40 protein-coding genes are annotated in these 57,671 nt (G+C 61.0%); 31 read left to right on the forward strand and 9 right to left on the reverse strand.

Annotated elements, in window-relative coordinates; genetic code table 11:
* Positions 1-519 precede the first annotated feature (519 nt).
* The 11 genes from JMJ97_RS03805 to JMJ97_RS03855 all read left to right on the forward strand — a co-directional run bounded on the left by JMJ97_RS03805 (position 520) and on the right by JMJ97_RS03855 (position 13,875).
* A complete protein-coding gene (locus JMJ97_RS03805; RefSeq protein WP_148332050.1) occupies positions 520-1,281 on the forward strand; it encodes a ferredoxin family protein in 762 nt (253 codons plus the stop codon).
* A 343-nt stretch (positions 1,282-1,624) separates the two neighbouring features.
* Entirely contained in the window at positions 1,625-2,137 is a 513-nt protein-coding gene (locus JMJ97_RS03810) for a PTS sugar transporter subunit IIA (RefSeq protein WP_215694763.1), read from the forward strand.
* Between the two features lie 18 nt (positions 2,138-2,155).
* Positions 2,156-3,010 carry a PRD domain-containing protein gene (locus JMJ97_RS09595; RefSeq protein WP_260699219.1) on the forward strand — a complete coding sequence of 285 codons (855 nt, stop codon included), beginning with the start codon at positions 2,156-2,158 and terminating at the stop codon, positions 3,008-3,010.
* Positions 3,011-3,109: 99 nt separating this feature from the next.
* On the forward strand, positions 3,110-4,726 hold the full coding sequence (locus JMJ97_RS03820) for a PTS transporter subunit EIIC (RefSeq protein WP_260699220.1): 1,617 nt from the start codon (positions 3,110-3,112) through the stop codon (positions 4,724-4,726).
* 3 nt (positions 4,727-4,729) lie between these two features.
* The gene (locus JMJ97_RS03825) at positions 4,730-6,112 is read left to right on the forward strand and encodes a 6-phospho-alpha-glucosidase (protein WP_117769499.1); all 1,383 of its coding nucleotides are present in this window, start codon (positions 4,730-4,732) and stop codon (positions 6,110-6,112) included.
* Between the two features lie 256 nt (positions 6,113-6,368).
* Complete coding sequence (locus JMJ97_RS03830; RefSeq protein WP_260699221.1) at positions 6,369-8,201, forward strand: NAD(P)-binding protein; 1,833 nt, start codon at positions 6,369-6,371, stop codon at positions 8,199-8,201.
* The gene (locus JMJ97_RS03835; protein WP_260699222.1) at positions 8,195-10,006 is read left to right on the forward strand and encodes a [FeFe] hydrogenase, group A; all 1,812 of its coding nucleotides are present in this window, start codon (positions 8,195-8,197) and stop codon (positions 10,004-10,006) included. The genes JMJ97_RS03830 and JMJ97_RS03835 overlap by 7 nt, the downstream gene beginning before the upstream one ends.
* 2 nt (positions 10,007-10,008) lie before the next feature.
* A complete protein-coding gene (locus tag JMJ97_RS03840) occupies positions 10,009-11,067 on the forward strand; it encodes an ABC transporter substrate-binding protein (RefSeq protein ID WP_260699223.1) in 1,059 nt (352 codons plus the stop codon).
* Positions 11,068-11,070: 3 nt separating this feature from the next.
* Positions 11,071-12,447 carry an ATP-binding cassette domain-containing protein gene (locus JMJ97_RS03845; RefSeq protein WP_260699224.1) on the forward strand — a complete coding sequence of 459 codons (1,377 nt, stop codon included), beginning with the start codon at positions 11,071-11,073 and terminating at the stop codon, positions 12,445-12,447.
* A gap of 215 nt (positions 12,448-12,662) precedes the next feature.
* The gene (locus JMJ97_RS03850; protein WP_196033998.1) at positions 12,663-12,866 is read left to right on the forward strand and encodes a type II toxin-antitoxin system RelB/DinJ family antitoxin; all 204 of its coding nucleotides are present in this window, start codon (positions 12,663-12,665) and stop codon (positions 12,864-12,866) included.
* A gap of 88 nt (positions 12,867-12,954) precedes the next feature.
* A complete protein-coding gene (locus tag JMJ97_RS03855) occupies positions 12,955-13,875 on the forward strand; it encodes a CPBP family intramembrane glutamic endopeptidase (RefSeq protein WP_260699225.1) in 921 nt (306 codons plus the stop codon).
* 2 nt (positions 13,876-13,877) lie between these two features.
* Here the strand turns inward: JMJ97_RS03855 and JMJ97_RS03860 are convergent, their stop codons facing one another.
* On the reverse strand, positions 13,878-14,870 hold the full coding sequence (locus JMJ97_RS03860; protein ID WP_260699226.1) for a helix-turn-helix transcriptional regulator: 993 nt from the start codon (positions 14,868-14,870) through the stop codon (positions 13,878-13,880).
* 153 nt (positions 14,871-15,023) lie between these two features.
* On the opposite strand from JMJ97_RS03860, the gene JMJ97_RS03865 reads away from it, so the two are divergent.
* Both JMJ97_RS03865 and JMJ97_RS03870 read left to right on the forward strand, forming a co-directional pair.
* Positions 15,024-16,502: a family 1 glycosylhydrolase gene (locus JMJ97_RS03865; protein WP_260699227.1), complete on the forward strand. Its 1,479-nt coding sequence runs from the start codon at positions 15,024-15,026 to the stop codon at positions 16,500-16,502.
* Positions 16,503-16,513: 11 nt separating this feature from the next.
* Complete coding sequence (locus JMJ97_RS03870; protein ID WP_260699228.1) at positions 16,514-17,884, forward strand: PTS transporter subunit EIIC; 1,371 nt, start codon at positions 16,514-16,516, stop codon at positions 17,882-17,884.
* 126 nt (positions 17,885-18,010) lie between these two features.
* Here JMJ97_RS03870 and JMJ97_RS03875 read toward each other — a convergent pair whose 3' ends face one another.
* The gene (locus tag JMJ97_RS03875; RefSeq protein WP_260699229.1) at positions 18,011-20,146 is read right to left on the reverse strand and encodes a YgiQ family radical SAM protein; all 2,136 of its coding nucleotides are present in this window, start codon (positions 20,144-20,146) and stop codon (positions 18,011-18,013) included.
* 262 nt (positions 20,147-20,408) lie between these two features.
* On the opposite strand from JMJ97_RS03875, the gene JMJ97_RS03880 reads away from it, so the two are divergent.
* From JMJ97_RS03880 to JMJ97_RS03890, 3 genes are all read left to right on the forward strand, one after another.
* The gene (locus JMJ97_RS03880; RefSeq protein WP_260699230.1) at positions 20,409-21,125 is read left to right on the forward strand and encodes a YoaK family protein; all 717 of its coding nucleotides are present in this window, start codon (positions 20,409-20,411) and stop codon (positions 21,123-21,125) included.
* A 165-nt stretch (positions 21,126-21,290) separates the two neighbouring features.
* A complete protein-coding gene (fucO, locus tag JMJ97_RS03885) occupies positions 21,291-22,457 on the forward strand; it encodes a lactaldehyde reductase (RefSeq protein ID WP_022094861.1) in 1,167 nt (388 codons plus the stop codon).
* Between the two features lie 604 nt (positions 22,458-23,061).
* Entirely contained in the window at positions 23,062-24,105 is a 1,044-nt protein-coding gene (locus JMJ97_RS03890; protein ID WP_260699231.1) for a M42 family metallopeptidase, read from the forward strand.
* A 136-nt stretch (positions 24,106-24,241) separates the two neighbouring features.
* Here the strand turns inward: JMJ97_RS03890 and mnmA are convergent, their stop codons facing one another.
* The gene (mnmA, locus tag JMJ97_RS03895) at positions 24,242-25,465 is read right to left on the reverse strand and encodes a tRNA 2-thiouridine(34) synthase MnmA (protein WP_260699260.1); all 1,224 of its coding nucleotides are present in this window, start codon (positions 25,463-25,465) and stop codon (positions 24,242-24,244) included.
* Between the two features lie 57 nt (positions 25,466-25,522).
* Positions 25,523-26,461, reverse strand: coding sequence for a cysteine synthase A (gene cysK, locus JMJ97_RS03900; protein WP_196032330.1), 939 nt, complete (start codon positions 26,459-26,461; stop codon positions 25,523-25,525).
* A 253-nt stretch (positions 26,462-26,714) separates the two neighbouring features.
* On the opposite strand from cysK, the gene JMJ97_RS03905 reads away from it, so the two are divergent.
* Positions 26,715-27,143, forward strand: coding sequence for an RrF2 family transcriptional regulator (locus JMJ97_RS03905; RefSeq protein WP_022094857.1), 429 nt, complete (start codon positions 26,715-26,717; stop codon positions 27,141-27,143).
* 142 nt (positions 27,144-27,285) lie between these two features.
* Here the strand turns inward: JMJ97_RS03905 and JMJ97_RS03910 are convergent, their stop codons facing one another.
* The gene (locus JMJ97_RS03910; RefSeq protein ID WP_260699232.1) at positions 27,286-27,651 is read right to left on the reverse strand and encodes a phage holin family protein; all 366 of its coding nucleotides are present in this window, start codon (positions 27,649-27,651) and stop codon (positions 27,286-27,288) included.
* A gap of 324 nt (positions 27,652-27,975) precedes the next feature.
* Between JMJ97_RS03910 and JMJ97_RS03915 the strand changes: the two genes are divergently transcribed.
* The 12 genes from JMJ97_RS03915 (at position 27,976) to JMJ97_RS03970 (ending at position 50,641) form a co-directional block, all read left to right on the forward strand.
* Positions 27,976-28,275, forward strand: coding sequence for a YerC/YecD family TrpR-related protein (locus tag JMJ97_RS03915; RefSeq protein ID WP_022094855.1), 300 nt, complete (start codon positions 27,976-27,978; stop codon positions 28,273-28,275).
* 184 nt (positions 28,276-28,459) lie between these two features.
* Positions 28,460-31,558 carry a PD-(D/E)XK nuclease family protein gene (locus tag JMJ97_RS03920; RefSeq protein ID WP_260699233.1) on the forward strand — a complete coding sequence of 1,033 codons (3,099 nt, stop codon included), beginning with the start codon at positions 28,460-28,462 and terminating at the stop codon, positions 31,556-31,558.
* A 3-nt stretch (positions 31,559-31,561) separates the two neighbouring features.
* Positions 31,562-35,194: a UvrD-helicase domain-containing protein gene (locus JMJ97_RS03925; protein WP_260699234.1), complete on the forward strand. Its 3,633-nt coding sequence runs from the start codon at positions 31,562-31,564 to the stop codon at positions 35,192-35,194.
* Between the two features lie 176 nt (positions 35,195-35,370).
* On the forward strand, positions 35,371-39,174 hold the full coding sequence (dnaE, locus tag JMJ97_RS03930; protein ID WP_260699235.1) for a DNA polymerase III subunit alpha: 3,804 nt from the start codon (positions 35,371-35,373) through the stop codon (positions 39,172-39,174).
* Positions 39,175-39,212: 38 nt separating this feature from the next.
* On the forward strand, positions 39,213-42,686 hold the full coding sequence (locus tag JMJ97_RS03935; protein WP_260699236.1) for a DEAD/DEAH box helicase: 3,474 nt from the start codon (positions 39,213-39,215) through the stop codon (positions 42,684-42,686).
* Between the two features lie 165 nt (positions 42,687-42,851).
* Positions 42,852-43,214, forward strand: a complete 363-nt coding sequence (locus JMJ97_RS03940; protein ID WP_055285739.1) for a desulfoferrodoxin family protein — start codon at positions 42,852-42,854, stop codon at positions 43,212-43,214.
* 117 nt (positions 43,215-43,331) lie between these two features.
* Positions 43,332-45,317: an NAD(+) synthetase gene (locus JMJ97_RS03945; RefSeq protein WP_260699237.1), complete on the forward strand. Its 1,986-nt coding sequence runs from the start codon at positions 43,332-43,334 to the stop codon at positions 45,315-45,317.
* Positions 45,318-45,454: 137 nt separating this feature from the next.
* A complete protein-coding gene (ruvC, locus tag JMJ97_RS03950) occupies positions 45,455-45,976 on the forward strand; it encodes a crossover junction endodeoxyribonuclease RuvC (RefSeq protein ID WP_022095142.1) in 522 nt (173 codons plus the stop codon).
* Positions 45,976-46,596 carry a Holliday junction branch migration protein RuvA gene (gene ruvA / locus JMJ97_RS03955; protein WP_055285743.1) on the forward strand — a complete coding sequence of 207 codons (621 nt, stop codon included), beginning with the start codon at positions 45,976-45,978 and terminating at the stop codon, positions 46,594-46,596. Before ruvC ends, ruvA begins: the two co-directional genes overlap by 1 nt.
* A complete protein-coding gene (ruvB, locus tag JMJ97_RS03960; RefSeq protein WP_260699238.1) occupies positions 46,596-47,663 on the forward strand; it encodes a Holliday junction branch migration DNA helicase RuvB in 1,068 nt (355 codons plus the stop codon). Before ruvA ends, ruvB begins: the two co-directional genes overlap by 1 nt.
* Before the next feature lie 144 nt (positions 47,664-47,807).
* A complete protein-coding gene (locus JMJ97_RS03965) occupies positions 47,808-49,475 on the forward strand; it encodes a formate--tetrahydrofolate ligase (protein ID WP_260699239.1) in 1,668 nt (555 codons plus the stop codon).
* 179 nt (positions 49,476-49,654) lie between these two features.
* Positions 49,655-50,641 carry a hypothetical protein gene (locus tag JMJ97_RS03970; protein ID WP_260699240.1) on the forward strand — a complete coding sequence of 329 codons (987 nt, stop codon included), beginning with the start codon at positions 49,655-49,657 and terminating at the stop codon, positions 50,639-50,641.
* A 12-nt stretch (positions 50,642-50,653) separates the two neighbouring features.
* On the opposite strand, the gene JMJ97_RS03975 is transcribed toward JMJ97_RS03970, so the two are convergent.
* Complete coding sequence (locus JMJ97_RS03975; RefSeq protein WP_260699241.1) at positions 50,654-51,835, reverse strand: cation diffusion facilitator family transporter; 1,182 nt, start codon at positions 51,833-51,835, stop codon at positions 50,654-50,656.
* A 218-nt stretch (positions 51,836-52,053) separates the two neighbouring features.
* Between JMJ97_RS03975 and JMJ97_RS03980 the strand changes: the two genes are divergently transcribed.
* Both JMJ97_RS03980 and JMJ97_RS03985 read left to right on the forward strand, forming a co-directional pair.
* On the forward strand, positions 52,054-53,391 hold the full coding sequence (locus JMJ97_RS03980) for a TFIIB-type zinc ribbon-containing protein (RefSeq protein ID WP_260699242.1): 1,338 nt from the start codon (positions 52,054-52,056) through the stop codon (positions 53,389-53,391).
* Positions 53,392-53,619: 228 nt separating this feature from the next.
* Positions 53,620-53,889, forward strand: coding sequence for a hypothetical protein (locus JMJ97_RS03985; protein WP_260699243.1), 270 nt, complete (start codon positions 53,620-53,622; stop codon positions 53,887-53,889).
* Between the two features lie 94 nt (positions 53,890-53,983).
* On the opposite strand, the gene JMJ97_RS03990 is transcribed toward JMJ97_RS03985, so the two are convergent.
* From JMJ97_RS03990 to JMJ97_RS04000, 3 genes are all read right to left on the reverse strand, one after another.
* A complete protein-coding gene (locus JMJ97_RS03990; RefSeq protein WP_338404615.1) occupies positions 53,984-55,621 on the reverse strand; it encodes a phosphatidylinositol-specific phospholipase C domain-containing protein in 1,638 nt (545 codons plus the stop codon).
* Positions 55,622-56,479: a hypothetical protein gene (locus tag JMJ97_RS03995; protein ID WP_260699245.1), complete on the reverse strand. Its 858-nt coding sequence runs from the start codon at positions 56,477-56,479 to the stop codon at positions 55,622-55,624.
* 305 nt (positions 56,480-56,784) lie between these two features.
* Positions 56,785-57,378 carry a hypothetical protein gene (locus JMJ97_RS04000; protein WP_260699246.1) on the reverse strand — a complete coding sequence of 198 codons (594 nt, stop codon included), beginning with the start codon at positions 57,376-57,378 and terminating at the stop codon, positions 56,785-56,787.
* Positions 57,379-57,671 lie beyond the last annotated feature (293 nt).

Consider the following 57,671-nt stretch of genomic DNA (forward strand, 5'->3'; position numbering starts at 1 on the left):
TGCGAACCTCCAGTCCGGACCGCCCCACGGTCCAACTTTCTGTCCGCACCCCCATGGGCCCCATGGGGTGCGCCGTGCATTTTTTGGAGTATTCTGCAGTTCGAGTTGTCTGCATATGATTTGACGTCGCCAACGGTGGTTTTCGGATATCCCTAGCGAGCGTTCTGAGTCAGATTTCGTCGTTTTCCGGAGCAGGGGCGCGTCATTCTCGCCATGTCGGAACCCAAAATGACGCAGCGCCCTAAAGGTTTGCCCGCTCGGGGTATTGCTGGCGCGGTCACGTTGCAGAATACTCCGTTTTTTGCACGGGCCAGGATGGGGTACCTCGGGAGAACACGGCGGTATCCCGTAAATATATACAATCTGTACCGTAATTTATACAAAACGAAGAGGCAGACAGCGTAGGGTTGGTGCATTGGGGTGCTTGATGCACCAAAATGGGGATCCCACGTGCCGTATACTCTGGCTGGATGTGAAAACGGCTTGACGCGTTGCCAGACGTAGGGGGAGGGTGTCTCGATGAGCGTATTCGAAATTGTGTTTAGTCCGACGGGTGGAACGCAGAAGGTGTCTGGCCTTGTGGCCGGGGCACTGGACAAGAATACCGTTACCGTCGATCTGACCGATAGCGGGCTAGATTTCAGCGCTGTCTCGATGACTGAGGACGACGTGGCCGTAATCTCTGTGCCGGCGTATGCCGGTAGAATCCCGGCTGTGGTGGCTGACCGGTTGGGCATGGTTCACGGCAACGGAGCGCGGGCCGTTCTGGTGTGCGTCTACGGAAACCGCGCGTTTGAGGACACGCTCGTAGAGCTGGAGGACGTTGCGAAGCATGCGGGATTCCGGGTGATCGCGGCAGTTGCGGCCATTGCAGAACATTCCATTGCGCGACAGTTTGCTGCCGGTCGTCCGGATGCGCAGGATGCGGCGCAGCTTGCTGAGTTTGCTCAGCAAATTCAGCAAAAGCTGTTGGCTGAGGATGCGTCCGAGCCCTCTATCCCCGGCAATCGTCCTTATAAACAAGCTGGAGGTCACCGCATGGCGCCCGAGGCAACAGAGGATTGCGTCTCCTGCGGTGCATGCGCCGCGGCGTGCCCCGTTTGTGCTATCGACAAGGGTGACCCCAAACGAGCAGCTGGCGAGGCGTGCATCTCCTGCATGCGCTGCATCGCCGTATGTCCGCGAGGTGCTCGCAAGCTTGATTCCAGCAAACTATCCGCTGTTTCCCAGATGCTGAGCAAGGTTTGCGTCGTGCGGAAGGAATGCGAGCTCTTCATCTAGCGCATACGAAATTGGCGCAATGGGGCCAGGTTAATCTGCACCGACCTGGTGCAAACAAACCTGTCCCCAATGCACCAGAGCAAGGAGTGTCCCCGGGTGCCGGCAGAAAAGGAACGTCCCTAAGTACCGCATAAATACCGTTTATCGGAGAAAAAATACCGTTCGCCGGTCATAATGATTGTTCCGGCTTTGGGCTTGTCTACAATAACCCCCGTAAAAGAAATGCGGAAGGTTACCGAGTCCCCTCGGACGTGGGCCTAACCAAAGTCTTTGATCGCGAGCGTCTCAATGGGCGCATTCGATTGATTTTGGTTGGGCTATATTTATGAAGGGACATGTCACCATGGGTTTCTTTTCTCGCCTAATGGGTGGCTCGGATAAGCAGACGACTGCGGCTTCCGAGTTCGAAATCCTCGCTCCCGTTTCCGGCGAGCTTGTTCATCTAGAAAATACCAATGACCCCGCTTTTAGCAGCCGTGCAGTGGGCGATGGCGTTGCCGTGGTTCCCCAAGAGGGAACGGTGTGCGCTCCTGTTTCCGGCACCGTCGCGGCGCTGTTTCCGACTGAGCACGCGCTGGGCATCATGTCCGACGACAGCTCTGCTCAGGTGATGCTGCATATCGGAATCGACACTGTTAAACTTGAGGGCAAGGGCTTCCATGCGCTTGTTGCCCAGGGTGATCACGTTGACGCGGGCCAGCCCCTCGTCGAGGTCGATTTCGACGTGGTCCGCGCCGCCGGCTTCGATCCCACGGTCTTCGTTATCGTGTGCGAGCGTTCGGAGAACTCGACTCTTCGCGAGCATGCTTCCGGCCCTGTTGCTGTTAAAGAGCCTGTCGTTTGGCTTTCCGAGTAAATTCTTGTGGTGGGTACCGTGGTTATCAAGCGAGTTTTTAACAACAACGTCGCAATGGTCACTTCGGACGATGGCTCCGAGCTCATCGTCATCGGTCGAGGCCTCTGCTTTGGCCGTCATGCCGGCGATGCCATCGACGAGGCATCAGTCGAAAAGACCTACGCGTTGCAGGAGGGAACTTCTCAGGATTCGCGTACGATTGACCGCTTGGCACATCTTTTGGAGTCCATCCCCACCGTCAACCTCGTGATTTCCGAGGAAATCGTTCAGATGCTTCGTCGAGAGCTCAATGTCGACATCAACGATAAGATTCTCATCGCTCTCGCAGACCATATCAGCCTTGCTTTGGAGCGCGAGCGCAAGGGCGTCCCCTGTGAGAATCCGTTGCTGCTCGAGATCCAGCAGTTCTATCGCAAGGAGTATGCGCTTGCGGGCCGTGCGCTGCAGATTATCAAGGAGTACATGGGCATCCAGATGAGCGAGGAGGAGCAGGGTTTCATTACCTTGCATATCGTCAACGCCACCATGCCGCAGCGCTCTGACCGCCTGATTGTTTCGGTCCAGCTTGTTCGCGACGTGCTTGCGATTGTTTCCAAGCGCTATGCTACGACCCTCGATGACACCTCGCTGCCTTACGAACGTTTCGTTCGTCACCTGCAGTTTTTCGCACAGCGAGCGCTCGATCCTACGGCCGGGCAAATCAACGGAGACGCGCTGTTCCGAATCGAAGAAACGGCGTATCCGCGTGCATTCTCGTGTGCGGATGCCATAGCCGCCCACTTGTCGTCTACCTATAACGTTGTCGTTACCGATGCCGAGAAGAGTTATCTCGCATATCACATTGTTAACCTGCTTGGAGAACCTGGTCTCTAGGCATAACGTGCCCACACATCGATCGATATAAGGCAAGGCTCACGGTCTTGTCCAGGGCACATCTGTCTTAATTTGCGGAAAAGGAAGGGGAGTACCGCTATGACCGCAAAAAAGAAGTTCAATTTCAAAGCGCCGTTGGAGGTGTTCGCGAAGTCGATCGTCCAGCCGATGATGTATCTCTCGGTTGCCGGCATCCTGCTCATCGTGGGCATCATTCTGACCAACAAGACCATCTGCGCTTTGGTCCCCGTACTGGGCTCCGGTCCGTTCCAGCTTGTGGGCGCCGTTGTCTATCAGTCGCTGATGTTTATCATCAACAACCTCTCGATTCTGTTCTGCGTGGGCATCGCCGGCGCCATGGCAAAGAAGAACAAGGGCCATGCTTCGCTGATCGCCCTGATGTCGTTCTTCCTGTTCCTGCAGGCTAACAACATCGTGCTCAACGCCACCGGCTCTCTTGCCGATGCGAGCGGCATGCTCGGTCTTACCGGAACCGGCCAGGCCACCGTTATGGGCATCCAGGTACTCGATACCGGCGTGTTTGGTGGTATCATCCTTGGTTGCATCACCGGTGCCGTGTTCAACAAGTACTCGAACAAGCAGTTCCCCATTGCCCTTTCGATGTTCTCGGGCGTTCGCTTTCCGTTCCTGATCATGATCATCATTTCCTGGATCATGGGCGCTGGCTTCTGCATCGTTTGGCCTCCGGTTCAGGGTGCCATCTCCTCCGTTGCCGGCATCATTAAGGAGTCGGGCAACATCGGTCTGTTTATCTACGGCATGCTCAACAAGCTGCTCGTTCCCACCGGTCTGCGCCACCTCATCTACACCCCGTTCCAGTTCTCCGATGTGGGCGGCACCCTTACGCTGGGTGATCAGGTTATCGCCGGCGCCTATCCCATCCGTGTTGCCGAGATGGCAATGACGGGTCAGCCCTTCTCCGATAGCACCTACTTCAACAGCTATACCTTCAACAACCTGTGGCCCTACATCGGCATCGGTCTCGCCTTTATCGTCACCGCTTACAAGGGGAACAAGGACAAGACCAAAGCCGTTATCATCCCGCTGATCATCACCGCCGTGCTCTCCTGCGTGACCGAGCCCATGGACTTCCTCTTTGTCTTTGCCGCTCCCGTGCTCTTTGTCGTTCACTCGGTTCTTTCCGGCATCTTCCTGGTCCTGCTCAAGGTCCTCTCCGTGCCCGCTTCGACTGCAGGCGGCATCATCAACATCGTGGTCTCCAACCTGGTCCTCGGTGTCGACAAGACCAACTGGCCGGTTATGCTGGTGCTTGGAGTCGTCAACGCCGCCCTGTACTTCTTCCTCTTCACCTTCCTTATTAAGAAGCTCAACCTCCACACGCCTGGTCGCGAGGAGGAGTCCGAGCTCGCCGAGTCCGTTGCCGAGGGCGAGGCCGCCGCGTCTGTCGCGGTGAAGCAGGGCGCTGTTGCCGCGGCTCCCGCAGAGGGCGTCGATGCGGGCATTGCCGACCTGGTTGCAGGTCTTGGTGGCAAGGACAACATCGAGGAGCTCGAGAACTGCTTTACGCGTCTCCGCGTGAACGTTAAGAACCCGGACCTCATCAATGAGGACCTCATCAACCACGTGCCCAACAGCGGCATCAACCGCAACGGCAATAATATCCAGATCATCTTTGGCATGAAGGTCGCCGAGATGCGCGACAAGGTCGAAAACGCAATTGAGAAGGAGCAGTAAACAATGATCATTACTCTGTGTGGTGGCGGATCCACCTTTACCCCCGGCATCGTCAAGTCCATCGCCCTGCGCAAGGACGAGCTCGACGTTGACGAGATTCGTCTGTACGACATCAACGAGGAGCGCCAGCGCAAGATCGGCGTGCTCGTGGACTGGATTTTGCACGAGGACCTCGGCTTGGACATCAAGCTCACGGTGACCACCGACAAGAAGACGGCTTTTACCGACGCGAGCTTCGTGTTTGCCCAGATGCGCGTGGGCGGCTACGCCATGCGCGAGCAGGACGAGAAGATTCCGCTGCGTCACGGCTGCGTGGGTCAGGAGACTTGCGGTTGCGGCGGCCTTGCCTACGGCATGCGCACCATCTTCCCCATGGTCGAGCTGATCGATGACGTTGAGAAGTACGCCAAGAAGGACTACTGGATTCTCAACTACTCCAACCCTGCCGCCATCGTCTCCGAGGGCTGCCGTGTGCTGCGTCCCAACGCTCGCATCATCAACATCTGCGACATGCCGATCGCGATCATCGACGTGGTTTGCGCCGCGCTCGATATCGACAAGAAGGATGTCGAGTACGATTACTTTGGCCTCAACCACTTTGGTTGGTTCACCTCGATCCGCCACAAGGGCGAGGAGGTGCTCCCGCAGCTGCGCGAGTACATCAAGGAGCATGAGATTCTGCTGCCCGACTCTTACCTCAAGGGTATGGGCTCGCTCATGGCAAAGAAGCCCGAGGAGGCCGTCGACGAGCACCCCGAGCAGAACCGCCACACCAAGGGCAGCTGGTACTACGTCTGGAAGGGCGAGTACGAGATCATGGAGTGCTTCCCGGAGTACCTGCCCAACACGTATCTGAACTACTACCTGCAGCAGAAGGAGTTCGTCGAGCACTCCAACCCCGAGCGCACCCGTGCTAACGAGGTTGAGGAGACGCGTGAGAAGAACCTCTTTGATGGTATCGACCATTACGAGAAGACGGGCGAGATCGACGAGAGCACGTTCTATGCGGGCAGCCACGGCGACTGGATTGCCGATCTGGCTATCGCTCTGAAGAACGACACCAAGCAGCGCTTCCTGGTCATTTGCGAGAACAAGGGCGCCATCCCCAACATGCCCTACGACGCTATGGTCGAGCTGCCTGCCTACATTGGCAAGAACGGCCCCGAGGTCATCAGCCGCGACAACATTCCGCTGTTCCAGCAGGGCCTCATGATGCAGCAGCTGAACTCCGAGAAGCTCATTGTCGAGGCTACGATCGAGGGTTCGTACGAGAAGGCGCTTAAGGCCTTTACGCTCAACAAGACCGTGCCGTCGATGAAGGTCGCCAAGGAGGTTCTCGACGACATGATCGAGGCCAACAAGGGTTACTGGCCCGAGCTTAAGTAAAAGCAACAGGGTCGCTGGCCGCATGCCTGAAGCAATGCCCCGCCCACGTGATTGCGTGGGCGGGGCATTGTCGTTTGGTAACGCGTTTTATCAAATATGGCATTTATCTGCGGTAATGTTCTATTTCACCGCTGAGGGTGACATTTTATACCGCCTGCCGAACCGTATGGAGACCTCACAACTTTTTAGGTCAGTGTTGTGCGTGTAGCAATTTCGCCCGGCCTCGCCTCCGGGCTGCCATGTGAGAGGGGATCTTATGGCTCGACTGCACGTAATGGAACGCAGCCACGCTCAGGCCGTCATGGACGACCTGCACGATGCACTCGGACGTCGTCTGGCGGTGAGTTCGCTCGCCCCGTGCCCCGTCGAGTTTACGGCGGCGCTCGTCAACCTGTGCTCCACCCAGAGCTGCGGCAAGTGCACGCCCTGCCGCGTGGGCCTGAGCGCGCTGAGCGACCTGCTCGCCGATGTGCTCGAGGGCCGCGCCGACGAGTCCACACTCAACTTGATTGAGCGCACGGTCCGCACCATCTATCTTTCGAGCGACTGCGCCATCGGTTACGAGGCCGGCGCCATGGCACTCACCGCCATCCGCGGTTTCCGCGATGATTTTGAGCACCACATCCGCGAGCACTCCTGTGGCTTTGACCGCGAGGCCCGCGTCCCGTGCGTCTCGGGCTGCCCGGCGCACGTCGACATTCCCGGTTACATTTCGTTGGTCGAGGCCGGCCGCTATGCCGATGCCGTCAAGGTCATCCGCAAGAACAACCCGCTGCCGCTCGTCTGCGGTTTGGTGTGCGAGCATCCCTGCGAGATGCACTGCCGTCGCGGCATGGTCGACGATCCCATGAACATCCTCGCCCTCAAGCGCTTTGCCGTTGAGCACAGCGACCTCAACGATTACAAGCCCAGCGTGGCCGACAACACCGGCAAGCGCATCGCCGTGATCGGCGGCGGCCCGGCCGGCCTTTCCTGTGCCTACTACCTGGCCGTGATGGGCCATAAGGTGATCATCTTTGAGCAGCGCCACCACCTGGGCGGCATGCTGCGCTACGGCATTCCCAGCTACCGTCTGCCGCGCGAGCGCCTGCAGGCCGAGATCGACTGGATCTTGAGCGCCGGCATCGACGTGGAACTCGACCACTCCGTCAATGGCGAGGAGCTTGCCCGCCTGCGCGACGAGTTCGATGCCGTCTACCTGGCCATTGGTGCCCATAGCGATAAGAAGCTCGGCCTTCCGGGCGAAGAAGCGCCCGGCGTGGAGTCGGCCGTCAAGATGCTGCGCGCCATCGGCGACGACGAGCTGCCCGACCTGAGCGGTCAGCGCGTGTGCGTCATCGGCGGCGGCAACGTGGCCATGGACGTGGCGCGCTCTGCCGTGCGCTGCGGTGCCGAAAAGGTGAGCATCGTCTACCGCCGTCGCATCTGCGACATGACGGCCCAGGATGCCGAGATTGCCGGCGCCCAGGCCGAGGGCTGCGAGGTTCTTGAGCTCACCGCACCGCTCGCTATTGAGACGGGCGAGGAAGGTCGCGTGAGTGGCCTGCGCGTGCAGCCGCAGATTATCGGCGAGCCCCGTCGTGGGCGTCCGGCCCCGCGTGCCGCCGCCACGCCCGAGCGCGTCATTCCCTGCGAGCGCGTGTTTGTGGCCATTGGCCAGGACATCGATTCCAAGCCGTTTGAGGAGATGGGCGTTGCCTGCAAGTGGGGCTGCATCGTCACCGATTCGGATGGCGCCGTGCCTAACTTCGATGGCCTCTTTAGTGGCGGCGACTGCCAGACTGGTCCCGCCACCGTCATCCGGGCCATCAACGCCGGCCGCGTTGCTTCGGCAAATATCGACCGCTATCTGGGTTTTGACAACAAGATCAAGCTCGACGTTGAGCTGCCGACCGTGCAGTTTAAGGGCAAGCACGAGTGCGGCCGCTGCGAGCTGGGCGAGCGCGAGGCCGGCGAGCGCATCCACGATTGGAATCTGGTCGAGCAGGGCCTTACCGAGGAGGAGGCACGCCAGGAGGCAAGCCGCTGCCTGCGTTGCGACCACTTTGGCTTTGGCGCGTTCCGCGGAGGGAGGAACCTGGAATGGTAGAGCCCAACAACCCCACTGTCAGCGACAACACCGAAAGCGGAGCACTCAACATGGTCAAGCTCACTATCGATAATTGCGAGGTCGTGGTGCCCGAGCACACCACGATCCTGGACGCGGCCAAGTCCGTCGGTATCCAGATTCCCACCCTGTGCTACCTGCGCGATCTAAACGAGATCGGCGGCTGCCGCGTGTGCGTGGTCGAGGTTGAGGGCTGCGACCAGCTGGTTGCCGCCTGCAACAACTACGTGCTCGACGGCATGGTGGTCCACACCAACAGCCCCAAGGCCCGCGAGGCGCGTCGCACCAACGTGCAGCTGCTACTGTCCCAACACGACTCGCGCTGTACGAGCTGCGTGCGCAGTGGTAACTGCAACCTGCAGACCATCGCCAACGACCTGGGCATCTTCTATCTGCCGTACGAGCAGCACCTGGCGCGCGAGGGCTGGGACTTCGATTTCCCCATCATCCGCGATAACGACAAGTGCATTAAATGCATGCGCTGCATCAAGGTGTGCGAGAGCGTGCAGGGCTTAGGGATTTGGGACCTGACCAACCGCGCCACGCATACCGCCGTGGGCACCCGCGGGCGTGCGCCGATCGGCAAGACCGATTGCGTCGCGTGTGGTCAGTGCATCACGCATTGTCCGACGGGCGCCCTGCGCGAGCGTGACGATACCGAGACCGTGTTCGACGCCATCGCCGATCCCGACAAGATCGTGCTGGCGCAGATTGCGCCGGCCGTGCGTAGCGCCTGGGGCGAGGAGCTCGGCATTCCGCGCGATGAGGCCACCGTCGAGCGCCTGGCCTGTGCGCTGCGCCGCGTGGGCTTTGAGTACGTGTTCGACACCGATTTCTCGGCCGACCTCACCATTATGGAGGAGGGCTCCGAGCTGCTCGAGCGCCTGGGTAAGGCCGCCAAGGGCGAGGGCGACAGCCGCAGCTGGCCCATGTTCACGAGCTGCTGCCCGGGCTGGGTACGCTTTGTGAAGGCGCGTTACCCCGAGTTTGTCGACAGCCTGTCCACGTCCAAGTCGCCGCAGCAGATGTTCGGCGCCATCGCCAAGACCTACTACGCCAAGGTGCTGGGCGTGGAGCCCGAGCGCCTGTTTGTGGTGTCCGTGATGCCGTGCACGGCCAAGAAGGCCGAGTGCGCGCTGCCGAGCATGGTGGGCGAGGACGGCACGCCCGATGTGGACGTTGCACTGACGGTGCGCGAGATGGTGCGCATGGTCCGCGCGAGCCACGTGAGCGTGGATACGCTGGTTGAGGAGCCGCTCGACACGCCGCTGGGCTTTGGCACGGGCGCAGGTGTGATCTTTGGCGCCACGGGCGGCGTGATGGAGGCCGCCGTGCGCTCGGCCTATTACCTGGTGACGGGCAAGAACCCCGACGCCGACTTCTTTACCGATGTGCGCGGCCTGGACGGCTGGAAGGAGGCCGTGGCCGATATCGATGGCACCAAGGTACGCGTCGCCGTGGCGCACGGGCTGGGCAACGCCGCCCGCCTGCTCGACGCGATTCGCGACGGCCGTGTGAGCTATGACTTCGTTGAGGTTATGGCGTGCCCGGGCGGCTGCGTCGGTGGCGGCGGTCAGCCCATTCACGACGGCTGCGAGCTGGCAGCCGAGCGCGGTCAGGTGCTGTGGGGCCTGGACGCCGCTGCGGACATTCGCTTCTCGCACGAGAACCCCGATGTTCAGGCATGCTATCGCGAGTTCTTGGGTGCGCCGCTCTCGCCGCTGGCCGAGGAGTTGCTGCATACCGACCATCATGCGTGGACGATGCCCAACGAGGGGGCGTGCTAGCGATGCGTGCGTTTGATGCTGAGATGACGCGCCGAGGATTTGCCTCGGCGCTCGCCGCGGGCGCCCTGTCGCTTGCGCTCGCGGGCTGTGGCGGCGGGGCTGCCGGTGCCGGGTCTGCCGCGGGCTCGGCTGCCGGGTCTGCCGCTGACGGTGCCGCTGCCGAGCCGGTTGAGGTGCACGTCGCCTCGCTCAAGGGTCCGACGTCGATTGGGCTGGTGCAGTTTATGGACCAGGCGGCCGACGGTGCCACGGACAATGAGTTCGACTTTGCGATCAACACTGCCGCCGACGAGATTGTGCCCAAGGTCATTCAAGGCGATATCGACATTGCCCTGGTGCCGGCCAACGTGGCGAGCGTGCTCTACAACAAGACCGAGGGCGCGGTGCAGGTCATCGACATCAACACGCTGGGCGTGCTGAACGTGGTGACGGGTAACGCGGACGTTACTTCGTTTGGCGATCTGGCGGGCCATACCGTCTACATGACGGGCAAGGGCACCACGCCGGAGTACGTCATGAACTACCTGTTGGAGCGCGCGGGCCTGACCGGTCAGGTGGCGCTCGAGTTTAAGAGCGAGCCCACCGAGGTGCTGTCGGCCCTGCTTGCCGATCCGTCCGCCGTGGGCGTGCTGCCGGAGCCGTTCAAGACCGCTGCCATCGCCAAGAGCGAAGGCAGGCTGTCGGCGCCGGTGAGCCTGACCGATGTGTGGGACGAGCTGGCAGGTGACACGGGCTCCCGTTTGCTGACGGGCGTGACCGTGGTGCGTCGGGCCTTTGCCGAGGAGCATCCCGAGGCCGTGGCGGAGTTCTTGCGCTGCCATGAGGCGAGCGTGAAGGCCGTCAATGCGGCGCCGGCGGACTGGGCTCAGGCCGTGGTCGATGCGGACATCGTGGATAACGCCACGATTGCCGAAAAGGCGATTCCCGGGTGCATGCTCGTGTGCCGGACGGGGAAGGATATGAAGGCGGCGCTCGGTGGGTACCTGCAGGTGCTGGCCGATGCGGACGCGAGCGCCGTGGGTGGCAAGCTCCCGGCTGACGATTTCTACTACATGGAGTAGCCCGTGCGTGCGTTTGCTCGACAAATGACGGAGCGTATGAAGGCGGTGGCGGCAGCGGGTGCCGTCGCCGCCTTTTGGCTTGCCGCGTGGATGCTGGTGGCGGCGTTGGTAGCGCAGCCGCTGATCTTGCCGGGGCCGGGTGCTGTTGCCTTGGCGCTGCTGCGCCTGGTGTGCGATGGCGGCACCTGGACGATTTTGGCGGGCTCGGGCGCGCGAATACTGGGCGGGCTGGCGCTTGCCGCGGTGTGTGGTGGCGTGCTTGCCGGGATTTCGTCACGGTCGCGGGCGTTCGCGCACTTGGTGGCTCCGGCGCTGTCGTTTGTAAAGGCGACGCCAGTCGCCTGCGTGGTGGTCCTGCTGCTTATTTGGTTGGGATCGGCGCGCGTGAGCATCGCCGCTGTCTTTTTGATGGCGCTGCCGGGCGTGTATTTTTCGCTGGCCGAGGGCTTGGCACGGGTGAATAAACCGCTGGAGCAGATGTTCCGTCTGCATGGCGTGCGCGGCTGGCGCCTGTTTTGCGCCCATACCTGGCGCGAAGTCCTGCCGTTTGTGCTTTCGTGCGCCCGCGCCGTGATCGGCATGAGCTGGAAGGCCGGCGTGGCAGCCGAGCTGATCGGCATGGCGGTGGGCACCGTGGGTGAGCGCATCTATCAGGCAAAGCTTTTGATTGAGACGGCTGATTTGCTGGCGTGGACCGTGCTGGTCGTTGCCGCCTCGTGGGCGTGTGAGCGCGTGCTGGTGTGGCTGCTGCGGGTTTCGGGACCCGTGGCGTGGCGCGCGGCCGTGCGGGCGCATGGGCATGGACTGCGCGGGCGTGCGGGGGCTGCGAGCGATGGCACTGCAGCGGAGCTTGCGCTTGCCGTGGGCGATCGTGCGCCGTGGGCTCCGGCACTGGACGGTCTGGCGCTCAACGTGCCCGCGGGCGGGCGTATCTGTGTGATGGGTGCTTCGGGTGCGGGCAAGTCGACGCTGCTTGCGCTAGCGGCGGGGGAGTCCGCGCCGTGCTCGATGGTGTTTCAGGATGCACGCTTGGCCGAGTCCGCCTCGGCGCTGGATAACGTGCTGGTGTGCGCCGATGCGCGCGTGGATGCTTCGAGCGCCGCGGCATTGCTGCGCCTGCTGGTGCCGGGAGTCGATGTGGATGCTCGCGTGGCCGAGCTTTCGGGCGGGCAGCGCCGTCGCGTCGAGATCGCTCGAGCCCTGCTGTGCCCGGGCGGCGCGGTGATTCTTGACGAGCCCTTTACCGGCCTGGATGCCGCCGCGCGCGATGCGACGACCAAGGTCGTGCTCGACCTGCTCGACGGCCGCACGCTCTTGCTTGCCACGCACGACGCCGCCGACGCTCAGGCCCTCGATATCTCGGACATCATCACGCTCTAAAAACTAACTCAGCAACAAAATGATTCGTTTTCCTCCGTCCCCATGGGGTCTGGTGTGGTATTCTATCTGCGGGGTAATACTTAGGAATATCAAGTAATACCAACGCCGCAGAAACAAACTCCAGATGCGGGTCAATCGGGTTGCCTTCACAGCCCGTCGCCCAGCCGCGTGGCCCGCATCTATCCGCACCACCGTCGTTTCAAAAAGGAAGCGCCATGGCAGAACACATGACCCCCGTAGTCGCGAAGGTCTTGCCCGAGGAGAAGGCAGCCTTCGCGGCGGCAACCCAGCTCGTGGGCACCACGCCGTCCAACGCCATCCGCATGTTTATCGCCGCGTTCAATCGCTGCGGCACCTTCCCGTTCGACATTTCGCCCAACGGGGCCTTTGGCGCTGCGCCCGATTCTCGTCAACAATGACCGTCCCAAACTGCCGGCACTTGGGGACGTTCCTTTTCTGCCGGCAGTTAAGGAACGTCCCTAAGTGCCGGGTTTTGAGGAGGTTGGCATGCTCAATGCGATGATTTGGGCGCTTGCCTGTTTTGGTGTTGTTGCTGCCGATATAGCCCTGAGCGTGGTTCTGTTTTCAGCTCTCGATGCCGTGTCGGCGCTGACGGGTTTCCCGATCGACAATCTCGATATCCAATGGTTCCAGGCTGCCGCGCAGATGGCGTCGTTTTTGATGGCACTGCTGTGGTGGCGTTATCTGTGGCCGCGCTCGTTTATGGCGCGCTGGCAGGGCGAGCGCCCGCTTGGCGGGGGAGCAGGCAAAGCATGGAGGCGCATTGCCTGCGTTATCGTGATCGGCCTTGCCCTGCAGGTGGTCGTTGGCTACGTGACCGACGCTGTGCTGTCGCTGTTGCCCGAGGCGGCGGCCGATTACAGCGAACTTGTCGAGGAGACGGGCATGGGCGAAACGAGCTATCTGGCCGTCCTGACCACGGTGATCGGCGCTCCGTTTTGCGAGGAGCTGCTGGTGCGCGGTATCATTTTTGAGTTTTCGCTCCGAGCATTTAACCCGCAGTGCCGTCCGCTCTGGAAGCGCCGGCGTCGTGCGAGCGCGCAGGGCGGCGCCATGGTGCCCTGGGCGGCCCCAAGCACGTGGGGTATCGCAGCGGCGATTGTACTGCAGGCGGCAATCTTCGGTTTTATGCACATGAATTGGGTACAGGGTTGCTACGCGGGTGCCGCCGGCCTCATCTTCGGTTGGGTGCTCGTGACGACCGGAAAGCTCCGCTACACGATCCTACTGCACTTTGCCTTTAATTCCGGGTCGTATCTCATGACGTTGCTGTGGTTTGTGAACACGCCGCTCGACGTGGCAGTCACGGTTGCCATCGCCGGCTTTGTGCTGGTAGAGGCGATGCGCTCGCTGCTCCGGTCGTGCATTCCTGCGCCACGCGAAGCTGATCGGCCTGATTATCAATGACTTTAACTAGACCGATGCGCCCTGAATACACCTGGCGTTTCGCCGAATGCTTCTTTGAATTTTGAGTAAAAGAATGACATGTTGGAGATGCCGACTTTTCGGGCTACATACTGCACGCTGCGCTCGGTGTTGTTGAGAAGATATGCCGCCTCTGTGAGCTGCTGGTTGAGCTTGATTTGCGAAAACGTTTTGCCGGTTTTTTGCTTGATCAAGCTGCTGAGATAGCTGGTGCTATAACCCGTATCGCTCGCAATGCTTTCGAGCGTGCAGTCGCCGTAGCTTCGCTCAATATGATTCAGAATCGACACGATGCGCTCGTCCGACATGATTGCCTGGTTATCAGTTGCAGAGCGTCGGTACAGTCCTCGAATGAGAACAAGGAATAGGCTGACGGCGAGGTGCCTCATGAGTTCATTAGAGTAGGCATCTTTAAAGTGATATTCGATAAAGAGCATCTCGATGAGGCGTCGCGCATGTCGGGCGTATTCCTCTGGGAGAATGAGATATTTGCGGGCCTCACGGTTTTTGGACACAAAATCAAATAGGAGATTCGTTAATGGTGACGCGCCGGGTAGCTGGCTCAGGAACAACGAATCGAACATTTCTTTTTTGAAGACGATTGAAATGACGATATCGTGCTCGCCCTTAACGTACGGAACGCTTCTGACTACGCCAGTGTTGCAAATGAGCACGTCACCCTTTTTAAGGAGTAGTCGCCGTCCGTTGACGATAAACGTGCAGACGCCGTCGTACACGTAGTTGAGCTCCATATCCCGATTGATATGAGGAGGAATGTCGGTAAAGCGCGACTCCTTGATAAGGCCCACGGGGTTTTCGTCGAGAGTTTCTTTCCAATCAAACAGATAGACTTCTTCGCCGTTAATGGTTGTGGTTTCCACCCTGTTATATCGCGGGCTGAGCTCTCCCGGATGCGTGCGATGCCACTCTTCGGTCTCGGTATGCGTATAGAGCAGCTGTTTGAGATTCGAATCCATGGGGTGCTCCAGGGGTGAACGGTAGAATCGATGCCTTAAACGGTAATATATCTAAAAAAATGTTATAAACCCACGTTTTCTATGCGATATCTTATGCATCTTGTTCTTCCTAGTATTGGGTTATCCGCTGGAGCATCCGATCAAGGAGGGCAAATGAGCAAGTTAAAACATGGGTTTGACTCCGACTTTTTATGGGGCGGAGCCATATCGTGCTCGCAGGCCGATGGCGCTTGGAATGAGGGCGGAAAGGGAAAGTCGACGCAGGATTGTCGATGGCTGGATGGTACCTGGACTCATGACCAGATTGAGGACAAGCATCAAAACAACCCCTTCTGCCATGACGAGCTAATGAACGCTCTCGCAGATGATGGCGTTGAGTTCTACCCGTTTAGGCGTGGCAACGACTTCTATCATCACTATCGTGAGGACATCGCGCTTTTTGCGGAGATGGGTCTCAAGCTGTTCCGCACCTCTATTTGCTGGAGCCGAATCTATCCTAACGGAGATGACCTTGAACCTAACCGCGAAGGCATCGAGTGGTATCGAAGCATGCTGGGTGAGTGCAAAAAGCACGGCATTAAAACCTTCGTCACCATGCTCCACTATGACATCCCGGTAAATCTTGTCACCACATATGGGGGATGGAAGAATCGCAAGACGATTGATTTCTTTGCCCGCTATGTCGAGACAATCGTTACGGAATTGGGCGATCTGGTCGATTTCTGGCTGCCTTTTAACGAGTTCAATGCAGCACGTTTTTCGCCTTGGGACGGGGTCTGTCTGGTCAAAGACGAAGAGGGGGAGAACTTCGATCGAGCCATCTTCCAGTGCCTGCACCACGAGTTCGTTGCCAATGCGCGTGCCGTCGAGATTGTCCATCGTCTTTCGCCCGATACTCCCGTTGGCGGCATGATCGCTCGATTCTGTACGTATCCCGCCACCTGCCGTCCCGAAGATAACATGCAGGCTATTCACGACGACCAGTATTCCAACTGGTTCTATACGGACGTGATGGCTCGTGGAAAATACCCCGCTTATATGAATCGCTATTTCGATGCGTGCGATATCGAGATTCAAATGGAACCGAGCGATGAAGAGCTCATCGCTCGCAACACGGTCGACTTCCTGGCCTTCTCGTACTACTTTTCCCAGGTATCCACCTGCGATCAGGGATGGGAGAAGACTGCGGGTAATCTGGTCATGGCAAACAAGAACCCTTATCTCGAGACGAGTGAGTGGGGCTGGCAGCTCGATCCCATTGGTCTGAGGGTTACCCTTAACCAGATGTATGACCGCTATGGGCTGCCCCTGTATATCGCCGAGAACGGCCTCGGTACATCTGATGTAGTCGAGGAGGATGGCAGCATCCACGACGAGTATCGAATCGATTATTTGCGCCAGCACATAAAGTGCCTTAAGGAAGCAGTGATCGATGGCGTTGACGTGCGCGGATACATGATCTGGGGATTCATTGACCTTGTTGCCTGCGGTCCTCTTACGATGGACAAGCGCTACGGGCTTATCTATGTCGATCTGGATAATTGCGGCAACGGCACTGCGGAGCGCTCGCGTAAAGACTCTTTCTATTGGTATCAGAAATGTATCGCCACTAATGGCGAGGATCTTGGGTAGGAGTGATTGCTGTGGCAGACAAGAAGGAACTGGCCGCTCGTGTCCTCGAGCTCGTGGGCGGCGCCGATAACGTTGTTATGGCAACGCACTGCATTACAAGGCTCAGATTCAACCTGAAGGACGATAGCAAGGCAGACCTGGAGGCCCTTAAGACGCTTGACGGCGCCTTGGGCGCGCAGGTTAAAGACGGGCAGTGGCAGGTTATCATCGGCGCCAGCGTGGGGTCGGTATATGACGAATTGGAGCCCATGCTAGGCGACAGGATGGGTGGCGAGGTCTCCGCCGACGCCGAGCAGCCTGAGCTCCAAAAAGGTTCGGCTCGCGTATTCGATATCATCACCGGCATCTTCTCCGCTATCATTCCCGCACTGGTGGCGGGAGGCATCGTAAAGGGCATCCTGGCTGCTATCGCGGCTTTTGGAATCGACACGGGTGCCGGCGACTTTGCGATATTCAATATGATTTCGGATATCCCGTTCTACTTCTTGCCGTTTTTGCTGGCAATGTCTACAGCTGATAAGTTCCGAGTCAACCGTTCGCTTGCGCTTTGTGTTGCCGGATCGCTGATGTACCCGACCATTGTCAACGCTGTCGGTACGGGCGAGGCGCCTCTTGCGCTGTTCGGTTTTACGGTGCCGATTTTTAGCTACGCCGATTCCGTGTTCCCGGTTATCTTTGGCGTCATTGGCTTGTCTTTTGTATATCGTGCAATCGACAAAGTCGTGCCGGATCTTTTTAAGCTCGTTGTCGTTCCGGCGCTCTCCCTTGCTATCGTGATTCCCGTCAACTTGTTTGTGCTCGCTCCGATTGGTGCCTGGTGCGGTCTTGGTCTTGCCAACGGTATCGTTTGGCTATTCTCGACGTTAGGCCCCGTTGCCGGTTTTCTGCTGGGCTTCTTTATGCCGCTTATCGTGCTCTTCGGCATGCATCAGTCAACGAGCCCTATCCAGATTTCCAATATCGCAACGCTTGGGTATGACTATCTGCTCCCGATCTCTTTCTGCCATAACCTCGCCGAAAGCGGTGCGTCTTTTGGTGCAGCCCTGCGCATGACCGACGAAAAGCTCAAGTCCGCTGCAATGACGTGCGCCTTCTCAGCATTTATGGGAATTTCCGAGCCCGCCTTGTTTACCGTTCAGGTTCCTAACAGGACTCCGCTTATCGCTGCGATGATCGCGGATGGCATTGGCGGTGCGCTTACCGTTGTTCTCGGCGCAAAGTGCTTCGGCTTTGTTATGCCCGGCATTACCTCGTTGCCCGTTTATGCCGATCCAAGCGGCAATCCCATGAACCTGATCATGATTGTCGTCTGCATCGCTTTGACTTGGGTTATCTCTGCGGCGCTCTCGTTTGCGCTCTATGGTCGTTTCGACAAAAAGTAACGACGTTTTGAGATAGACAATATTAATCGGCCGCTCGCCGGGGAATCGTTCTGCGACGCCCCGGCGAGCGGCATTTTATTGGTGGGGCGTGTCGTGTCGCCAACGGCGGCATGCCGCCTCGCCGCGCTAGTTGCGGCGACCGCCTCCGTTGGCGCCCTGACGCCCCTGTGCCGCGCGGTTGCGGCCTGCGGTGTTCTGCGCACGCGACATGCCGCTGTGCCCCTTGCTGCCCTTAGGCCCCTTGCCAGCGGCGCCACCGTGGGCCTTGCCGCCCTTCTTGCCTGCGCCATGCCCACCGCCAGCAGACGTCTCGCCCGGGCGCGGCGGCACGGGACGGATCAGGCAATGCTTGGTGTAGCCGATCAGGTCGCGACGGCCAGCCTTTTCCAGCGCCTCGCGTACCAGCTTGTAGTTCTCGGGCTTGCGATACTGGATGAGCGCGCGCTGCATGGCCTTCTCGTGCGGGTCGCGCGCCACATAGATCGGTTTCATGGTGCGCGGGTCCACGCCGGTGTAGTACATGCACGTCGACATGGTGGACGGTGTGGGGTAGAAGTCCTGCACCTGCTCGGGCATGTAGCCCATGTCGCGCACGGCCTCGGCAAGGTCCACGGCTTCCTTCATGGTCGAGCCGGGGTGGCTCGAGATCAGATACGGCACCACGTACTGCTTGAGTCCGTATTCGCGATTCAAGCGTTCAAATTTACGGCAGAATGCGTCGTAGACAGCTCGGCTCGGCTTGCCCATCACGGACAGTACCGCGTCGCTCACGTGCTCGGGCGCTACGCGCAGCTGGCCCGAGACGTGATGCTCCAGCAGCTCGCGTAAAAACTCGTCCGAGGCATCGGCCATGGTGTAGTCAAAACGGATGCCGCTGCGGACGAAGACCTTCTTGACGCCCGGCAGCTGGCGCAGGTCGCGCAGCAGCTGCGTGTAGCCGCTCTCGTCGACCACCATGTTCTTGCACACACTCGGCCATAGGCAGCGCTTGTTCTTGCACACGCCGTGTTTGAGCTGTTTGTCGCAGGCAGGGCGGCTAAAGTTTGCCGTCGGTCCACCCACGTCGTTGATATAGCCCTTAAACTCGGGGTCGCGCGTGAGCAGCTCGGCTTCGCGCATGATCGAGTCGTGGCTGCGCATCTGCAGCACGCGGCCCTGGTGGAAGGTGAGCGCGCAAAACGAGCACTCGCCAAAGCACCCGCGGTTGGAGCTGATCGAAAACTTGATCTCGGCAAAGGCCGGCACGCCGCCCGCCGCGTCGTAGTCGGGATGCCAATCGCGTGCGTAGGGGAGCTCGGCCACCTCGTCCATCTCGTCGGTGGTGAGCGTCGCCGACGGCGGGTTCTGCACCACATAGACGCTGTTGGGGTAGGGCTCTACCAGGCGGTGTCCGGTGATGGGGTCCATGTTCTGCTGCTGCACGTTAAAGCTGCGCGCGTAGTTGAGCTTGTCGGCGGCAAGGTCGTCCCAGCTGGGCAGCAGGTCGTAGTCGTAGACCTCGTCGAGCGAGCTGGTGCGGTAGACGGTGCCGTTAATATAGGTAATCTGATCGATGGGCAGCCCCGCGTCGAGCGCATCGGCGATCTCGACGATCGCGTGCTCGCCCATGCCGTAGATGAGGATGTCGGCGCCCGAGTCGAGCAATACCGAACGCTTGAGCTTGTCCTGCCAGTAGTCGTAGTGGGCCAAGCGGCGCAGGCTTGCCTCGATACCGCCGATAATGATGGGGGCATCCTTAAACGTCTGACGGATAAGGTTGCCGTAGACCGTGACGGCACGGTTGGGGCGGCGCCCCTCCTCGCCACCGGGGGTATAGGCGTCGGTGTGGCGGCGGTGCTTGGTCACCGAATAGTGGTTGACCATGGAGTCCATGTTGCCGGCGCTGACGAGAAAGCCCAGGCGCGGCTCGCCGAGCACGCTGATGCTGGCGGGATCGGTCCAGTCGGGCTGGCAGATAATGCCCACCTTGTAACCGTGTGCATCGAGTACGCGGCTGATGATGGCCATGCCAAAGCTGGGATGGTCCACGTAGGCGTCGCCGCAGATATAGACGAAGTCGCACTGGTCCCAGCCGCGCGCGTCCATATCGGCGCGGCTGACGGGGAGAAACTTGTCGCGGCCCGGACGCCAAGGGCGTGAGGGCGCTGCTGGGGTATGCGTGGTGTGTCCACCCTGCGCCTTACCGCCGCGCTTTTGCTGCTGGCTCTGTTTGCCCTGCTGACTGCGCTGGTTGTTCTGAGCGTGCTGAGGCTTTTTTGCCACGATCCCTCCCGGTGTTTGTATGCTGCACGTAATTGTAACCAGTCTTTTTGGGACGGGGCTAAAAAGACTGGTGGAGTACATGAGCTGGCGGATCGGTGTGTCGATGCGGGCGCCGTACCCACCGTTTGTTTCCAGACTGTGTATCTGCGCGCTGGAGAACCCGTCTCGCGCGCACGCCATGTTGTCAATGGGTTACAGTATGAACGGCGGCTATGTTCCCGCCAACGCACGAGAGAGTCGTCAACAAGGAGGATGCACGACGATGCAGCGTGCCAAACAGATATCGGAGTCTATTGAGCTGGGCATCATCTTGGCGCTCGCCGGTGGCTTTATGGACGTGTATTCGTACATTGGGCGCGATCATGTTTTCGCCAACGCGCAGACGGGCAACATCTTGCTGGTGGGCGTGAGCATCTCGGAGGGCAATTGGGTACTTGCGGGGCGCTACTTCTTCCCTGTGGTGTCGTTTGCTGTGGGCATTATGCTTGCCGACCTGGTGCACGAGCGGTTTGGCAGCGTGATTCACTGGCGCCAGGTAACGGTGTTCTTTGAAGCCGTCATCTTGCTGGGCGTGAGCTTTATCCCCGGTGGCGGTTACAACCTGCTCGCCAACTGCCTCACTTCGTTTGCCTGCGGCATGCAAGTCGAGAGCTTCCGCAAGATCCACGGTCACGGCATCGCTACGACCATGTGCATCGGCAACTTGCGTAACGCGCTGCAAAACGTGGACGATTACATCATCACCCACAGGCGCGGCTTTTTGGAAAACGGCCTGCTGTACTTTGGCGTGATCTTTACCTTTGTGTTTGGCGCCGTGTTGGGCAACTGGTGTATTGAGCGCATGGGCCTGCACGCCATCGTCGTGGCGAGCTTGCTGCTGTTTATCGCGTTTGCCATCATGTTTATCGACCGCGAGCGCGACTTGCGCTTACGCTGGAAATGTGCGGCCGATGCCTGGAAAGAGGGCTGTCGAAAGTAGAGGAATGCGGCAAAGGGGCTGTCCCTTTGCCGCAATATTTTTCATCTTCTGTTGAAACGCTTTAACAATTTTGACGTTCTCACGTGTTTTTTGTTTCAAAAGCGTTAGGATGGGACTCGTAGCGTGGGGCGTAATGGGTGCTCCGCACACGATGGGAGGCTATCAATGGCTAATCGTTTCGTTCTCAACACCATTTCTTATCATGGTTCCGGCGCCATCAAGGAGATCCCCGGCGAGCTCCAGCGTCGCGGCTACAAGAAGATCTTCGTCTGCTCCGACCCCGATCTGGTCAAGTTCGGCGTTACCGCTAAGGTGACCGACGAGCTCGACGCCGCCGGCATCGCTTGGAGCCTCTACTCCGAGATTAAGCCCAACCCCACGATCCAGAACGTCAAGGACGGCGTCGAGGCTTTCAAGGCCGCCGAGGCTGACGCTATCGTGACCATCGGTGGCGGCTCCTCCATGGACACCGCGAAGGCTATCGGCATCATCATCAACAATCCCGAGTTTGCCGATGTCCGTAGCCTCGAGGGCGTTGCTCCCACCAAGAACCACGCCGTGTTCACCATCGCCGTGCCGACGACCGCCGGTACCGCCGCCGAGGTGACCATCAACTACGTCATCACCGACCCCGAGAAGGTCCGCAAGTTCGTGTGCGTCGACACCAACGACGCCCCCGAGGTCGCCGTCGTCGATCCCGACATGATGGCCTCCATGCCCGCCGGCCTGACCGCTTCCACTGGCATGGACGCTCTGACCCACGCCATCGAGGGCTACACCACCAAGGGCGCTTGGGAGCTCTCCGACATGTTCCACTTTGAGGCTATTAAGCTGATCAGCGAGAACCTGCGTGACTCCGTCGCCGAGGCCAAGTCCGGTCAGCCCGGCTCCGGTCGCGAGGGCATGGCCCTTGGTCAGTATGTCGCCGGCATGGGCTTCTCCAACGTTGGCCTGGGCATCGACCACGCCATGGCTCACACCCTGTCAGCTCACTACGACACCCCGCACGGCGTCGCTTGCGCCATGCTGCTGCCGATCGCCATGGAGTTCAACAAGCCGGTTTGCGCTGAGCGCCTGGCCAAGGTTGCCGTTGCCATGGGTGTTGACACCACGGGCATGAGCACCGACGAGGCTGCCGACGCCGCTATCGCCGCCGTCAAGCAGCTCTCTGCCGACGTGAATATCCCGCACGTCTGCGAGGCCATGAAGGCTGACGAGATCGAGGTTCTGGCCAAGGACGCCATGGCCGACGCCTGCTTCCCGGGTAACCCGCGCGAGGCAACGCTCGACGACGTCATCGAGCTCTTCAAGAAGATCTGCCCGGCTGCCTAGCCCAGTTTGGTGGTCCTTCGCCCGTAGGTGTATGGTCTTTTGACGTGCCGCTGGCCCCGCCGTGCTACGCACGGCGGGGCTTTTTGTGCTGCGTCGATGCCCTGAGACGGACAAAACCAAGGCGTACTGCCCGCTGCGGATAGGTGGTGCACTTCCCTGCGTGCATTTTTGGGAGTATTCAGCAAGCTCTGAAAAATGCATAACGTTGTGAATGGGCCGTAGTGGCCCGCGGGCGCCCATCGACAGCCCCTGTGGGCGGGCTATCGATGGGCGGAGATGTCTGTCGCCGCGTTTTTGGTTTGCGACGGTCTACAACACTGCTGTAACCGCGTCGTTTTGTCGTTTGTGATGGGGTCGTTGGGGCCCACGGTGCTGAATACTCCGTTTTTTGCACGGTCCAAGGTGGGGCACCCTGAGACGAAGCAAAAAGATGTCTCATTTCTATGCAAATACCGATAGGATTTATGCAAGATTGGGATTGTAAACCGTGCGCGTGCACAAAACCGGTGCGGGGACGTCTGGAGGCGGCTCGGCTCCTGGGGCATTGCACGTGCAGAACGGTTAAAATCGGGACTCGGTCTTAGTTTTACTTGGAAGGATGCATATGACTTCTAATATTGATGCTTCTCTAGGGGAGACGCTCTCCTATATCGCAGGACAGCTTAAGACGCTGACTTCTATTGCTTCGCCTACTGGCTATACCCGTGCAGCTACTGATTATCTGATGGAGACCCTGCGCGATATGGGGTTTGGGCCTGAGCGTTCCAATAAGGGCAACGTGCTGGTTGAGCTTGGCGGCGAGGGCGAGCCGCTCGTACTGGCGAGCCATGTCGATACCCTGGGCGCCATGGTGCGTTCCATTAAGGACAATGGTCGCCTGCGCCCCACGACCCTCGGCGGGCATCAGTGGTCTACGGCCGATGGCGAGAACTGCACCGTCTACACGCGCGACGGCAATGTCTACACGGGCGTGGTTCTTAACACCGAGCCTTCGGCGCACGTGGCCGACGAGCCGGTCAAGACCATCGAGAAGAATATGGAGATCTTGCTCGATGAGAATGTCGACAGCAAGGATGATGTGCTCGAGCTGGGTATTCAGACGGGCGATATCATCGCCATGGATCCGCGTACCACGGTGACGGAGAGCGGCTACATTAAGAGCCGCTTCCTGGACGACAAGCTGTCCGCGGCGATTCTGCTGGGTCTCGCCCGCGCCGTCGCCGCTGGCGAGGTGACACTTTCGCGCAAGGTGTCATTGCTCTTTACCGTGTACGAGGAGGTCGGCCACGGCGGAGCCTTCGTGCCGGCCGACACGCGCGAGATGATCAGCGTGGACATGGGCTGCGTGGGCGACGACCTGGGCTGCACCGAGCGCATGGTTTCGATTTGCGCCAAGGATTCGGGCGGTCCGTACAACTACGACCTGGTAACCACGCTGTCCAACATCGCGCGCGAGCTGGAGCTCGATTACGCCATCGATGTGTATCCGCACTACGGCTCGGACGTTGAGGCCACGCTCTCGGCCGGCTACGACATCCGTCACGGCCTGATCGGCCCCGGCGTGTACGCGAGCCACAACTACGAGCGCAGCCACATCGACGGCGTGCGCAACACCTACGAGCTCGTCCGCGCCTACGTGCAGCGCTAACGATGCAGCGGCCTCGGCTGATACGGCAGTACCGACCGAGGCCGTCCTCTCTAAGTTGCGGTGAAATAGGGACTGTTTGGCGGTTTTAAACGCTTAAACAGCCCCTATTTCACCGCAATTTATGAAGGGGATGGGGCTACTTAAGTGCGCCGGTCACCGTGCCGCCGCCGAGGACGATGTCGCCGTGGTAGACTACAACGGCCTGGCCGGGGGCGATGGCTCGCTGCGGCTCGTCAAAAGTCAGCAGCATTTGCCCGTCTTCGCCGCGCGTAAGGGTCGCTGCTTGGTCTTTCTGACGGTAACGGTACTTGGCGCCCACGCGAATGCCGCCGGCATCGAGTTCTGCCTCCATGCGGTCGGCAGGGGCGCTCCAGATCCAGTCGTCGGCCGTGAGTGCTGTGGCCGTTAGGTCCTCGGCCTCGCCCAGATGCACGGTGTTGTTGGCGGCATCGACGCCCGTCACATACACGGGATGCGCCATCGCGACGCCCAAGCCCTTGCGCTGGCCGATGGTATAGCGCAACGCGCCGTTATGGCGTCCGACCACGCTGCCGTCGCGCCACACGATGTCGCCCGGTGCAGCGGGATGTCCGCAGCGGCGCTCGATATAGCCCGCGTAGTCACCGTCTGGAATAAAGCAGATGTCCTCGCTTTCGGCCTTCTGGGCGTTGGTAAAGCCTTGCTCGGCGGCTATGCGGCGCACGTCGCGCTCTTTGTCTAGGCCTGCCAGCGGAAAGATCGTGTGCGCCAGGCGCTCCTGCGTAAGCGAATATAAAAAGTAGCTCTGGTCCTTTTTGGGATCTTCGCCGCGATGCAGCTGCCAGGTGCCGTCTACTGTCTGGCTTGTTTTGGCGTAATGACCCGTTGCGATGTAGTCGCAGCCCATGTCCAGCGCCGCACCGAGCAACGCGCCAAACTTTATGTGGCGGTTGCAGATGATGCACGGGTTGGGCGTCAGCCCCTCCTGGTAGGCGTTCACAAAGCGCTCGATAACGCTGTGGTCGAAGGTCTGCTGCAAGTCGAGCACATGGTGGGGTATCCCCAGACGCTCGGCGACGGCCTTTGCATCGGCGATGTCGCGGTCGACTTTGCTCATACCCGTTGCAGGATCGGGCGCGGGGCAGGTGAGGCGCATGGTGGCGCCGACGCATTCGTAGCCCTGGCTTTTGAGCAGGTACGCGGTCACGCTGGAATCGACGCCGCCGCTCATGGCGACGAGCACGCGCTTGTTGTGCATGGGGAGGTTCTCCTTGGTGGCATGTGGCCAAAAAAGAAAAGCGGCGCGGGAGGCTGGTTCCGCGCCGCAGACATTGTAGCAAGTTCGGGCGTCTCGTGGGACACCCTGATTGGATGGGCTCAGACTGCCGGGAGAGAGGAGACCGGCTCGTCCGTGGGCTCAACCTATGGGCGACAGGCCCTAGTCCTGGAAGAGCGCCGTGGACAGGTAGCGCTCGCCGGTGTCGGCAAGCAGGGCCACGATGGTCTTGCCCTCGTTCTCGGGGCGCTTGGCCAGCTGCAGCGCGGCCCACACGGCGGCGCCGGACGAAATGCCCACGAGCACACCCTCCTTGTGGCCCACGGCGCGGCCGGTGGCAAAGGCGTCGTCGTTCTCGACGGGGATGATCTCGTCGTAGACCCGGGTGTCGAGGACGTCGGGCACAAAGCCGGCGCCGATGCCCTGGATCTTGTGCGGGCCGGCCTGGCCCTTGGAGAGCACCGGGGAGGTGGCGGGCTCGACGGCGACGACCTTAATCTCGGGGTTCTGCTCCTTGAGGAACTCGCCCACGCCGGTCACGGTACCACCGGTGCCGACGCCGGCGACGAAGATGTCGACCTTGCCGTCGGTGTCGTCCCAGATCTCGGGGCCGGTCGTGGCCTTGTGGATGGCGGGGTTGGCGGGGTTCACAAACTGGCCGGCGATGATGCTGTTGGGAGTCTCCTTCTGCAGTTCCTCTGCCTTGGCGATAGCGCCCTTCATGCCCTTGGAGCCGTCGGTGAGCACGAGCTGCGCACCGTATGCCTGCATCAGCTTGCGGCGCTCGACGGACATGGTCTCGGGCATGGTGATGATCACCTTGTAGCCGCGGGCGGCCGCCACCGAGGCGATGCCGACGCCGGTGTTGCCGCTCGTGGGCTCGATGATGGTGTAGTCGCCGCCGCGCACGAGCTTGCCTGCCTTCTCGGCCTCGTCAATCATGTTCTTGGCGACGCGGTCTTTAACTGACCCGGCGGGGTTGAAGTATTCCAGCTTGACGAGCACGCGGGCCTTGAGGTCCTCGTCGGCCTCAAAGTGAGTGAGCTCCAGGAGCGGGGTGTGGCCGATAAGCTGATCGATGGACGTGTAAACCTTGCTCATGGTGAACCTCCAAAGTGTTCAAGTTGCTGGTTGCCGTGTGGTTTCACGGTGCGTGTAGCAGCTAAACCCATAAACCTTATAGGTTGTTCGTTTAGCTGTTGGGAAGCATACTAGACACTAAAGCCTAGTAATGCAATAGGAAATAGAAGATTATTACGAGCTGATTAACCATCTTGACCGGAACGGGTATTTTCAAAACCAATTTTTCGGCTAGAATTTCTACGGACTAAATGACCGAAAGGCAGCACTATACATGTTGGTTTCTACAAAGGGCAGATATGCCCTGCGCGTTATGGTCGATCTGGCCGAGCACCAGGCGGCCGGTCGCATCCCGCTCAAAGAGATCGCGGCGCGACAGGGGATTTCCGAGAAATATCTCGAGAACATCTTGGCTACGCTCGTGCGCGCCAACATGCTTTCGGGCATGCGCGGCAAGGGCGGCGGCTACGTGCTCACGCGCCCGCCCGAGCAGTACACGGTGGGCGAGATCCTGCGCCTGACCGAGGGCAGTCTGGCACCGGTTGCATGCCTGGATGGCGACTGCAAGGGCTGCTCACGCTCGGATGAGTGCCCCACGCTCGACGTGTGGAAGAACCTGGACAAGCTCATCAACGACTACCTCGACGGTGTGACACTCGATCAACTTGTCGCTCCCAACCATGGCTACGACTACGTCATCTAACCCACACCTGCCATTTGGGGACGGGGTAGAAATGGTAGATTCTCTCGCCCTTTGAGACTTGGCAAATAAGAAGGCCGCCCATTTTTGCGATGGGCGGCCTTCGTTTTGGGCTGTTGAGACGGGCACGGCCGGAATGGCCGTTTTAGTCCTCGGTGATGCTGTCGAGGATGCTGCGCGTGATGGATACCAGGATACTGCCCATAAAGGCCGATCCAAAGCTGGCGATGGAGATGCCCGCGTCCAGCAGATTGACCGACAGGTAGCTGGCCAGCTCGAGCATAAAGCTGTTGACTACGAGCTGAAAAACACCAAGCGTAATAATAGTGAGCGGCAGTGAGATGACGGTCAGGAACGGTTTGACGAACGAATCGACAATGTTCAGGAACAGTCCCACAAAGGCAAAGCAGACCCAGGTCTCGGCAAAGCCGAAGGGTTGGATACCGGGGACGAGGAACGTGGCGATCGCGATGGCGATCGAGGTGAAGAGCCAGTTAAGCATAAAGCGCATGGCGTGAATCCTTTCTTGCGCCGGGATTGCTGGCGTCGCGTGAAGCGGCTTGCGGCGGCGACCTGGATGGTTGCGCGGGCGCGCCGCGGTGTTTGGGCGCCCATTGTCTCAAATATTCGTGGAGCTTACGTGCGCATATGGTTTCTAAACGGCGTTCGTCCTGAAAAACGCGCCGCTGGCAGAGAGTCTTGTCGCTTTAGTTTGGTGGTGTGCTACACTGCTACGGGCAAAAGCCACAGGCGTTGCCCTATTGCATGGAACGGGTGAACGATGCCCGATGTCAGTATCAACTTCGATGCCTTTTGGCGGGTTTGGCGGTGATCGATGAATATCGAGAACATGTTTGACAAGCCTGATGTCAAGCAGCTGGTCCACGCATTTAGCCTTTTGGACGACGAGAAGGATATCCAAGCGTTTTTGACCGATATCTGCACGCCGCGCGAGATTTGCGACCTTTCTCAGCGTTTGCAGGTTGCGCGCTATTTGGACGAGGGCGAGCCTTATGTTGAGGTTCAGGCCCGTACCGGCGCTTCGTCCACCACGGTGAGCCGCGTTTCAAAGGCGCTGAACGGCGAGTACGGTGGCTACCGCAAGATCCTCATTAAGTTGGAGGATGGCGAGTAGGCCAGCGACAACATTGAATTACGAAGAACCGTCCCTCCGGGGGCGGTTTTTATATGCCTGCAATCGGCTGGTGCGTTGGGTTCAGGTTGCTTTGTACCAAAAGATGGAACTGCGGTGGCAATGTGTCCGCTTGGGCGGGTAGGATGGATGCATTGATTATTGCGAACGGTTTGAGCGGAGGACCATGCCTGTTCGAATCTATACCACCAATGCCGGCACGGATTTGAGCGATGCCGAGTCGGCGCTGCTTGCCGACCTTATTGCCCGTCACGGGCGTGCCGTGTTGCTGGCACCAACGTTTGCCGAGCTCGATCTGTGCCGTCATGATGCGGCGGAAGCCGGCATTTCGCTGGGTATCGACTACAAGACACCCGCATCGTGGCTTCGCTCGCTTTGGGAGCTTTTGGGCGACGGGCGCGGTTTCGTCGACAACCTGCAACGTAAGATGCTGTTTTCGGATATGATTGCCCGCCGCGACGATGCCGACCTGCAGCCGCTTTCGCGTAGCCAGGGCACGGTGCGCATGCTCGCGCGCATGGCCCGCGATGTGCTGCCGGGTGTGGCGGGGACGACGGCCGAGCGATGCGGTGGCAACAATTGCCAGCCTGAGCCAAAAAGCGATGCCGAGGCTCGTGTGTTTGAGCTTTTGCGTGCCTACGCGGGCGGTTTGGACCGTCGAGATATGGTCGAGCCCTGCGAGGCAGCCGACATTATGGCCGGTGCCCTGGCCGATAGCCTGCCGGCGTGCGCCCGCGCCGTATGCGTGCGCGGTACCACGTCGTTTACGCACGGTCTACTCGAGCTGCTGTCTGCCGTGGCGAACAATGGGGGAGAGGTCGTCGTGCTGCTTGCCCGCGAGCAGGCGGCGATGCGCGAGGAGCTTGCCACGGCATTTGATGCCCGCGGTGTGCTGTTTGAGATCGCGCCGCTGGGGGAGGACGCCGTCGCGTCTGATGTCGCTTGCGGGGCCGCCGCTCAGCCTGCCTTTATTGAGGTCGCCGGCCCCCATGCCCGTGCTCATGTCTATGCGGACGCCATCGATAAGTTGGTGAAAGCGCACAAGGAGTCCAAGGCCGATAAAGCTACTGCAACGCCCGCCGACCCTGTGCGCGTGCTCGTTGTTTCTGCCCGGGCATCCCAGCTGTTCGGTGAGCTCGCCGCCCGTTTGGCGGCGCGTCACATTGCGTCCGAGACGACCGAGTTCACGGCGTTTTCCCAGTCCATCGCGGGCAGGCAGTTTACGGCGCTCGCCAACCTGATCGAGCGTATGAAGGCCGCCGACGAGGGCACCGCTTCCAAGACCGAGTGGTGGCCCGCTCCAGAGCTTACCGACTGGATTTATAGCCCGCTTTCGGGTACCGACGCCGCGAGCGCCCGCGGCTTCGACAAGAACATGCGCCTGTCGCGCAGCAAGACCACTGCGGGCGTCAAGAGCCTGCTGCAGAGTGTGCAGGGCCAGGTGAGGGGCGCCCGCAAGGCCGCCAACGACGATAACTGGTTTAAGAATGTGCCGTGCGTGGTCTCGGACGTGTTTCAGGCGCTGTGGCGCGACAAACCCGTGACGGCGCTCAAGGCCATGCTCGCCGTTGCAGAGGCGCTGCCCGATCGCGCTCTAGGCGGTCTTGACGGCCAGGCCCGTCGCCAGGCAGAGACGGCTTTGCTGCGCCATGCCATCGACATCCTTATGAACGATGCTCGCGCGCTCGACGTGTCGCAGGCCGCGACCGTGCCGGTTCTCGACGGCGTTCGAACCAGGGTGGACAAGCGCAGCACCGCTTACGATTACGAGACCTACGAGGTCGATCGCACGCCACGGGCGCAAGTGCGCTTCGTGTCGCTTGCCGATGCGTCGGTTTTGCGTCCTGGCGGCTACGATGCCGTGCTGTTTGCCGATGTCGACCTGGACAGCTATCCGCTTTCGCACGAAGAGGGCCCGCTTGCCACGTTGACGGCCGAGCTGCGCCGCGACGGCGTGTCTTTGGAGCCCGCCGCCCTGCTGCGCGTGCGCTTTGGCCGTGCAATGCAGGCGACGAGCGGTCCGGTCGCGCTTGCCCGCGTGACACACGATCGCCAGGCGCGCGAGTGCTACCCGGCAGCCGTATGGACCGAGCTGCGGGCACATGCCGAGGCCGCTGGCGCTGCCAAGCCCACGTGCGTGGGCGAGGGCGATATCATCGCCGACTTTGATCCCGCGGCAGGTGAAGGCCTCAAGCGCGAGCGCGTGACCTGTGAAGCCCCTCAGCATCTGAGTGCCGAGGCCGTGCCGTATTTGGTCCTGCGCCGTCGCGATGGCGAGGGTGAGGACGCGCCGCTCGTGCCGCGTCTGACGTCCGCCTCGCAGATCGAGTCCTATTCTACCTGCCCACTGTGCTGGTTCGTGTCGTATCGCGTCAAGCCCCAGTCGATCGACGCGGGCTTTGGCAACATGGAGAAGGGCAACTTTGTCCACGACGTGCTGGAGCATCTGCATGCCCGTCTGCCCCAAGAGGGCATGGAGCGCGTGACGCCCGAGAATCTGCCGCGTGCACAGGAGCTGCTGCACGAGGTCTTTGACGAGACGTTGGCCGAGCACGCCGGCAAGCGCGGCACGGAGGGCCCGCTGGTGCCGCTCTCTGCGGTGGAGGAACGCCAGGTGGCCGAGATCTTGCCGCAGCTGGAGGGTGTGCTTGCCTACGAGTCCGAGGCACTTGCCCCCTTTGCCCCGCGCTACCTGGAGTTCGCCTTCAACGAGCTCAAGGTCGAGTATGCCGGTTGGCCGCTTGGCGGGCGCATCGACCGCGTGGACGTGGACGCCGAGAATCGTGCCGTGGTGATCGACTACAAGCATCGCACGGGCGTTGAGGAGTTTAAGCTCGCCGACCCCACGGTGCGTGACGAGGAATCGGGCACGGCGCCCATCGACGATCCGCGCTGGTTGCCACCACATACCCAGACGCTCATCTACGCCCAGGCCATGCGCCGAGCGCTGGATTTGGACACCCGCGCGGCGCTCTACTTTTCGACCAAGGGCGGCAAACCGGCGTTGCGAGGCGCAGCGAGTGCCGAGCTGCTCGAGGAGGAGCGTGGCGACGGTCGCATCCCGGGCCTTAAGAAAGGTTTCCCCGGCGAGGGTGGCAGCATGGACTTCGACGCCCTGCTCGATCGCGTGGAGACCGGCATCGCCGAGCGTCTGCGCGAGCTCGAGGCGGGCAACGTTGCCGCCGTCGACCCGACGTCGGCTCAGGCCGCGCATGCGCGCTGCTCGTATAACCACGAAGGAACGTTTGTAAGGAGGGACGTGTAGACCATGGATCTTTCGACTTTGATGCCGCAACAGCTGCAGATCGTCAAAACGCTCGACCGTCCGCTGTTTGTCTCGGCGGGCGCCGGTTCGGGCAAGACCTTTACCCTCACGCGCCGCATCGTCTACGCACTCTCTCCCGAATCCGGTCCGTTCGTTGAGCATCTGGACCAGGTGCTCGCTATTACCTTTACCAAAGATGCCGCGGCCGAGATTCGTGACCGCGTGCGCCGCGCGCTCATCGACGAGGGCATGGACGAGGAAGCACTGACCGTCGACGACGCGTGGATCTCGACCATTCACGGCATGTGCTCGCGTATCCTGCGCGCGCACGCGCTGGGGCTGGGCATCGATCCCGAGTTCACGGTGCTCACCGATACCGACGAGCTCATGGATCAGGCTGTCGAGCATGTGCTGGGTCGCGCAACGGCGCCCGATGCCGCCCCCGAGCTCGCGGCATCGCTCAAGGCCCTCTACGCCTGGTATCCCATGGCGGGCGAGGGCGGTTCCTTTGGCGCCGGTACGACCATCAAGGGTCTGGTGCGCGACCTGCTGGAGCTGTCGAGTCAGTTGCCGGGCGGTATGGGCGACGTGCGCGTGGCGCGCGGCCAGGCCGATACCTCTGCACTCGCCGATGCCTATCGCGCGGCGCTGGGCGCAAGCAAGGCCGCGACCGAGAAGGCGCAGGTGGCGCTCGATGCCATCGACGCGTTCGAGGCGAGCGGCAAGACCATGGTCGATGCGGCGCGACTCATGATGTCGTGCACCATGCCGCGCGCGAGCAAGGCATTCCCCAAGGAGCAGGTCGAGCTGCTCAAGGCCGAGGCCGCCGATGCGTTTATCAATATCGTGCTTGCCTGCGGTGGCCCGGCGCTCGATGCGCTGGTGGGTCTGGCCCGTTCCGTCGAGGCCGAGTATCGCGCATTGAAGGCTGCCCAGTCCGCCCTCGATAATAACGACCTGCTGCGTATGGCCTACGAGGCCCTGCGCGATTACCCTGCCATCCGTGCTGCGTACGAGGGCCGCTTTAAGATGGTCATGATCGACGAGTTCCAGGACACCGACCAGATGCAGGTCGATTTGATTCGCTATCTGACGGGCGCGGGGGAGCGCGCGTTGTGCACCGTGGGCGATGCGCAGCAGTCGATCTACCGCTTCCGTGGCGCCGAGGTCGAGGTGTTCCGTCGTCAGGAGCGCAAGGTGGGCTCGTCTGCCGCGCCCGAGGCGACTGCCGTGGCCGATGCCCCTGCCGGCGAGCTCGTCAAACTCGTGCGCAACTTCCGCAGCCATGACGAGGTGCTGCGTTACGTGGCACGCGTCTTCGACGGCGATGACGGCGGCCTGATGCAGGGCTTTTTGGATCTTGAGGCGAGCGACGGCCGCAAGGACACGCTGGTGGCAGACGCTTCGCGTCGCCAGGCCCTCTTTGTTGCCGGCGGCAGTACGCAGGAGCGCACGCAGGCCAAGGCCCGCGCGATCGCCGAGCGATTCCGCGCGCTTGCCGATGCCGGCCAGCCCCAGGGCGGCATGGTACTGCTACTGGGCCGCATGACCAACGCCGACGTCTACGCCCAGGCCTTCCGCGATCAGGGGCTCGACTGCGTGATCGCAGGCGGCTCGGTCTTTGCCCAGGCAGCCGAGGTGCAGACGGTGCGTGCCCTGGTCTGCGCGCTCGCCAATCCGGCCGATACGGCGCAGGGCCTTATGCCACTGCTCGCCTCGCCGATGTTTGCGCTCGGTGCCCAGGAGTTCCTGGCGCTGGCGACCAAGCTCGATGGCGAGACGGGGGAGACCTCGCGCCGGAATATCGACATGGGCATCATGAGCGATTCCGATGTGCCGGGCTTGCAGGGCTTGCCGCTTGTGACGCGTGCCCGCGAGGTGCTGCGCTACGCACTGCGTCGCGTGGGGCGTGATTCGTTCGCCGCCATCGCGCGCGACGCGGTCAATGCCTCCGGCTGGTTCGTGCGCCTGGCGCAGCGCGGCCCCGAGGGCAAGGCCATCGCCGCCAACGTGCTCAAGGCGCTCGACGCCGTGGCCGAGGAGGAGGCCGAGTTCGGCAACTCGCCGCGTTCCATCGCGCTGGCCTTCGACCGCTTCTTGGCGGGCAAGGAGGCCCCGGGTGCCCTCAACGAGGAGGGCGACGGCGCGGTGCGCATCATGACCGTGCATGCGTCCAAGGGTCTGGAGTATCCGGTCGTAGCGGTTGCCGAGTGTTTTGGCGTGCGCAAGCCGTCCGGTGCGGCTCAGATGGGGCGTGTCGAGGGCGGAGCGCAGGTCGTGGCACTGCCAGCTCGTTTTGATGGCGTTAAGCTTGCCGATGGGACCTTTGTGAAGGGCGATGACGTCAAAAAGCAGTTTGAGCATGCGTTTAAGGGCAAGGGCACGTCGCTGTGGCTGCCGCCGGAGCTCATGGAGGACGTCTGTGCGACGGGTTCTCCCGCCGAGGCATTTGCTCGCCTGCGCGACGACGACCTGCAGCTTTCGCTCGAGGAGCGGGCTCGTCTGCTCTATGTCGCCATGACGCGAGCGCGTGAGCTGGTCATTCTGGCGATGGATGCCGGCGTGAGCCGCGGCAAGGTGACGGCGCCGACCTTTGATGTCGAGACCGATCTGACCTACGATGTGCTGCGCCGTATTTTGCCGACCGATGCTCTGGATATGCCGCAGCTCGATGCCGACCGCTTGGTGTTCGACAACTCCCAGCTGGGCGACTACGAGCTCATTTCGCTCGCGGGCTTTACCTTTGGCGAGCAGACGTTTGAGGCCAACGCTTCGCTGGATGCCGAGGGCAGGCTTGTTCGTGGCGATGCCGATACGGATGCTGCCGACGATTCGGCCAGTACAATCGTCCCCGGTCCTGTCGACCCCAAGCCCGATTCGTTCGAGCTTGTGTATCCCCAGGCAGTGGGCGTGCGCATGGGCATCTGTCCGTATCCGATGCGTGACTCGTATAGCTACTCGTCAATCGCCGCGGCACTCCATGCCGAGACGGAAGACCGTGCCGCCGAGGCTCGTGTTCCCATGGACGAGGCCGGCGATGATGCGGAGTCGGATGGTTCCGAGATGACGGACGCAGACGTGGCCGCTGTCGAGCCCGCCGGCAATCCCATGGCGCTGGGCTCGGCCTTCCACGCCGCCTGCCAGTGGCTCATCGAGATGGGTGCCGATGCGCTGCCCGCTGAGCGTGCCGACGCCCTGGCTCGCCTGTGGCACCTGACGCCAGAACAGCGCGAGCGCTTCGATGTCGCTCTGGAGCGCTGGCTCAAGTCGTCGGTTCGTGCCGAGCTGTTCGCGTGGCCGTGCGTTCGCGCCGAGGTGCCGTTCTTCTCGCTGGGCTGCGAGGACGAGGACATCGCCCGCTACGGTGCATATGCCGAAGGCGCCATCGACGCTTTGGCGACCGACCCGGCCGATCCGTCACGCGCACTGGTCATCGATTACAAGACGGGTGGCACGCCGGATGAGACGCCGGACCAGCTGCTCGAGAAGCACGCCCTGCAGGCGCGCGTCTACGCCGACGTGTTGCACAAGGCGGGCTTTGAGACGGTGACGGTCAAGTTCGTTCGCGTGGAGCAGGCGAATCCAGCCATCTTCGTCGAACCCGTCGAACCTCAAGTAGTCATCTACAATCTCTAGCCCTCAGATAACTTGCGGTGGAATACGGGCTGTTTTGGCCAAAAAAGCCGCCAAACAGTCCGCATTTCACCGCAACTGCAAGAGGAGCCGTGTTGGTTTGGCTAGGTTCGGGTGCTGTCCGTGCCGTGCGGTAAAATCGTTCAGTCAGAACACGAACCCGCATCGGAGCTCATCACATGGCATTCGTCCATCTGCACAATCACACTGTTTTCTCCATGCTCGACGGCGCAACCCGTATCCAGGATATGGTCAATCGTGCCGTTGAACTTGGCATGCCCGCCGTGGCCATTACCGACCACGGCTACATGTATGGCGTGCCCGACCTAGCGCTGGCCTGCGACGCCGTCAATCACAACACGCCCGAGTACAAAACCTGGAGCCACGACAAGGCCTTCTTGGAAAAGGACCGCCGCGACGAGCTGGTGGAGCCCGACCCCGAGGCAAACCCGCGCGAGCATGCCCAGTACGTCAAAGACATGGCCATGTGGGACGAGAAGGGCAACATCGACGAGCTCAAACCGCCTCTGGTCATCAAGCCCATCTTTGGCTGCGAGGTCTACTTTACGCCGGACGAGACCCTTGCCCGCGACCACAAGCCCGAGCTCTACCACATGATCCTTCTGGCCAAGGATCAGGAGGGCTACGTCAACCTAATGCAGACGGTCTCCGAGGCCGCCGTGCAGGGCTTTTACTACAAGCCGCGCGTGACGCTCGACAACCTGCGCCGCCATGCCAAGGGCATGATCTGCACGAGCGCCTGTATCGCGGGCATCATCCCCAAATACATCGACCGCGGCGACATGGAAGGCGCCATCAAGTGGGCCGAGACCTTCCGTGATACCTTCGAGCCCGGTGACTTCTATATCGAGATTCAGGAACACGGCATCACCACCGACAACGGCCTGACTGACGAGCAGATGGACCGCACGCTCATCGACATCGCCAAGCAGGTGGGCGTCAAGGTCATCGCCACCAACGACTTCCACTACCTGCGCCGCGAGGATGCGCCCGTGCAGGACGTCATCATGTGTATTGGCATGAACGCCAAGGTCGATGACCCCAACCGCATGCGCATGACCGGCTCGGAGTTTTACATGAAGACCGAGGAGGAGATGCGGGCGATGTTCCCGTATTGCCCCGAGGCCTGCGACAACACGCTCGAGATCGCCGACAAGTGCTACGTTGAGCTGGACTGGGACTCTATCATCCTGCCGCGCTTTCCGTTGCTCGATCCCGGCGAGACGCACGAGAGCCAGTTCCGCCGCGAGTGCGAGAAGGGCCTGCGCCAGCACTATGGCGACGACTGGGCCACGCGCGAGATCGGTGGCGTCAACATCAAAGAGCGCTTTGAGTACGAATACAAGGTCATCTGCGACAAGGGCTTTGCCGCCTACTTTTTGATCGTTGCCGAGTACGTGCAATGGGCTAAGGACAACGGCATCGGCGTCGGCCCCGGCCGTGGCTCGGCCGCCGGCGCTATCGTCGCCTACGCCATGAACATCACCGCGTTCGACCCGCTCGAGAACGGCCTGATGTTCGAGAGGTTCCTGTCCCCGCAACGTACCGAGATGCCCGATATCGATATGGACTTCGACGATGAGCGACGCCTCGAGGTCGTGGAGCACGTTCGTCAGCTCTACGGCCCCGAGAAGGTCACCCACGTCATCACCTACTCGACCATCAAGGCCAAGCAGGCCATCAACGACGCCGCGCGCGTCCTGGACTACCCGGTCTACATGGGCCAGCGCCTGTCCAAGATGGTCTCGAGCGACCCCAAGGTCAAGCTCAAGCAGGTGCTCGAAAAGCAACCCGGCAAAGAGGATCTGTTTAACCCCGATTTTGCCGAGGCCTATAAAAAGGACGACGACGCCCGCCGCATCATCGACACGGCGCTCTCGATCGAGGGCCTCACCCGTGGCGAGGGCGTGCACGCGTGCGCCGTTCTGATCTGCCGTGACCCCGTCAACGAGCACGTGCCCACCAAGCTCGACACCAAGGGCGGCGTCGAGATTACCCAGTACGAGGGCCATACCGTTGCCGACATGGGCCTGCTCAAGATGGACTTCCTGGGCCTGCGCACGCTGACGGTTATCTCTAAGGCCAAGGCAAACATCAAAAAGAACTTCGGCATCGACATCAAAGAGGAAGAGATTCCCTTTGACGATCCCGAGATCTTTAAGCTCATGGGCTCCGGCCACACCGCCGGCGTCTTCCAGGTCGAGTCCGCCGGCATGACGGCCACGATCAAGAACATGAAGCCCACCGAGTACAAGCACGTCGTGGCATTGATCGCCCTATACCGCCCGGGCCCGCTGGGCGCCGGCATGGTCTCGTCCTACATCAACCGTATGAACGGCAAGGAGCCGGCCGTCTCCTACGACGACCGCCTGGACGACATCCTGGGCGAAACCTACGGCACCATGGTCTACCAGGAACAGGTTATGCTCATCTCCGTCGAGATGTGCGGCTTCTCCAAGGGCGAATCGGACTCACGTATCCGTAAGCCCGTGGCTAAGAAAAAGATTAAGCTGCTCACGTCGACGGTGCTGCACTGGGAGGATGGCTCGGACGAGACCACCTACGACCACTGGATGAACGGCGCTATCAAGAACAACTACACGCGCGAGGTCGCCCAGAAGATTTGGGACGATGTTCTCGAGTTCGCATCCTACGCCTTCAACAAGTCGCACTCCGCCGGCTACGCCATCCTGGTTATGCAGACGGCGTGGCTCAAGGCGCACTATCCGCACGAGTACATGGCGGCCGTTTTGACGTCCTACACGGGCAAGACCGACAAGATCGTTCATTACGTCTCGGCGTGCCGCCACGACGGCATTCCCGTGCTGTCGCCAGATGTCAACGAGTCCGGTACCGAGTTCACGGCTACCAAGGAGGGCGTGCGCTTTGGTCTGGCCGGCATCCGCGGCGTGGGCACTGGCGTGGCGCAGGCGATTATCGCCGAGCGCGAGGCGGGCGGCCCGTTTAAGACGCTGCACGACTTTGTCGAGCGCGTGGACTCGAGCCAGGCCAACCGTCGCGTGATCGAATCGCTCATCAAGGCAGGCGCCTTCGACTCCACGGGGTATCCGCGTCGCCAGATGATGCACTTTGTGGATAAGAACAACCCCGAGAACATCATCGATGCCGCCGTGAAGCGCCAAAAGGATCGCGCGAGCGGCCAGACGTCGTTCTTCGATATGTTCGGCGACGTTGAGGGCTCGGGCTTTGAGGTGAGCGTGCCCGATCCGGACGGCCAGGAGTGGGACCGCCACCTTAAGCTGAGCCAGGAGAAGGAGGTTCTGGGCATCTACGTCTCGGACCACCCGCTGCGCCCGTTTGAGTATGCACTTAGCAAAGCGCGCGACTTCTCGTTCTCGCAGATCGACACCGGCTACGAGGTTCAGAATCCTACGGGCGGCACCATCAACCAGGAGATTCCCGAGGGTAAGGCGCTGTGGTGGGCCGGTATGGTCTCGAGCGTGTCCAAGCGCGTGACCAAAAACGGCGACCCCATGGGCATCGTGCAGCTCGAGGACATGGAAGGCGAGGCCACCGTCGTGGTGTTCCCCAAGACCTACAAGGAGGCCGAGGGGTACCTGTACGGCGAGGTCGATCCCGAGACCGGCGCGCAGCTGTCCGATGCGTTTGTGCGCATTAAGGGCAAGCTTGAGCGCTCGGACCGCGGCGATCAGATCATCGCGCAGGAGATCGTGCCACTGGAGCTTAATGAGGAGAACAACAAGCCCAAGGTGTTTGAGGTCATGGTGCCCAACAGCCGCTTTAGCCAGGGCAATATGGCGCGTCTTGCCACGGTGCTTACCGCCAACCCGGGCGGCGACCGCGTGGAGATCTTTATCGAGCAGGTGGACGGGCGTGTGCTGCGTGCCGAGGTGCCGGCCAAGGTCAACGCACGCTCGATTCCGCTGTTGGCAGAGGCAAAAGCCATCGTGGGCAACCAGGGTCGCGTGACGGTGATCTAAGGGCGACCTTGCTGGTCCGCGCGAGATTGGAGGAAGTGATGGCGCAGGGGACGTTTGTGCAGGCGCTTCGTAAGGAGGCGGCGCTCAGCAGTACCTTTATGAAGGGGCGCTCGCTCATGCTCAACGGCGCCGTGCTGTCGTTCGAAGACTCCGGCTCGCGCTTCTCCAAAAACGTGAACATCGAGGGCTCGGTGCGCGGCTCGCGCGGCGACCTGTACAAGACGCACGTGGCGCTCGACATGGACGAGCACGAGGTTATCGACTACGACTGCGATTGCCCGGCCGCCTTTCGCTATTCCGGCATGTGCAAGCACGCCATCGCCACGGCGCTGGCGTATCTGGATGCCAGCGGCGCCGAGCCCGTCGAGGGCCTGCGCACACCGGTCCGCACGTTTACAGTACCGACCGCACAGTCCAAGCAGCCCATGCGCTCCGCGCCCACCGCACCGACGGTCAACCCCAACTTTCCCTTCCCGGCGCCCGTCCCCACGAGCCCGAGCCTTGTGGCGGCGCTTTCCGACCTTTCGGACGCGCGCATGGACGAGCTCGTGGCCATGCGCCGCAAGCTCGCCAGCACCATTGACCCCGATGCGCCCAAAGCGGTGCTGGAGCCCTCGCTGGTGCCGTACTACAATCCGCTGTTTGCCGATCGTTTTAACTGGGCGCTCGAGTTTCGCATTCGTAGCGGTTCGGTGTCCTACGTGGTTAAGGATATCGACGGCATGGCCGATGCCTATGTGCGCGGCGGTACGTTCTCCTATGGCAAGAAGCTTACGTTTGCCCATGTGCCCGAGGCTTTCGATGACGTGTCGACAAAGCTGCTCGACTTTATCGCAATGACGGTCGCCTACCTAGGCGATATTACGAGCTCGCGCTCGGCGTCGTATGACTTTGTCCGCAACGGTTTTGTCGCCGAGCGTCAGTTGCCTGTATCCGAGCATTCCATCGTGTCCGTGCTGGACCTGCTGCGCGGCAGGACCATGTCCTTTGAGCCTGCTTGGTCGCGGGGAACGACGACGCATCGCGCCTACGAGGTGGCAGTCGAGCCGTCGCCGCAGGGGGAGGGCGAAGTCCCGGCTAAGCGCTCGCCGCTCCTTGCCGCCAAGATTGCACCGGCGGCGGGAGGCAGCTACGACTTGCGCCTGCCGGCCGATACGTACTGCTTTGTCGCAGGCGATGCAGCTTATCTGGTCGATACGCGCCGCGCGCGCCGTACCGACACGGCGTTTGCCCAGCATGCGGCGCCGTTCCTATCGCACTTGTTGCCCTGCCGCACGCCGGTCCATATCGCCGCCGACCAGGTGGGCGAGTTCTGCCGCATGGCGCTGCCGATCTTGCGCGACTACACCGACCTGATCGCTCCCGCCGTACTTGACGCCGTGGCGCCCGAGCCGAGTTTTGCCATGGCGATTGGCGTCGACGATGGCCTTGTGACCTGCAAGATTACGGTGGCCTACGGCGATTGGTCGGCAGATCTCTTTAGTCTTGGTGCTCCGGGCAGTCCTTTCGAAGAGCAACGCCCCGGCGTTCCGCCCCGCGATACGCTGGCGGAGTTTCGCGTTATGGACACGGCTGCCCTGTACTTTGATTTCCGCGAGGGCGGCCTGGCGTTTGAGGAGCGCGATGACGAGAGCCTGTTCCACTTGCTGACCGAGGGCCTGTCTGCCCTGTCCGAGCTTGGAGAGGTCATGCTCAGCGACCGCCTGCGCCAGATTTCGGTCCGCCCTGCGCCCAAGCTCTCGGTGCGCGCCACCGTCAAGAGCAACTTGCTCGACGTCGAGCTGGGTGCGAGCGGGCTTTCGGCGGGCGACCTTGCCATCTATCTGGACTCGTATAAGCGCCACCAGACGTTCGCGCGCCTTACGTCCGGCGACATCGTTCGCCTGGATGAAGGTGCCCGCGCTGCGTTTGGCCTTGCCGAGGACCTGGGGGTCGATGCTGTCGACCTGCTCGACGGCGTGTCGCTTCCCGCGTCGAGTACCCTGTTTGTCGACAGCATGCTTGCGCGCACGCCCGCGCTCGAAGCCGATCGCGACGCTGCGTTCCGTCGCACCGTCGAGCGCTTGGATACGCTCGGCAAGATGGACTTTACGGTGCCGGTCTCGCTCAAGGCCACACTGCGCGGCTATCAGGTCGACGGCTACCAGTGGCTCGGCTCGCTTGAGCACCTGGGCCTCGGCGGTATCTTGGCCGACGATATGGGCTTGGGCAAAACACTGCAGATGATCGCGCATATCCTGGCGCGCGTGGAGGCGGGGGATGCCAAGCCCACGCTCGTGGTGTGCCCTGCGTCGCTCGTGTATAACTGGACCGCCGAGCTGGAGCGCTTTGCGCCTTCGCTCGACGTGTGCGCTATCGTGGGCGCCAAGGCGCAGCGCCGCGTGCAGATAGCCGGCGCTGACGAGCATAACGTGGTTGTAACGTCGTATGACCTCATGCGGCGCGATATCGACGAGTATGCCGAGCAGGACTTTGCCCGTGTGGTGCTCGACGAGGCCCAGTACATTAAAAACCCGCTCACGCAGGTGGCGCACGCCGCCAAGCGTCTGCCTGCCGGCGTGCGCTTTGCCCTGACGGGCACGCCCATCGAAAACCGCTTGTCCGAGCTCTGGAGCATCTTCGACTTTTTGATGCCGGGCCTGCTTGGCTCGCGCGAGTCGTTTGCCAAGCGCTTCGAAAGCCCGGTCGAGCACGCCGAGGGTGACAGCGCCGCTCGCTTGCAAGCGCTCGTGTCGCCGTTTGTGCTGCGCCGCGTTAAGGAAGACGTGGTGGCCGACCTGCCCGAGAAGATCGAAGACACCGTCATGGCACAGCTCACCGGCGAGCAGCGCAAGCTCTACCTGGCCAACCAAGACCGTATCGCCCAGCAGGTGCAGCATCGCGAGGCATCCGAGTTTAAGAAAGACAAGCTCAAGGTGCTCGCCGAGCTCACCAAGCTGCGCCAGATCTGCTGCGACCCGCATCTACACTACGAGGACTACAAGGCAGGGAGCGCCAAGCTCGACGCTTGCATGGAGCTCGTGCACGGTGCGCTCGACGGCGGGCACCACATTCTGCTGTTCAGCCAGTTCACGGGCATGCTCGATATCATTGGCAAGCGCCTGGCCAAGGAGGACATCGGCTTTCTTAAGCTCACGGGCGCTTCGTCCAAGGAGAGCCGCGCCAAGATGGTCGCGCAGTTCCAGGCGGGCGAGGTGCCGGTGTTTCTGATCTCGCTCAAGGCGGGCGGCGTGGGCCTCAACCTGACGGCGGCCGACGTGGTCATCCACTACGACCCGTGGTGGAACGTGGCCGCGCAGGACCAGGCGACCGACCGCGCGCACCGTATTGGCCAGCAACATACCGTGACCGTGTACAAGCTCATCGCCAAGGACACGATCGAGGAACGCATTATGCAGATGCAGGAGTCCAAGCGCGACCTGGTCAACAGCGTACTCGGCGGCGACGGCATCTCGTCGGCACTGTTCACGCGCGAGGATGTTCTGGCGCTTCTCGGCGGCGACGGGCGCTAGCCGCGCGCGGGGTGGGACTGCTGGAGTGGGCAGGACGGTCGACGCATTTTGGCCCGACCGCTTGCCTGATCCGTTATGTGTTCATTTGCAATGCCGTGGATGGTTTGTCTGCCTTTGGGCATAAGAACCATCAAGAACATTGGCACATCAGCAAAGGAGAACATCATGGCGAAATTCTTTAAGGACCCCGACGGTAAGCTCATCGCTGCCCTTGGCGACGACGTTGCGACCCCTGCCGGTTGCACGGAACTGACCGCAAACACTGAGGACGCGGCGCACGAGAAGCACGTGCCTGTTGTCGAGACCGAGCGCGACGGTCACGTGATTCGTGCACGCGTTGGCTCGGTCGAGCACCCCAGCCTGCCCGAACACTACATTGAGTGGATTGCGCTTGAGGCCGAGGGCCGCTTAGAGGTTCATTACCTTGAGCCCGGCATGAAACCCGCGACGTTTTTCGCGGGCGGCTCCAAGACCGGTACCGTCTATGCCTACTGCAACCTGCACGGGCTGTGGTCCGCGACATTCTAGGAGCGCGCCCCCGCTCGGGGTATCATAGCTAGCATATGCACATGCAAGCGCCGGCTGCATTATGCGGCCGGCGCTTTTACTACGATTTCGATGGTTTACGACGGAAAGGGCTGGGGCATGAAGCTCGCGCTTGCACAGATCGATATGCGCCTGGGTGATATTGAGGGCATTTGCGGCCGCATCGAGGACCAGGCTCGTCTGGCCCACGAGCGCGGGGCGCGCGTGCTGTGCGTTCCGGCTCCGCTCTTTATGGGCGCCATGCCCGGTGGCCTGGTGGGCGCTGCCGACTTTGAGCACGACGTGCTTGCCGGTTTGACTGGTGTCGCCGAGCGTATCCAGGAGCTTGACATGATCTGCATCGTGCCCGCGGCGGTTTCGTTTGAGGGCCAGCCGCTGCTCGACTACATGATGCTCAAGGACGGTCATGTGGTGCCGGCGCGTTCGAGCATTGCCCTGCAGCGTGGCGAGAACAACGACACACGTTGGGCGCCGCCGGTGTTCGACGTGGACGGCGTGCGCATCGCCGTGATTTTTGACTTGGACCGCGAACTCGAGATGCTGCCGACCGGTGTTGACCTCATTGCGTATTTCCAATTCAACGCGTTTGACATGACCGACCGCGAGACTGCCGCCATTGCTGCCGTTCGCAGCGGCGCCTACCGCAAGATCGCATCCAAGCGCAGCGTGTGGTTTGCCTGCATGGCGCCGGTCGGTGCCTATGACGAGTCGGTGTATACCGGCGGTTCGTTTGTGCTCGACGACTGCGGTCGCGTGGTGGCCCAGGCGCCGTGCTTTGAGGAGAGCCTGCTGGTTCAGGAGATTCAGCGCGGCGTGATGCTCGATGCCCTGGAGGATCACGAACTGCCCGAGTTCCGTTCCGAGGAGTGGCTGTGGCAGGCGCTGGTGCTCGCCGTGCGCGACAACGCCCGAGCCCACGGTGCGTCGCGTGCTGTGGTGGCACTCGAGGGTGACTTGCCGTCGTCCCTGCTGGCGGCGCTGGCCGTCGACGCTCTGGGCCCGCGCAATGTGATTGGCCTGGTGCTGGGGCGCAACCGTATCTTTACGCCGGCGCAGGAAGAGGCCGAGGCTGCCCGCTGTGCCGCCGTCCGCGCCATCGCCGAGCGTCTGCACATTCGCACCGTCGAGCGCGATGCACCGGATGCGGCGCGCGTGCTCGATCGCGACGTGTCGGCGGGCGATGCCGAGCGCCTGCGCTCGCGCACGCTGGGCCTGATGCTGGAGGATACGGCGCTCGAGCTGGGTGCGATGGCGCTGAGCCCGCTGTCCAAAACCGAGTACGCGCTGGCGGCGCCGGCGCTTTGCGGCGGCTACCAGGGCGACTTTGCGCCCTTTGGCGATGTGTACCTGTCGACGCTTGAGTTTGTGGCGCGTGTGCGCAACCGCACGTCTGCCGTGGTGCCCCAAGAGCTCGTGACGCTCAACGCAGTGGAAGATTGTATGGAGCGCGTGCTGGCGCAGGCGCTCTCGACGCTCGACGGTCCGGTCGATATGCTCGACCGTGCGGCACAGCTGCTCGGCGGGCTTGAGCCGGGTGAGGTCGATGGCGCGCTCGAGGCGCACGTGGACCGCAATCGATCTTTCGACGACATCCCGATGGCCGCTGGCAAGCCTGAGGCCTGCTCGCTGCTGCTGATGCTCGTTCGACAGGGTGAGGCTGCCCGCCGCATGTTGCCGATGGCGCCGATCGTCTCGGCCCGTTCGTTTGCCGAGCGTGCCTGGCCGTATATGCTCGCGTGGTCCGACCTGGGGCTTAACGGCAAGGAGCGTATGACGGTCGATTCGCTGGCGCGCGCCGAGGTGCGCCGTTTTGCTGACGAGGATACGAGCGAGCGCGTGCGAAACGAGATGATGGGCGTGCTGGGCGAGCTACTGGGTATTTCGCCCGAGCAAATGGAGGAGCTGCGCTCTGAGGACGGTCAGCGTCGTTTACACGAGGGAATGAAAAAGTTCGAGGGCGAGGTTCAGGACGCCATCGATAAGATGATGGGCGGCCAGGGTGGCCCGCAGGGTGGGCCCCAGGGTGGCCCGATGCCGCATCCGCCGGTGGATCCGAGGCAGTTCCCCTTTTTCTCGCAGAACTAATTATGGGATAGGATTCGCTCTCAACCCCGATACTTCAACTAAGCATCTTGGCCCCATTGTGTTATTCTAGAACAGACGTTCGTGAATGATGCGCGGGGCCTTGTCTTGCGCTGTGCTTGTGGCGAGGGGAGGTTGGCTTGGTTATCTTGGGCATTGACCCCGGTTTGGCTCATACGGGTTGGGGGATTATCGAGGAGCGGCGTGGCGAGGTTCGCTGCCGTGCCTATGGCTGCATCGAGACCAGTGCCGGAAGTCCGCTCGCGGTGCGCCTGTCGCATATCGCCCATGACCTTAAGGATGTCGTCGAGCGTTATCGACCCGACACGGCTGCTGTAGAGAGCATCTACTTTGGCGCCAACGTTCGCTCGGCCATCCCCACGGCGCATGCCCGCGGTGCTGCACTCGTCGCGCTTTCGGAATGCGCGCTCGAGATTGGCGAGTACACGCCCATGCAGATCAAACAGGCTGTGGTGGGCACCGGCGCCGCGGACAAGCGGCAGGTCGCCTACATGGTACGCACGCTCACACAGCTCGACCACGACCCGCATCCCGACCATGCCGCCGATGCCCTGGCCTGCGCCATCTGCCACGTAAACCTCAGCCGCACCCGCGCCCTCACCGGTGGCGAGTTCTATCAACAGAGAGGAACCGGATACTGATGATTTCCCAGCTCCACGGAACGCTTGTCGAGGCCACGATGAGCTCTGCTGTCGTCGATGTGTCGGGCGTTGGCTTTGAGCTCGGCATTTCGGGCAGCACTGCGGCCACGTTGCCGACGCCCGGTGGCGAGGTCTGCCTCTACACGCGTATGCAGGTGCGCGAGGACGCCATGACACTTTTCGGTTTTTCCTCAAAGGATGAGCGCATGATGTTCGACCGGCTCGTGTCCGTTTCGGGCGTTGGCCCGCGCCTGGCGCTTGCCGTGCTTTCCACCTATACCGTGGGGCAGCTGTATTCGCTGGTGATGGCCGAGGACGACAAGGGCATGGCCAAGGTACCCGGTGTGGGCAAAAAGACAGCTCAGCGCCTGATCCTGGAACTCAAGAGCACCTTTGCCAAGGATAAGGGCTTTGTGCCGGTCGACGTGATTCCCGGCCAGGTTGCGATGCCGGTTCCCGCCGCCGCTCCTTCGGCGATCGATGATGCCCGTGCGGCGCTCCTTTCCATGGGCTTTAGCCCGCAGGAGACCGATGTTGCCCTGAGCGGGTATGATGGGCAGAATATGCGTGTCGAGGATCTGCTCGGCGCGGCGCTTAAGCGACTCGGAATGGATGCGTGATGTGGGAAGCCGATGACTCTCAGGACCTGTGGGCGACGCCCGACAACTCGCCGGCGGCATCCATGGCGCACGGCGAGCGCATGGTGGGCTCGGAGCTGACGGCCGAGGACCTCGATGTCGACCGCACTTTGCGCCCCCAGCGCCTGGACGATTACTGTGGTCAGGAGCACATCAAGCAGAGCCTGCGCGTGTTGATCGAAGCGGCGCAGAGCCGTGGCGAGACGCTCGACCACGTGATCTTCTCGGGTCCTCCGGGCCTGGGCAAGACCACGCTGGCCACCGTTATCGCCAACGAGCTGGGCGCTCAGATCAAGACCACGAGTGGCCCTGCCATCGCGCGCACGGGCGACCTGGCGGCCATCCTTACTAACTTGCAGCCGGGTGATGTGCTGTTTATCGACGAGATCCACCGCCTCAACCGTTCGGTCGAGGAGGTCCTGTACCCCGCGATGGAGGACTTTGCCCTCGATATCGTGATTGGCAAGGGTCCGGCGGCGCGCTCGATTCGCCTGGATATTCCCAAGTTTACGCTGGTAGCGGCAACGACCCGCTCAGGCATGTTGACCGGCCCGTTGCGCGACCGCTTTGGCATTTCGTATCGCCTGGATTACTACACGGTCGAGGAGCTCGCGCAGATTGTGACGCGCTCGGCGACTATCCTGGGCGTGACGATCGACCATCCCAGTGCACTCGAGATCGGCTCGCGTTCGCGCGGCACGCCACGTCTTGCCAACCGCCTTCTCAAGCGCGTGCGCGATTACGCACAGGTGCGTGGCAGCGGCCCTATCGAGCTCGATATCTGCCGCCAGGCGCTCGAGTTTTTCGAGATCGACGAGCTCGGTCTGGACTGGATGGATATTCGTATCTTGGAGACGCTTGCCAAGACGTTCTCCGGCCGTGCTGTAGGCCTGACGACCCTTGCCAGTGCGGTGGGCGAGGACCCGGGCACGCTCGAGGATGTCTATGAGCCCTATTTGCTGCAGTGCGGGTTGATGATTCGTACGCCGCAGGGCCGTCAGGCAACCCTTCGCACCTTTGAGCACCTGGGGATTGAACCTACCGTTTAGGGCGCTTTGTTTTGGCGGGCTGTTGGACTATCGCTGGGCATCGGGTAAACATATCGCCGTTCATCGGTTATGGGCGTTTTACTATTGCGCGCCCGTGCTATGCTGAATTGGTCTTTTTCTCATTCGGTAACGAAAGGACCGCCCATGCCTACTGACATCGAAATCGCACGTTCTGTCACGCCACTGCCTATTACCGAGGTGGCCAAGAACGCCGGCGTCGACGTTAAGCACCTTATTCCGTACGGCTTCGACAAGGCTAAGGTCGACTATTCACTGCTCAACGAGCCGACTGATCACCAGGCCAAGCTCGTCCTCGTGACCGCTATCAACCCAACGCCTGCGGGCGAGGGCAAGACCACCACGACCATCGGTCTGGCCGACGGCCTGCGTCGTCGCGGCGTCAAGAGTGCCGTGGCCCTGCGCGAACCTTCGCTCGGCCCCGTCTTTGGCGTGAAGGGCGGTGCTGCCGGCGGCGGTTGGGCTCAGGTCATCCCCATGGAGGATATCAACCTGCACTTTACCGGCGACTTCCACGCTATCGGTGCTGCCAACAACCTGCTGGCCGCCATGCTTGATAACCACATCCAGCAGGGCAATCAGCTCAGTATTGACGTTAAGCGCATCACTTGGAAGCGCGTTGTCGATATGAACGACCGTCAGCTGCGCCACGTTATCGACGGCATTGGCGGCAAGGCCCAGGGCGTGCCGCGCGAGGACGGCTTCGATATCACCGTCGCCTCCGAGGTCATGGCAATCCTGTGCCTGTCTACGAGCATCAGCGACCTCAAGGAACGCTTGGGTGAGATCGTCGTCGGCTACAGCTTTGCCGGCGAGCCCGTCCGTGCCCGAGACCTTAAGGCCCAGGGTGCCATGGCCGCGTTGCTTAAGGACGCGCTCAAGCCCAACCTGGTGCAAACGCTCGAGGGCACGCCCGCGTTTGTCCACGGCGGTCCCTTCGCCAACATTGCCCACGGCTGCAACTCTATCATGGCCACGCGTATGGCGATGCGCTTTGGCGATGTTGCCATTACCGAGGCCGGCTTCGGTGCCGATCTGGGTGCCGAGAAGTTCCTCGACATCAAGTGCCGCATGACGGGCGTTCGTCCCAGCGCCGTCGTGATCGTCGCGACCGCTCGTGCGTTGAAGTACAACGGTGGCGTCGCCAAGGCCGATCTCAACGAGGAGAACCTCGAGGCACTCAAGGCTGGCATGCCCAACCTGCTGCGTCACGTCGACAACATCCAGAACGTATATGGTCTGCCCTGCGTGGTCGCCATCAACCGCTTCCCGACGGACACCGAGGCCGAGCTTGCGCTCATCGAGTCCGAGTGCCAGAAGCTCGGCGTCAACGTTAAGCTGTCCGAGGTCTGGGCCAAGGGCGGCGAGGGCGCGCTCGAGCTTGCCGATGAGGTCATGCGTCTGATTGAGCAGCCGAGCGAGCTCAAGTTTGCCTATGAGGACGGCGCTGATGTCGCTGATGCCCTCGAGGCCGTTGCCACCAAGGTCTACCGCGCCGACGGCGTTGACTTTACGCCGGCCGCCAAGCGCCAGCTCGCCGAGCTGCGCGAGAATGGTTTTGGCAACCTGCCGGTTTGCGTCGCTAAGACGCAGTACAGCTTTAGCGACAACGCCAAGGCCCTGGGCGCTCCCGAGAACTTCCGCATCACCGTGCGTGAGCTCAAGGTTTCTGCCGGCGCCCACTTTGTGGTCGCGCTGACCGGCAGTGTTCTGACCATGCCGGGTCTGCCCAAGGTGCCCGCGGCCGAAAACATCGACGTCGACAACGACGGCAACATCACCGGCCTGTTCTAAGTCTGCTGTCCATAGCTGCTTGTCCGCCCCGCCGTGCCCACAAGGCCCGGCGGGGCTTTTTGATCCTTAGACCCGCGCATGTCTTGTAGATACCGACGGACTCTGCCCATCATAGGCTTTTGCGCGGGTAGAATGCATGGATAACTTGAGGCTCACGCGCGACGGAAAGGAATCGTTGCATGGATCAGGACAAGACAACCGTGATGGGCGGCTACGGTTCCGCGCAGGCTGGCGATAGCGTCGATGCGACCCGCGTTGTTCCCAACCCCGGTTATACCGACCCCGCCGCGACGCAGCCTTCTGCCGAGCCCACCCGGGTTATGGGCTATGGCGACACGGCGCAGGATTCTTACGCTGCATCTTCGCAAGGCCCCTATGGCAACGCAGCTCCGGATCCGTTTGATTACGCGCCGCAGGATTCTTATGCTGCCTCGACGCCGAATTCCTATGACAACCTGCCGCAGAATCCCATTCCGCAGCCTCAGCAGACGACGTATTTGCCTCGCACGGCGCAGCCTCGCTACGAGTCGCGCCAGCCGTATCGCGAGTATCCCAAATCGATTCCGCAGTATGGTGAGGACGAGGAGAAGGCACCGTCGCGTCCGTCGAGCGTGATCAAGAAAATCCTGATTGTGCTGGCGATCTTCTTTGCCTTGTCGGTCGTGTTCGCCATCGTGTCGGGCATGCTCAACAAGCGGGGCGCCACGACCGATGCCACGACCGAGCAGGCCGAGACCACCCAGTCTGCTGCCGTCGACCTGAGCGATATCCCGGGACAGTACTGGTCCAACGCCAAGAAGCTCCTCAAGTCACGCGGAGCCGACCTTTCGAACGCCGTGATCCTGACCGACGATGGCTCAACGCCCGTCATCGATTCCAACTGGGTTGTTACGAATGCCTACTATAACGACAACGGCAACCTGGAGATTCAGCTCACGCACAAGAACAGCTATGGCAACTCGTCCGGCGGCCAAAGCGGTACCGACAGCTCGAGCTCCAATACGCTGGAGGATTTGAGCAACAAGGCACAGGAGTTGGGAGACAAGGCACAAGAGCTGGGCGATACAGCCCAAAACCTCGGCGATACTGCTCAGAATCTGGGCGATATGGCTACCAATGCCTGGGACGCGCTGCAAAACGGCATCTCGGGCGCGCAGGGAAACTAGCTGTTAAGCAGGCTACAGTTGCTCGGCCGGACGGTCGGGCGAGCTAAAGCCCGAATCAAACGTGACGACGCATGAGGCATCGGGTCGGCGCTCGTGCACGATGCGCGTGACGAGCCCCAGCAGCTCCTCGTCGGATATGTCAAAGCCGTCGGGACGCACCAGGTCAAACGAAACGAACCCGTCGTGCTCGTGCAGGTCGTGGATGGAGAGCGCGGGATCGATCTGCATGACGCCGCGCTTGACCCAGCCGCGCAAGTCATCGCCGGTTGTCGCGATGGGGTCGCAGTGCAGCGTGATACCAATGCCCATCTGGCGCTTGATGTCGTGCTCGATGGTGTCCAGAATCTCGTGGTGCTCAAACGCGTCGCCCTCGCCGGGCATCTCCACGTGGGCGCTGGCAAACTGACGACCGGGGCCGTAGTCGTGCACCATGAGGTCGTGTGTGCCCAAGACCTGCGGATAGGACATGATCTTGTCGCGGATTGCCTGGACGAGCTTGGGGTCGGGCGCTTGCCCCAGCAACGGGCTGATGGCGTCGCGCACCAGGCCCAGGCCGCTGATGCAGATGAAGATGCCCACACCCAGGCCTGCCCAGCCATCGAGATCAAAGCCGGTCGTCTGCGAAATAAGCGCCGCCACCAAGACCGAGCCCGAGGTGATGACGTCGTTTTTGGAGTCCTGCGCCGTGGCGATGAGCGTTTCGGAGTCGATGCGATCGCCCAGCGTGCGGTTGAACGCTGCCATCCAGAATTTGACGAGCATGGACAGAACAAGGGCAGCCATGGAGAGCGCCGAATACACGGTGGGCGAGGGCTTGATGATCTTGGTGACCGACTCGAGGATTAGGTTGATGCCGACGGCACAAACCAGGACGGCGACAAACAGACCAGCCAGGTACTCGTAGCGGCCGTGGCCGTAAGGGTGGCCCTCGTCTGCCGGGCGGCTGGCAAGGCGGAACCCGAGCAGGCTCACGATGTTGCTCGAGGCATCGGAGAGGTTGTTGAAAGCGTCGGCGATGAGGGAGACGGAACCGGCGAGCAGGCCCGCGATGCCCTTGGCCAGGCACAGGGTGATGTTGAGGCCAATGCAGATGAGGCTTGCGGCAAAACCCGCGTTGGTGCGGCAAGATGCATCGACCGGCTCGTCCTCGCCGCCGGGAACAAGCGTATGTACCAGCCGATTTACAAATAGCATAGCGGTCGTCCTCACAATCATGTTTAAGGGGATAGTGTAGCTCGCGCGGGGGCGCCGTGCACCGATGCTCAGAAAATGCAGCAATAGTCTGCCGGTGCTAACGAGCGAGCCTTCTCGTCTGCCTGGGTGGTCCATTTTGGGCCACATGGGTATGGGCATGTGCCTGTTTGCTCGACATACTTAATGTCGACAGCCCCTGTGCAAAGGAGGACGTTTCCATGGACGAGATGTTTGCCATTAAATGTCAAAACTGCGGCGGCCCTATGTACTCGCACCAAGCTAAGCGCAGCTTTGAGTGCGCCTATTGCGGCACGGTCGTTCCGTGGCAGGCGGACGCCGGAGAGCCCAAGAGCGCTTTGGGTATTCGCCATACGCCGTTGACGGTGGTGGATGGACTGCTCAAACTCACGCATGTGTCGCAACTCGAGCGCCCGGAGGACCCGGACTGGTATTTCTTCAACGCGCACTGGCGCAATCAGTCGGTCCTGGAACATCTGCTGTGGGAGGATCGCGGCACGGCGCAAGAGTTCCAAGAGGTCACGCATGTGAGCATTCCTTGCCCCTTCTGCGGAGCGTCCTTTGAGGGCGAGTCAACGCAGCGCGTGTTTGAGTGCCCGTCCTGCGGCAACAAGATCGGCATTGCCGACCTGCTCAAGCCCGGTACCTTCAGCAAGCGTCTGACCATGGGTGTAGGTGCGGAGTATGTGCCGGAGCAGGGCATTCCCTGCGAAATCTCGCCGCAGCAGGCACGTGCCAACGCACTGCAGCTGGTGCGCCAGCATGCGGAAGCCTTTGCCGGGCACGACGTGGAAGATGCGATCCAAAACGACATGATGCTCTTCTATTTCCCCATGGCGCTGGCGGACCTGCGCATGATGGCGAGCTTCCCGGGCAAGGGCCTGAGCAAGGAAACCCTGGTGTACTACGAGGTGCTCGACTGGGCGTATCCGAGGGCAAACTATCTGGATGTTCGACTTATGGGCATTTTGGAGCCGTGGGACTATGCCAAGGTTGGGCCGTTTGACCCTGCCATGCAGGAAGGCGACTTCCGCGTCGTCTCCGTCGATGCGTCTACCAAGGACCAGGTGGTCATTGATAAGTTGGCGCTCGACATTGCGGGCAACGACGCCGAGGCTGTACTGGGGCTCAATAAAAAGAGCATCCGCACCTGGGCGCGCAAGGCTCGCAAACACAAGGACGGTTTGGTGATGGTGCCGGTGTACTTTGTCGACCGTCCGGCGACGGATGGCCGCGATGGCGAGCAGGTGCGCATCGCCGTGAACGGCCAGACGGGTCGTGCGGCAGCGGTAGTGTTTAGCGACAAGCGCGAGACGCATATCGTGGCGCCGCTCAACCCGAGCCTGCATCTGTCCGGCGAGAGCACCGTGCACGCCACGCCCGTCGAGGTCAAATACGTTAAATCGCCGTTCCTGTACCAGATCGTGCGCCGTGGAGGCGGCGAGCAACCGCGCCAGGTTGCAGCCGCCGTCGAGGGTTCCTACCGAGAGGAGAAGCCCAAACGTCGCGGCCTGTTGGGTGCGCTATTTGGGAAGTAGGGGAGCGGTGCCGGTTGGCGCTGCGATGCGATAGTTAGAGGAACGGGGCAGTCCGCAGAAGTGCGGACTGCCCCGTTTTTGTGTTGCGGGGAAGTACTGGGCACTTCATTAAAGGTCTTCGCACAGACTCGAATTTCAATGTCGCCTAGCGCCTTCGTGCAGGATTCCCGAAGTGACCAAAATGTGGCCATAGAGGCAGTTTTAGCGAACCCCGCGGGAGTGACACGCATGGATAACAACACTTTGCTATTCCAGGACAAAGGTTCGGGTAGGTATAAAGACGTCAAGATCTACCCTAACCGCATTGAGGTACTCAAGAAGGGCACTTTTGGCGGCAAGCACACCGAGATTGTTTATCTTAAGGACATTACGGGCGTCAATAGAATCAAAGGCCGCGATGTTTTTCTGCGCAATCGTCTGTTGACCGCTTGCGTCTTTAGCCTGAACAGCCGTGCGAAGGCCCAGGAGTTTGTTAACGCGCTGAACATGGTGATGTAGCCGATAGCGGCGTTCGGGCCAAGGTAAAAATCGGGGGCACAGAACGGTGTTCTGCGCCCCCGATTGAGTCGATGTGTCTAAAAGGCCGGCTTGCCTATTCGACAACGTCCTCGTTGTTTTCACCGTCACTGGCAAGCATCGCCGCGCCGGCGACCGTTGTCGCCACGGCGGCGGCAGCGAGCCCGGCGGCAACGCCAGAGCTGTCGCCCGTGTCGGCGAGCTTTCCGCCCGAGCCCTTGCCCTTGTTGCCCTTACCGTTCTTATCAGCGCTGCCTGCGTTGGAACCCGTGCCGCTGCCGGTGCCGGTGCCGCCTGCACTGTCCGAGGCCGCTACGGTAAAGCTTGCGGCTCCGTCGCTGGCGAGCGTGTAGTTTTGCGCCGCGTTGCCCAAGAGACCGTTCACGCGCACCCAGTACGTTCCTGCGGCAAATGTTTCGCCCTCGGCCATTGCTGTGCCCGGAGCGCCGTTCGCGTCGTGCACAAACTCGAGCTGGGCCGTGCAGGCATCGGTTTCGAGCTTGCCCTCGAGTGATGCCGCAATCTTGGCGCGCACGTCTTCGCCGGCCTTAAGGCCTTCGAGTCCCTCAAAATGGGGCGTCAGCGCGCGTGGATCGATATCGATGGGCACAGAGCCCTGCAGCCCCGTAACGGTCTCGTTGCCCAGGGCGTCGACATCCACGTATTCAATGGCAAACGCATGGCCCGAAGCTGTCGCGTTGAGCGCGTTGCTGCTGTCGGCAAGGCGGAAATGACCCTCGCCAACGGTCTTGCCATCCTGGAATGAGGCATCGCTCAGCGAGTCGCCGTACGTCATGCGCATGCGGGTCGGGAGATAGTACGGGAGATAGTACGAAGCCGTCTGCTTGTGCTCCGTATCGTAATTGCGCTGATAGATGCTCCGGGCCAGCGCCGCATCAACAAAGTCGGATGCGATGATGCCAATGTGCTTGAGGTAATCTGACTTTGTATCCTCGATGCCGCTGGGATTGATGTACGGGCTCTTATACAGATGCTCGTTGACTACTCGTGCCGAGGTAAAAGGATTGCCTCCGTGCGACAGGCCCGTGCAGCTGGTGTAGTTGATAGACCAGCAACGCTCCTGGACTTGCACCTTGGTCCCGTCATCGTTCGCGACGTCTACCTTGTTGCGCGTGCGTCCGGCCGTTTCCTTCAGCGCATTATCGACCCAGCTGAGCTTGTCGGTTCCCGTGAGTTTGTACTTGTCCTGGGCGTATACCTTGGTGCAATAGGGCTCTTTGTCGCCTGTTTCCCCCGCGGCTTCAAAGCCCTGCGCGTCTTGGACGAGACACATAGTGGCGCTGTCGGAGTGAGCCTTGATTTTGTCATCCCATTCGGTAAGGTCGAGGCCCCACGTATGGCCGCTTACACTGTTGCCGTCGAGCCTAAATCGACGCAGAAGAACGATCTTTCCGCGAACCTCGCCCAGCTTGGGGACATGGCTCGACGTGTAGAACAGATCGGGATTATCGCCCATAACCTTGGCGAAAGCCGTCGTAACACTGTCATCGGTAGCCTCGTCGTTGCCGCGCGATGCGAGCATGATAAGCGCTTCTCTCGGGTTTTCGCTCAAAAACGTTTTAAAGTACTCGATGACATCGGAGAGATGCAGATAGTACCCGTCTTTTTTGAATAGGTAGAAATCCCCGTGGCAGATACCAGGGTTGTCGCCCTTTCCGAGCCGGATATCAAAATAGCGAATGCCTTCGAGCAACTACGTGGGAATGTAATCCTGCTGGCATTTTACTTGCGAGGATTGGGGCTCAGTGTCGTTGTCCACGCTGCAGGTGCCCGAATCGTGCGTACCCGGGATGCTCAGCTCGTCGAGGAACTTGTTGTCGTCGACGTATTTCATCCAACATGGCCCATCGACGTAGCTGCTGTACGTGATCCAGTCGAGGCTGCTAACCGTGGCATCGTTCTTTTTCATGTCGTAACCGATAAGTTCGAGCTCCCACGGAATGCTCTCACTCTTATGGCAGATCTTATTGTTGTCCTGGTCTTTGCCGTTCGATTCTATTGCCAGGTACTTAATGTCTTTTTTCTCGGTTTCTTTCTCGACCGTGCGGTCTCGGATGATATAGGTTCCGTTTGATTGACGCTCGAACGCAAAAGAGCGGCTGGGCTTGCCGTCATGCTCGCCACTCCATACGTGGATGACCTTTCCGTCTTTGTCCGAGTCGCCATCGACCGACCAAATGCTGTAGCCCGTCTTTTTATGCTCTTCGAAATTGAGCAAGGTGCGGATAGCATACCAGTTTGTATCGTCATTCTTGGTCGTTACGTTCTCAAGGATGAGCTTGCTGGACGTGCCGTCATTAAACAGATGGCAGACGTTGCCGATGACGTTGCCGTCTTCGTTAACGCTTGCGGTACGAAAATAGCCCGCGGGGCGAAGGCGAATGACGAAATTGTCGAGGCTGACTGCTGGCCCGGCCGTGCCGTCCGCAAAGGCTGCCCGCGGGCTAATGCCCAATGCCGCGGTTTCGGGCAGGCTTGCAAGTGGCGACAACGCCGCGAGTCCAAGGCCCAACGTAAATGCTCGGCGGCTGATGGCGTGGTGTTCGGTCATAACTTCTCCATTCGCAGAGTGCGGTTATGCGATAGTTTTGGTCACTATACTGCTCAGATGTTTAAAGATGCTGGTTTAATTGCCTGCGCGGCACAATAAATCGGCGGGCGGACGTGTTGGGGCGTTTGTCGTTTTCGTACTGTTGCCACATTTGGGGCGGTTCCGACGTCCGGCATCCTCGCGTTCGTCGGCTACAGGCATAAGAAAGGGAGGGTCGGTTTACCGGCCCTCCCTGGGTACGAAGCACTGGGGTACCGTCGCTTGTTTGCACTGCGACCGTGTTTTCCGTTGCACTCGCCAGTCGCTTAGCGCTTGATCTCGATATCGTCGAGCTTGACGTCCATGGCCTCGGTCTTGGCCTCGGCGATGTCGTCGGCAAATTCCAGAGACTTCATCATGGTCTCGACGGCGTCCTTGTGCTCCTCGACGTTGTCGATACGCACATACACACTGCCCCCGTCAACGTCGGTGAAGTATTCGGTCGTTACGCCGCCCGAGTGCGTGAAGTAGGCACTGCGCCAGGTCTTGCCGTTGTACTTAACGGGATCGCTCTCGGTCCATCCGGAGTTGGCCTTCCACTTTGCCTCGTAGTCGAACAGTTCATCGGCGTTCTTGTCAGAGTCGAAGACAGGGATGAAGCGATCGCTGGCGTGCTCGCTCTCGGTGAACTTAAACTGGGCCCTGTCGGCGGTGTCGCCTGCGACGTCGGTGATCTCGACGCCCTCGGGGACCTCGACCTTAAACCAAATGAAGTCGGTCCTCATATCCACGGCTGGCTTTTCTGCTCCACCGCCACCGCCACTTCCGGTAGCGCCGCCGCTGCCACCGCAGCCCACTAGGGCAACTGCGGCAAAGAGGCTTATGCAGAGGGTGAGAATCGCAAAGGCCTTCTTTTTCATGGTCGTGTCCTCCTCGATCTGTAACCGCCCACGGATTACCTGCCTTTACTGTACGCGTGGACGGCTCGCTAGGGTGGGCCATGTGTCCCATTCTGGGGGCTGGAATTGCGCCGACAAGTGGCAATATGTGCGGTCGCAAAAGAGGGGAGGGCCGATGCTGTCGGCCCTCCCCGGGGTGAGGTGCCCGTTGATTTAATGGGGCGCGCGTGCGTGGGCGTTGCCCCAACAGGATCCTTGTTTATAGATATGCCTCAGTTTTTGACGTCCGGAAGTCTCGAAAGGTGGGCCATGTG

Origin of the sequence: Collinsella aerofaciens, from assembly GCF_025289055.1 — a bacterium.
Lineage (GTDB): Bacteria > Actinomycetota > Coriobacteriia > Coriobacteriales > Coriobacteriaceae > Collinsella.

Bases quoted from the DNA above. Each gene is read 5' to 3' on its own strand.
- ruvA (WP_055285743.1), top strand. From the start codon at position 45,976: ATGATTTCCCAGCTCCACGGAACGCTTGTCGAGGCCACGATGAGCTCT.
- JMJ97_RS03995 (WP_260699245.1), bottom strand. From the start codon at position 56,479: ATGACCGAACACCACGCCATCAGCCGCCGAGCATTTACGTTGGGCCTT.
- JMJ97_RS03840 (WP_260699223.1), top strand. From the start codon at position 10,009: ATGCGTGCGTTTGATGCTGAGATGACGCGCCGAGGATTTGCCTCGGCG.
- JMJ97_RS03915 (WP_022094855.1), top strand. From the start codon at position 27,976: ATGAATATCGAGAACATGTTTGACAAGCCTGATGTCAAGCAGCTGGTC.
- fucO (WP_022094861.1), top strand. From the start codon at position 21,291: ATGGCTAATCGTTTCGTTCTCAACACCATTTCTTATCATGGTTCCGGC.
- JMJ97_RS03860 (WP_260699226.1), bottom strand. From the start codon at position 14,870: ATGGATTCGAATCTCAAACAGCTGCTCTATACGCATACCGAGACCGAA.
- JMJ97_RS03975 (WP_260699241.1), bottom strand. From the start codon at position 51,835: ATGCTATTTGTAAATCGGCTGGTACATACGCTTGTTCCCGGCGGCGAG.
- JMJ97_RS03850 (WP_196033998.1), top strand. From the start codon at position 12,663: ATGGCAGAACACATGACCCCCGTAGTCGCGAAGGTCTTGCCCGAGGAG.
- dnaE (WP_260699235.1), top strand. From the start codon at position 35,371: ATGGCATTCGTCCATCTGCACAATCACACTGTTTTCTCCATGCTCGAC.
- JMJ97_RS03945 (WP_260699237.1), top strand. From the start codon at position 43,332: ATGAAGCTCGCGCTTGCACAGATCGATATGCGCCTGGGTGATATTGAG.
- JMJ97_RS03810 (WP_215694763.1), top strand. From the start codon at position 1,625: ATGGGTTTCTTTTCTCGCCTAATGGGTGGCTCGGATAAGCAGACGACT.
- JMJ97_RS03925 (WP_260699234.1), top strand. From the start codon at position 31,562: ATGGATCTTTCGACTTTGATGCCGCAACAGCTGCAGATCGTCAAAACG.
- JMJ97_RS03940 (WP_055285739.1), top strand. From the start codon at position 42,852: ATGGCGAAATTCTTTAAGGACCCCGACGGTAAGCTCATCGCTGCCCTT.
- JMJ97_RS03830 (WP_260699221.1), top strand. From the start codon at position 6,369: ATGGCTCGACTGCACGTAATGGAACGCAGCCACGCTCAGGCCGTCATG.
- JMJ97_RS03970 (WP_260699240.1), top strand. From the start codon at position 49,655: ATGGATCAGGACAAGACAACCGTGATGGGCGGCTACGGTTCCGCGCAG.
- JMJ97_RS03835 (WP_260699222.1), top strand. From the start codon at position 8,195: ATGGTAGAGCCCAACAACCCCACTGTCAGCGACAACACCGAAAGCGGA.
- JMJ97_RS03890 (WP_260699231.1), top strand. From the start codon at position 23,062: ATGACTTCTAATATTGATGCTTCTCTAGGGGAGACGCTCTCCTATATC.
- JMJ97_RS03880 (WP_260699230.1), top strand. From the start codon at position 20,409: ATGCAGCGTGCCAAACAGATATCGGAGTCTATTGAGCTGGGCATCATC.
- JMJ97_RS03965 (WP_260699239.1), top strand. From the start codon at position 47,808: ATGCCTACTGACATCGAAATCGCACGTTCTGTCACGCCACTGCCTATT.
- cysK (WP_196032330.1), bottom strand. From the start codon at position 26,461: ATGAGCAAGGTTTACACGTCCATCGATCAGCTTATCGGCCACACCCCG.
- JMJ97_RS03910 (WP_260699232.1), bottom strand. From the start codon at position 27,651: ATGCGCTTTATGCTTAACTGGCTCTTCACCTCGATCGCCATCGCGATC.
- JMJ97_RS03805 (WP_148332050.1), top strand. From the start codon at position 520: ATGAGCGTATTCGAAATTGTGTTTAGTCCGACGGGTGGAACGCAGAAG.
- JMJ97_RS03825 (WP_117769499.1), top strand. From the start codon at position 4,730: ATGATCATTACTCTGTGTGGTGGCGGATCCACCTTTACCCCCGGCATC.
- JMJ97_RS03855 (WP_260699225.1), top strand. From the start codon at position 12,955: ATGCTCAATGCGATGATTTGGGCGCTTGCCTGTTTTGGTGTTGTTGCT.
- JMJ97_RS03865 (WP_260699227.1), top strand. From the start codon at position 15,024: ATGAGCAAGTTAAAACATGGGTTTGACTCCGACTTTTTATGGGGCGGA.
- JMJ97_RS04000 (WP_260699246.1), bottom strand. From the start codon at position 57,378: ATGAAAAAGAAGGCCTTTGCGATTCTCACCCTCTGCATAAGCCTCTTT.
- JMJ97_RS03820 (WP_260699220.1), top strand. From the start codon at position 3,110: ATGACCGCAAAAAAGAAGTTCAATTTCAAAGCGCCGTTGGAGGTGTTC.
- JMJ97_RS03920 (WP_260699233.1), top strand. From the start codon at position 28,460: ATGCCTGTTCGAATCTATACCACCAATGCCGGCACGGATTTGAGCGAT.
- JMJ97_RS03905 (WP_022094857.1), top strand. From the start codon at position 26,715: ATGTTGGTTTCTACAAAGGGCAGATATGCCCTGCGCGTTATGGTCGAT.
- JMJ97_RS03935 (WP_260699236.1), top strand. From the start codon at position 39,213: ATGGCGCAGGGGACGTTTGTGCAGGCGCTTCGTAAGGAGGCGGCGCTC.
- JMJ97_RS03985 (WP_260699243.1), top strand. From the start codon at position 53,620: ATGGATAACAACACTTTGCTATTCCAGGACAAAGGTTCGGGTAGGTAT.
- JMJ97_RS03980 (WP_260699242.1), top strand. From the start codon at position 52,054: ATGGACGAGATGTTTGCCATTAAATGTCAAAACTGCGGCGGCCCTATG.
- ruvB (WP_260699238.1), top strand. From the start codon at position 46,596: ATGTGGGAAGCCGATGACTCTCAGGACCTGTGGGCGACGCCCGACAAC.